Annotated in this window: 52 protein-coding genes (1 of these 52 cut by a window edge); 12 read left to right on the top strand and 40 right to left on the bottom strand. The window is 71.5% G+C overall.

The window, feature by feature from the left end:
* Positions 1–1,110, bottom strand: partial view of an aldehyde dehydrogenase family protein gene (locus ACFYXE_RS26830; protein ID WP_389316365.1) — the 5' portion only. The gene continues 267 nt to the left of window position 1, outside the view; only the first 1,110 of its 1,377 coding nucleotides appear in the window; its start codon is at positions 1,108–1,110; its stop codon lies off the left edge, out of view.
* Between the two features lie 23 nt (positions 1,111–1,133).
* Positions 1,134–2,498, bottom strand: coding sequence for a glutamine synthetase family protein (locus ACFYXE_RS26825; RefSeq protein WP_361175895.1), 1,365 nt, complete (start codon positions 2,496–2,498; stop codon positions 1,134–1,136).
* A gap of 75 nt (positions 2,499–2,573) precedes the next feature.
* Here ACFYXE_RS26825 and ACFYXE_RS26820 point away from each other — a divergent pair, with 75 nt between their 5' ends.
* From ACFYXE_RS26820 to ACFYXE_RS26810, 3 genes are all read left to right on the top strand, one after another.
* Entirely contained in the window at positions 2,574–3,311 is a 738-nt protein-coding gene (locus tag ACFYXE_RS26820) for an FCD domain-containing protein (protein WP_361175898.1), read from the top strand.
* Between the two features lie 202 nt (positions 3,312–3,513).
* A complete protein-coding gene (eat, locus tag ACFYXE_RS26815; protein ID WP_361175901.1) occupies positions 3,514–4,959 on the top strand; it encodes an ethanolamine permease in 1,446 nt (481 codons plus the stop codon).
* Positions 4,959–5,669 carry a gamma-glutamyl-gamma-aminobutyrate hydrolase family protein gene (locus tag ACFYXE_RS26810; RefSeq protein WP_389316361.1) on the top strand — a complete coding sequence of 237 codons (711 nt, stop codon included), beginning with the start codon at positions 4,959–4,961 and terminating at the stop codon, positions 5,667–5,669. Before eat ends, ACFYXE_RS26810 begins: the two co-directional genes overlap by 1 nt.
* Here the strand turns inward: ACFYXE_RS26810 and ACFYXE_RS26805 are convergent.
* Positions 5,638–6,606, bottom strand: coding sequence for a phosphotransferase family protein (locus tag ACFYXE_RS26805; protein ID WP_389316359.1), 969 nt, complete (start codon positions 6,604–6,606; stop codon positions 5,638–5,640). The genes ACFYXE_RS26810 and ACFYXE_RS26805 overlap by 32 nt on opposite strands.
* A 149-nt stretch (positions 6,607–6,755) precedes the next feature.
* On the bottom strand, positions 6,756–7,721 hold the full coding sequence (locus tag ACFYXE_RS26800; protein ID WP_389316357.1) for a LysR family transcriptional regulator: 966 nt from the start codon (positions 7,719–7,721) through the stop codon (positions 6,756–6,758).
* A 70-nt stretch (positions 7,722–7,791) separates the two neighbouring features.
* Here ACFYXE_RS26800 and ACFYXE_RS26795 point away from each other — a divergent pair, with 70 nt between their 5' ends.
* Positions 7,792–8,919: a TDT family transporter gene (locus ACFYXE_RS26795; RefSeq protein WP_389316355.1), complete on the top strand. Its 1,128-nt coding sequence runs from the start codon at positions 7,792–7,794 to the stop codon at positions 8,917–8,919.
* On the opposite strand, the gene ACFYXE_RS26790 is transcribed toward ACFYXE_RS26795, so the two are convergent.
* The 5 genes from ACFYXE_RS26790 to ACFYXE_RS26770 form a co-directional block, all read right to left on the bottom strand.
* Entirely contained in the window at positions 8,885–9,625 is a 741-nt protein-coding gene (locus ACFYXE_RS26790; RefSeq protein ID WP_389316353.1) for a helical backbone metal receptor, read from the bottom strand. The genes ACFYXE_RS26795 and ACFYXE_RS26790 overlap by 35 nt on opposite strands.
* A 1-nt stretch (position 9,626) precedes the next feature.
* A complete protein-coding gene (locus ACFYXE_RS26785) occupies positions 9,627–10,202 on the bottom strand; it encodes a cupin domain-containing protein (RefSeq protein ID WP_361175920.1) in 576 nt (191 codons plus the stop codon).
* Positions 10,203–10,307: 105 nt separating this feature from the next.
* Positions 10,308–11,297 carry a hypothetical protein gene (locus ACFYXE_RS26780; protein WP_389316351.1) on the bottom strand — a complete coding sequence of 330 codons (990 nt, stop codon included), beginning with the start codon at positions 11,295–11,297 and terminating at the stop codon, positions 10,308–10,310.
* A gap of 208 nt (positions 11,298–11,505) precedes the next feature.
* On the bottom strand, positions 11,506–14,115 hold the full coding sequence (locus ACFYXE_RS26775) for an ABC transporter permease/substrate binding protein (RefSeq protein WP_389316349.1): 2,610 nt from the start codon (positions 14,113–14,115) through the stop codon (positions 11,506–11,508).
* Positions 14,108–15,229, bottom strand: coding sequence for a glycine betaine/L-proline ABC transporter ATP-binding protein (locus tag ACFYXE_RS26770; RefSeq protein WP_389316347.1), 1,122 nt, complete (start codon positions 15,227–15,229; stop codon positions 14,108–14,110). The genes ACFYXE_RS26775 and ACFYXE_RS26770 overlap by 8 nt, the downstream gene beginning before the upstream one ends.
* Positions 15,230–15,559: 330 nt before the next feature.
* On the opposite strand from ACFYXE_RS26770, the gene ACFYXE_RS26765 reads away from it, so the two are divergent.
* Together ACFYXE_RS26765 and ACFYXE_RS26760 are read left to right on the top strand one after the other, a co-directional pair.
* On the top strand, positions 15,560–16,465 hold the full coding sequence (locus ACFYXE_RS26765) for a 5'-3' exonuclease H3TH domain-containing protein (RefSeq protein ID WP_389316814.1): 906 nt from the start codon (positions 15,560–15,562) through the stop codon (positions 16,463–16,465).
* Between the two features lie 52 nt (positions 16,466–16,517).
* Complete coding sequence (locus ACFYXE_RS26760; RefSeq protein WP_361175932.1) at positions 16,518–17,354, top strand: siderophore-interacting protein; 837 nt, start codon at positions 16,518–16,520, stop codon at positions 17,352–17,354.
* A 214-nt stretch (positions 17,355–17,568) separates the two neighbouring features.
* Here ACFYXE_RS26760 and ACFYXE_RS26755 read toward each other — a convergent pair whose 3' ends face one another.
* A complete protein-coding gene (locus ACFYXE_RS26755; RefSeq protein WP_389316345.1) occupies positions 17,569–18,171 on the bottom strand; it encodes a GNAT family N-acetyltransferase in 603 nt (200 codons plus the stop codon).
* Positions 18,172–18,338: 167 nt separating this feature from the next.
* On the opposite strand from ACFYXE_RS26755, the gene ACFYXE_RS26750 reads away from it, so the two are divergent.
* Positions 18,339–19,286: an RluA family pseudouridine synthase gene (locus tag ACFYXE_RS26750; RefSeq protein ID WP_389316343.1), complete on the top strand. Its 948-nt coding sequence runs from the start codon at positions 18,339–18,341 to the stop codon at positions 19,284–19,286.
* A gap of 22 nt (positions 19,287–19,308) precedes the next feature.
* Here the strand turns inward: ACFYXE_RS26750 and ACFYXE_RS26745 are convergent, their stop codons facing one another.
* From ACFYXE_RS26745 to ACFYXE_RS26725, 5 genes are all read right to left on the bottom strand, one after another.
* Entirely contained in the window at positions 19,309–20,793 is a 1,485-nt protein-coding gene (locus ACFYXE_RS26745) for a cytochrome P450 (protein ID WP_389316341.1), read from the bottom strand.
* 65 nt (positions 20,794–20,858) lie between these two features.
* Positions 20,859–21,473 carry an ATP/GTP-binding protein gene (locus tag ACFYXE_RS26740; protein WP_361175944.1) on the bottom strand — a complete coding sequence of 205 codons (615 nt, stop codon included), beginning with the start codon at positions 21,471–21,473 and terminating at the stop codon, positions 20,859–20,861.
* The gene (locus ACFYXE_RS26735) at positions 21,454–21,867 is read right to left on the bottom strand and encodes a DUF742 domain-containing protein (RefSeq protein ID WP_361175947.1); all 414 of its coding nucleotides are present in this window, start codon (positions 21,865–21,867) and stop codon (positions 21,454–21,456) included. The genes ACFYXE_RS26740 and ACFYXE_RS26735 overlap by 20 nt, the downstream gene beginning before the upstream one ends.
* The gene (locus tag ACFYXE_RS26730; RefSeq protein ID WP_055556816.1) at positions 21,864–22,271 is read right to left on the bottom strand and encodes a roadblock/LC7 domain-containing protein; all 408 of its coding nucleotides are present in this window, start codon (positions 22,269–22,271) and stop codon (positions 21,864–21,866) included. Before ACFYXE_RS26730 ends, ACFYXE_RS26735 begins: the two co-directional genes overlap by 4 nt.
* Positions 22,268–23,905, bottom strand: coding sequence for an ATP-binding protein (locus ACFYXE_RS26725; protein WP_389316338.1), 1,638 nt, complete (start codon positions 23,903–23,905; stop codon positions 22,268–22,270). Before ACFYXE_RS26725 ends, ACFYXE_RS26730 begins: the two co-directional genes overlap by 4 nt.
* A 485-nt stretch (positions 23,906–24,390) precedes the next feature.
* Here ACFYXE_RS26725 and ACFYXE_RS26720 point away from each other — a divergent pair, with 485 nt between their 5' ends.
* Positions 24,391–25,497 carry an LLM class flavin-dependent oxidoreductase gene (locus ACFYXE_RS26720; RefSeq protein ID WP_389316336.1) on the top strand — a complete coding sequence of 369 codons (1,107 nt, stop codon included), beginning with the start codon at positions 24,391–24,393 and terminating at the stop codon, positions 25,495–25,497.
* A gap of 94 nt (positions 25,498–25,591) precedes the next feature.
* Here the strand turns inward: ACFYXE_RS26720 and ACFYXE_RS26715 are convergent, their stop codons facing one another.
* The 12 genes from ACFYXE_RS26715 to ACFYXE_RS26660 all read right to left on the bottom strand — a co-directional run bounded on the left by ACFYXE_RS26715 (position 25,592) and on the right by ACFYXE_RS26660 (position 37,765).
* Positions 25,592–28,402 (bottom strand): DEAD/DEAH box helicase, encoded by a 2,811-nt coding sequence (locus ACFYXE_RS26715; protein WP_389316334.1) that lies wholly within the window; start codon positions 28,400–28,402, stop codon positions 25,592–25,594.
* Between the two features lie 127 nt (positions 28,403–28,529).
* A complete protein-coding gene (locus tag ACFYXE_RS26710) occupies positions 28,530–29,420 on the bottom strand; it encodes a diacylglycerol kinase (RefSeq protein ID WP_389316332.1) in 891 nt (296 codons plus the stop codon).
* Between the two features lie 17 nt (positions 29,421–29,437).
* Positions 29,438–30,331, bottom strand: coding sequence for a twin-arginine translocase subunit TatC (tatC, locus tag ACFYXE_RS26705; RefSeq protein ID WP_389316811.1), 894 nt, complete (start codon positions 30,329–30,331; stop codon positions 29,438–29,440).
* A 92-nt stretch (positions 30,332–30,423) separates the two neighbouring features.
* Positions 30,424–30,705 carry a Sec-independent protein translocase subunit TatA gene (gene tatA / locus ACFYXE_RS26700; RefSeq protein WP_389316330.1) on the bottom strand — a complete coding sequence of 94 codons (282 nt, stop codon included), beginning with the start codon at positions 30,703–30,705 and terminating at the stop codon, positions 30,424–30,426.
* Between the two features lie 209 nt (positions 30,706–30,914).
* A complete protein-coding gene (locus ACFYXE_RS26695) occupies positions 30,915–31,112 on the bottom strand; it encodes a hypothetical protein (protein ID WP_361178455.1) in 198 nt (65 codons plus the stop codon).
* A gap of 9 nt (positions 31,113–31,121) precedes the next feature.
* A complete protein-coding gene (locus tag ACFYXE_RS26690; RefSeq protein ID WP_361178467.1) occupies positions 31,122–31,379 on the bottom strand; it encodes a hypothetical protein in 258 nt (85 codons plus the stop codon).
* Positions 31,380–31,390: 11 nt separating this feature from the next.
* A complete protein-coding gene (locus ACFYXE_RS26685) occupies positions 31,391–32,395 on the bottom strand; it encodes a WYL domain-containing protein (RefSeq protein ID WP_361178452.1) in 1,005 nt (334 codons plus the stop codon).
* Positions 32,396–32,413: 18 nt separating this feature from the next.
* Positions 32,414–33,367: a WYL domain-containing protein gene (locus ACFYXE_RS26680; RefSeq protein WP_361178449.1), complete on the bottom strand. Its 954-nt coding sequence runs from the start codon at positions 33,365–33,367 to the stop codon at positions 32,414–32,416.
* 193 nt (positions 33,368–33,560) lie between these two features.
* Positions 33,561–33,935 carry an FKBP-type peptidyl-prolyl cis-trans isomerase gene (locus tag ACFYXE_RS26675; RefSeq protein WP_361178446.1) on the bottom strand — a complete coding sequence of 125 codons (375 nt, stop codon included), beginning with the start codon at positions 33,933–33,935 and terminating at the stop codon, positions 33,561–33,563.
* 60 nt (positions 33,936–33,995) lie between these two features.
* The gene (locus ACFYXE_RS26670; protein WP_361178444.1) at positions 33,996–34,994 is read right to left on the bottom strand and encodes an FKBP-type peptidyl-prolyl cis-trans isomerase; all 999 of its coding nucleotides are present in this window, start codon (positions 34,992–34,994) and stop codon (positions 33,996–33,998) included.
* Positions 34,995–35,134: 140 nt separating this feature from the next.
* Entirely contained in the window at positions 35,135–36,496 is a 1,362-nt protein-coding gene (gene pafA / locus ACFYXE_RS26665) for a Pup--protein ligase (RefSeq protein WP_361178442.1), read from the bottom strand.
* A 9-nt stretch (positions 36,497–36,505) separates the two neighbouring features.
* Complete coding sequence (locus tag ACFYXE_RS26660) at positions 36,506–37,765, bottom strand: MFS transporter (protein ID WP_361178439.1); 1,260 nt, start codon at positions 37,763–37,765, stop codon at positions 36,506–36,508.
* 153 nt (positions 37,766–37,918) lie between these two features.
* On the opposite strand from ACFYXE_RS26660, the gene ACFYXE_RS26655 reads away from it, so the two are divergent.
* A complete protein-coding gene (locus ACFYXE_RS26655) occupies positions 37,919–38,944 on the top strand; it encodes a LacI family DNA-binding transcriptional regulator (RefSeq protein ID WP_361178437.1) in 1,026 nt (341 codons plus the stop codon).
* A gap of 68 nt (positions 38,945–39,012) precedes the next feature.
* Here ACFYXE_RS26655 and prcA read toward each other — a convergent pair whose 3' ends face one another.
* The 6 genes from prcA to arc form a co-directional block, all read right to left on the bottom strand.
* Positions 39,013–39,801, bottom strand: a complete 789-nt coding sequence (gene prcA / locus ACFYXE_RS26650) for a proteasome subunit alpha (protein WP_389316325.1) — start codon at positions 39,799–39,801, stop codon at positions 39,013–39,015.
* Between the two features lie 53 nt (positions 39,802–39,854).
* Positions 39,855–40,700: a proteasome subunit beta gene (prcB, locus tag ACFYXE_RS26645; RefSeq protein WP_361178432.1), complete on the bottom strand. Its 846-nt coding sequence runs from the start codon at positions 40,698–40,700 to the stop codon at positions 39,855–39,857.
* Positions 40,652–40,945, bottom strand: coding sequence for an endonuclease domain-containing protein (locus ACFYXE_RS26640; RefSeq protein ID WP_361178464.1), 294 nt, complete (start codon positions 40,943–40,945; stop codon positions 40,652–40,654). The genes prcB and ACFYXE_RS26640 overlap by 49 nt, the downstream gene beginning before the upstream one ends.
* Before the next feature lie 21 nt (positions 40,946–40,966).
* Entirely contained in the window at positions 40,967–41,185 is a 219-nt protein-coding gene (locus ACFYXE_RS26635) for a ubiquitin-like protein Pup (protein WP_150165888.1), read from the bottom strand.
* Between the two features lie 119 nt (positions 41,186–41,304).
* Complete coding sequence (gene dop / locus ACFYXE_RS26630; protein ID WP_361178430.1) at positions 41,305–42,816, bottom strand: depupylase/deamidase Dop; 1,512 nt, start codon at positions 42,814–42,816, stop codon at positions 41,305–41,307.
* 213 nt (positions 42,817–43,029) lie between these two features.
* Positions 43,030–44,796: a proteasome ATPase gene (gene arc, locus ACFYXE_RS26625; RefSeq protein ID WP_361178428.1), complete on the bottom strand. Its 1,767-nt coding sequence runs from the start codon at positions 44,794–44,796 to the stop codon at positions 43,030–43,032.
* A gap of 254 nt (positions 44,797–45,050) precedes the next feature.
* On the opposite strand from arc, the gene ACFYXE_RS26620 reads away from it, so the two are divergent.
* Positions 45,051–45,362 carry a ferredoxin gene (locus tag ACFYXE_RS26620; RefSeq protein ID WP_361178426.1) on the top strand — a complete coding sequence of 104 codons (312 nt, stop codon included), beginning with the start codon at positions 45,051–45,053 and terminating at the stop codon, positions 45,360–45,362.
* Between the two features lie 55 nt (positions 45,363–45,417).
* Here ACFYXE_RS26620 and ACFYXE_RS26615 read toward each other — a convergent pair whose 3' ends face one another.
* The 3 genes from ACFYXE_RS26615 to ACFYXE_RS26605 form a co-directional block, all read right to left on the bottom strand.
* A complete protein-coding gene (locus tag ACFYXE_RS26615; RefSeq protein WP_361178424.1) occupies positions 45,418–46,005 on the bottom strand; it encodes a hypothetical protein in 588 nt (195 codons plus the stop codon).
* Positions 46,006–46,223: 218 nt separating this feature from the next.
* Positions 46,224–47,126 carry a tRNA (adenine-N1)-methyltransferase gene (locus ACFYXE_RS26610; RefSeq protein ID WP_358709697.1) on the bottom strand — a complete coding sequence of 301 codons (903 nt, stop codon included), beginning with the start codon at positions 47,124–47,126 and terminating at the stop codon, positions 46,224–46,226.
* 64 nt (positions 47,127–47,190) lie between these two features.
* The gene (locus tag ACFYXE_RS26605; protein ID WP_389316319.1) at positions 47,191–48,723 is read right to left on the bottom strand and encodes a site-2 protease family protein; all 1,533 of its coding nucleotides are present in this window, start codon (positions 48,721–48,723) and stop codon (positions 47,191–47,193) included.
* A 129-nt stretch (positions 48,724–48,852) separates the two neighbouring features.
* On the opposite strand from ACFYXE_RS26605, the gene ACFYXE_RS26600 reads away from it, so the two are divergent.
* Together ACFYXE_RS26600 and ACFYXE_RS26595 are read left to right on the top strand one after the other, a co-directional pair.
* A complete protein-coding gene (locus tag ACFYXE_RS26600) occupies positions 48,853–49,734 on the top strand; it encodes a RecB family exonuclease (RefSeq protein WP_361181181.1) in 882 nt (293 codons plus the stop codon).
* 14 nt (positions 49,735–49,748) lie between these two features.
* Positions 49,749–50,420: a response regulator transcription factor gene (locus ACFYXE_RS26595; RefSeq protein WP_030782872.1), complete on the top strand. Its 672-nt coding sequence runs from the start codon at positions 49,749–49,751 to the stop codon at positions 50,418–50,420.
* A 154-nt stretch (positions 50,421–50,574) separates the two neighbouring features.
* Here ACFYXE_RS26595 and ACFYXE_RS26590 read toward each other — a convergent pair whose 3' ends face one another.
* From ACFYXE_RS26590 to ACFYXE_RS26575, 4 genes are all read right to left on the bottom strand, one after another.
* Positions 50,575–52,161: an ABC transporter substrate-binding protein gene (locus tag ACFYXE_RS26590; RefSeq protein ID WP_389316316.1), complete on the bottom strand. Its 1,587-nt coding sequence runs from the start codon at positions 52,159–52,161 to the stop codon at positions 50,575–50,577.
* A 60-nt stretch (positions 52,162–52,221) separates the two neighbouring features.
* Positions 52,222–53,829, bottom strand: a complete 1,608-nt coding sequence (locus tag ACFYXE_RS26585) for an ABC transporter substrate-binding protein (RefSeq protein ID WP_361181179.1) — start codon at positions 53,827–53,829, stop codon at positions 52,222–52,224.
* Positions 53,830–54,167: 338 nt separating this feature from the next.
* Complete coding sequence (locus tag ACFYXE_RS26580) at positions 54,168–54,902, bottom strand: HAD family hydrolase (RefSeq protein WP_389316313.1); 735 nt, start codon at positions 54,900–54,902, stop codon at positions 54,168–54,170.
* 101 nt (positions 54,903–55,003) lie between these two features.
* Positions 55,004–56,170: vitamin B12 dependent-methionine synthase activation domain-containing protein (locus ACFYXE_RS26575; RefSeq protein WP_389316311.1), on the bottom strand; the 1,167-nt coding region annotated here is incomplete at its 5' end.

Raw genomic sequence — 56,170 nt, 5'->3', positions numbered from 1 at the left:
GTCGGCCTCGTCGTCGAAGGGCAGGACGACGGCGACGGGGCCGAAGACCTCCTCCAGCGCCACCGGGGAGTCGGGGGCCGCGTCGGTGAGCAGCGTCGGCGGGAACCAGAAGCCGGGCCCCTCGGGCGCCGAGCCGTGGATCCCGGCGCCGGAGGGGACGTAGGAGCGGACGCGGTCCAGCTGCGCCCGGGAGATGAGCGGGCCCATCTGGGTCTTCTCGTCGGACGGGTCGCCGACGACGACCGACTCGATCGCGGGCGTCACGATCTCCAGGAACCGTTCGTAGACGGAGCGCTGCACCAGGACGCGGGTGCGGGCGCAGCAGTCCTGGCCGGAGTTGTCGAGGTAGGACATGGGGGTGGCGAGGGCCGCGGCCTCCACGTCGGCGTCGGCGAAGACGATGTTCGGGCTCTTGCCGCCGAGTTCGAGGGTCACGCGCTTCACCCGGTCGGCGCACGTGGCCATGATCCGCTTGCCCACCCGGGTGGATCCGGTGAACACGATCTTGGCGACGCCGGGGTGCTCGACCAGGGCGGCGCCCGCGGTGTCGCCCGCGCCGGGCAGGACCTGGAAGAGCCCTTCGGGCAGGCCTGCCGCCAGGGCCAGTTCGGCCAGGCGCAGCGCGGTGAGCGGGGTCGTCTCCGCGGGCTTGAGGACGACGGCGTTGCCGGCCGCGAGGGCGGGGGCGGCGCCCCAGGCGGCGATCGGCATCGGGAAGTTCCAGGGGGCGATGACGCCGACGACCCCGAGGGGTTCGAGGACGGTGACGTTCAGGCCGCCGGGGACCGGGATCTGACGGCCGTTCAGCCGCTCCACTCCCCCGGCCGCGAAGTCGAGGAGGTCGCGGACGTTGCCCGCCTCCCAGCGCGCGTTGCCGATGAGATGGCCGGCCTCGCGCACCTCCAGCCGGGCGAGTTCCTCGAGGTGGTCGTCGACCTGCGCGGCGAAGCGGCGCAGCAGTCTGGCGCGGTCGGCGGGCGCGGCCGCGGCCCACTTCTCCTGCGCCTGTGCGGCGCGGGCGACGGCCGCGTCGACGTCCTGCGCGGTGGCGGCGGGGACGGTCGCGACGACCTCTTCCGTCGCCGGGTTCAGTACCTGGTGCTCGGACACGTGCTCGTACGGCAAGTCGGGCCTCACATGCGTTCGAAGGAGCGGCGGAGCTCCCAGTCGGTCACCGCGGAGTCGAAGGCGTCCAGTTCGACCCGCGCCATGTTGCGGTAGTGCGCGACCACCTCGTCGCCGAAGGCGGCCTTGGCGATGGGGCTGTTCTCCCAGAGGTCGGCGGCCTCGCGCAGGGTGGTGGGGACGTGCTCGTAGTCGCCGGTGTAGGCGTTCCCGGTGCACTCCTCGGGCAGTTCGAGCTTGTGCTCGATGCCGTACAGCCCTGCGGCGACCAGTCCGGCGACCGCGAGGTGCGGGTTGACGTCGCCGCCGGGGAGGCGGTTCTCGAAGCGCAGCGAGCGCCCGTGGCCGACCACGCGCAGCGCGCAGGTGCGGTTGTCGTAGCCCCAGGCGGCGGCGGTGGGGGCGAAGGTGCCGGGCCGGAACCGCTTGTAGGAGTTGATGTTGGGCGCGTAGAGGAGGGAGAAGTCGCGCAGGGCGGCGAGCTGTCCCGCGAGGAAGTGCCGCATGACGGGCGACATGCCGCCCGGCCCTTCCCCGGCCATGGCGTTGTTGCCGTCGGCGTCCTGGAGCGAGAGGTGGATGTGACAGGAGTTGCCCTCGCGCTCGTTGTACTTCGCCATGAAGGTGAGCGAGACGCCCTCCTGGGAGGCGATCTCCTTGGCGCCGGTCTTGTAGATGGCGTGCTGGTCGCAGGTGACGAGGGCTTCGTCGTACTTGAACACGATCTCGTGCTGGCCGGGGTTGCACTCGCCCTTGGCGGACTCGACGACGAGTCCGGCGGCCGCCATGTCGTTGCGGATGCGGCGCAGCAGGGGCTCGATGCGGCCGGTGCCGAGCACCGAGTAGTCGATGTTGTACTGGTTGGCCGGGGTGAGGTCGTGGTAGCCGGCGTCCCAGGCCTGCTCGTAGGTGTCCTTGAAGACGATGAATTCGAGCTCCGTGCCGACGTGCGCGCTGAAGCCGAGCTCGGCCAGGCGCTCCAGCTGGCGGCGCAGGATCTGGCGGGGGGCCGCCACGACGGGCGAGGAGTCGTTCCAGGCGAGGTCCGCGATGAGCATCGCGGTGCCCTCGTTCCAGGGGACGCGGCGCAGGGTGGCGAGGTCGGCGTGCATGGCGAAGTCGCCGTAGCCGCGGTCCCAGGAGGACATCGCGTAGCCGTCGACGGTGTTCATGTCCGCGTCGACGGCCAGGAGGTAGTTGCAGCCCTCCGTGCCGTGCTCCAGGACCTCGTCGAGGAAGAAGCGGGCGGCGAACCGCTTGCCCTGGAGCCGCCCTTGCATGTCGGGGAAGGCCAGGACGACAGTGTCGATCTCGCCGCTCTCGACGAGGGTGGTCAGCTCCTCGACGGCGAGCGGGGGTGTGCGGTCTGCCACGGGAAAAGCCTCCTTGGGTCAGCCGGGAGCCATAAGGTATTGCGGAGAACCATTGCTTGGGAAGGGGGTACGGGCATGTCGCACACGGAAGAGGGCACCACGGACGACGACCGGCTGACACCGGTGTTGCGCCCGGTGCGGGCGGGCAACGGCTTCGAGGAGGCGCTGGAGCAGATCCTGCAGGTCGTCCGCCTCGGCCTGGTGCCGGCCGGTGAACGCCTGCCGTCGGAACGGGAGTTGGCCGACCGGCTCGGGATCAGCCGGGTCACCCTGCGCGAGGTCCTGAAGGTGCTGCAGGACCAGGGCCTGGTCGAGTCCCGGCGCGGGCGGTACGGCGGGACGTTCGTGCGCCCGCGCCCCCAGGCGCCCGGCGAGGGCGAGCTGCGCCGCCGCATCCGGGGCGTCGACGTCGAGGACGCGCTGCGCTTCCGCGAGGTCCTGGAGGTCGGCGCGGCGGGGCTCTGCGCGGCGCACGGCCTCTCCGGCGAGCAGGCGGACCGGCTGCGCACGGCGCTCGCCCGCACGCACGACGCGCCCCTGGCGGAGTACCGCAGGCTGGACACGCTGCTGCACCTCACGCTCGCCGAGCTGTGCGGCTCGCCGACGCTCACCGCGCAGTACGCGGCGGTCCGCGCGACCGTCAACGATCTCCTGGACTGCATCCCGCTGTTGGTACGGAACCTGGAGCATTCGCAGCGCCAGCACACCGCGCTCGTCGAGGCGGTCCTCGACGGGGACGCCGACGGGGCCCGGGAGATGATGCGCGAGCACTGCGCGGGCACGGCCGCCCTGCTGCGGGGCTTTCTGACGTGAGCGGCGCGGAAGGGGGCGTGCGGGCGGCCGGGGCGGGGGCACGTTAACCACGTAGTAACGCACGGGTCTTGATTTCCACCACCCGGCACGGCAAAGGTATGGATCCGTTCCATTGAGTCGTCCCGCCCTCCCCCGAGCTCACGGCCGCCCGCGAGCCGGGGAGGCACCGATGCCCCCAGCGCCGCCGCATAGGAGCCGTGCCATGACCGTGGAGTCCCCCAAGCCCAGCGCCGCCGAACCGGCGGACGACTATCTGGAGCGCCGCACGCTCCGCCGGGGCAACGCCGGCTGGGTCCTGCTCACCGGCCTCGGCGTGGCCTACGTCGTCTCCGGCGACTACTCCGGCTGGAACTCCGGCCTCGCGGAGGGCGGGTTCGGCGGCCTCGGCATCGCGATGGCCCTGATGGGCGTGATGTACGCGTGCATGGTCTTCTCGCTCGCCGAACTGTCCTCGGTGCTGCCCACGGCGGGCGGCGGCTACGGCTTCGCGCGCCGGGCGCTCGGCCCCTGGGGCGGCTTCCTGACCGGTACGGCGATCCTCATCGAGTACATCCTGGCACCGGCCGCGATCTCCATCTTCATCGGCGACTACGTCGAGTCGCTCGGCCTCTTCGGCCTCACCTCCGGCTGGCCCGTCTACCTGGCCTGCTTCGTGATCTTCATCGGCATCCACCTGTGGGGCGTCGGCGAGGCGCTGCGCTTCAGCTTCGTCGTCACCGGCATCGCGGTGGCGGCCCTGCTCGTCTTCGCCGTCGGCGCGTTCATGGACTTCGACGCCTCGCGGCTCAACGACATCGCGGTCGACCACGACGCGTTCGGCGCCAACTCCTGGCTGCCGCTGGGGCTGCTGGGCATCTGGGCCGCCTTCCCGTTCGGCATGTGGTTCTTCCTCGGCGTGGAGGGCGTGCCGCTGGCCGCCGAGGAGACCAAGGACCCGGCACGCACCCTGCCGCGCGCCATCCGCTGGTCGCTGTGCATCCTGGTCGTCCTCGCCCTGCTCACCTTCTTCGCCTCGGCGGGCGCCCGCGGCTCGGCGGCGATCCAGTCGTCCGGCAACCCGCTGGTCGAGGCGCTGCAGCCGGACGGAAAGGCGACGGGCCTGAGCCGCGTCATCAACTACGCGGGCCTCGCCGGACTGGTCGCCTCCTTCTTCTCCCTGATCTACGCGGGCTCGCGCCAGCTCTTCGCGCTCTCCCGGGCCGGCTACCTGCCCCGGTTCCTCTCCCTCACCAGCAGCCGCAAGGCCCCCTACCTGGGCCTGCTCGTCCCGGGCGCGATCGGCTTCGCGCTGGCCGCGGCGACCGGTGACGGCGCCCGCATGCTGAACGTCGCCGTGTTCGGCGCCACCATCTCGTACGCCCTGATGTCGCTCTCGCACATCGTGCTGCGCCGCCGCGAGCCGGACCTGGCGCGGCCCTACCGCACCCCGGGCGGTGTGCTCACCTCGTCCGTCGCGCTGGTCCTCGCCTGCGCGGCGCTGGTCGCGACGTTCCTGGTGGACGTCACTGCGGCGCTCATCGCCCTCGCGGTGTACGTGGTCGCCATCGGCTACTTCGGGATGTACAGCCGCAAGCATCTGGTGGCGCGCGCGCCGGAGGAGGAGTTCGCGGCGCTCGCGGCGGCCGAGGCAGAGTTGGCACGCGACTGATGACCACGACGAAGGAGAGCGCAGTGAGCGGCAGGCCGCTGATCGGGGTCAGTACCTATCTGGAGTCCACGGTGAGCTGGGGCGTGTGGCAGTTGCCCGCCGCGCTGCTGCCCGCCGGGTATCCGCGCCTGGTGCGCGCGGCGGGCGGCCTGACCGCGATGCTGCCGCCGGACGACCCCGCGCACGCGGCCGCCGTCGTCGCCCGGCTCGACGGCGTCGTCGTGGCGGGCGGCCCCGACGTCGAGCCCGAGCGGTACGGCGCGGTCCGCGACCCGCGCACCGGGCCGCCCGCCCGGGAGCGGGACGCCTGGGAAAGTGCCCTCGTCGAGGCCGCGCTGGCGTCCGGGACACCCCTGCTCGGCATCTGCCGGGGCATGCAGCTGATGAACGTGGCACTCGGCGGCACGCTGGTCCAGCACCTGGACGGGCACGTCGTCCGCACGGGCGTGTTCGGCACGCACGCGGTGAAGCCGGTGCCCGGCACGCTGTACGAGTCGATCGTGCCGGACGCCTCGACGGACGTGCCGACCTACCACCACCAGGCGGTGGACCGGCTCGGCCGGGACCTGGTGGTCTCCGCGTACGCGGAGGACGGCACCGTCGAGGCGCTCGAACTACCCGCCCCGGCCTGGGCGCTCGGCGTGCAGTGGCACCCGGAGATGGGCGAGGACGCCCGCGTCATGGCAGCGCTGGTCCGAGCCGCCTCCTGAGCCACTCCAGGGCCGCCGCGCCCTGGGCGGCCTGGAAGGCGCGCAGGGTCGGCAGGCCGGGCGGATCGGGCCGCAGGGAGTGGCGCACCAGGTACCCGGCGAATCCGGCCAGGGTCGCGGTCACGCCCCGCGGGTCGGCCTCGCGCGCCGCCGGCTGCGCCAGGAACACGTCCTGCGGGTCGGGGCCGCCCTGCGCCCGGACGCACGGCAGCATGAGCACCAGGTCGAACCAGGGTGCTGCGCGCACGGCGTGCGGCCAGTCGACGAAGACGACACGGCCGCCGTCGGCGGTGAGCAGCATGTTGTCGGCGCGCAGGTCGCCGTGCGCGAGCGTGTCCCCACCGGCGAAGTCCGCCCAGGGCGCGGCGAGTTCGACGAGGGCGGGCAGATGGCGGCGGGCCCAGGGATCCAGTCGCTCCTCGTCGCGCGCGCCGCTCGCGGCCAGCCGCTCCCAGCCGCGGAACATGCCCGCCGCCGCCTCGCCGACGGGCGGGGCCTCGACCGGCGCGGGCGTCAGGACGCGGGCGAGGGCGTCCACCGCGGCCAGCACCCGGCCGAGCTCGTCGGCGTGCCAGGGCACGTGGGGCTGGCGCCCGTCGACGTCCTCGAAGACGAGGGCGACCCAGGTGCCGTCGTCGTAGGAGGCGAGGAGCCGGGGCGCGGGCACGGAGTCCGGCAGCGCGGCGGCGTTCCGCGCCTCGGCGCGGTGCAGGGCCGGGCTCTGGGGGTTGGCCGCGGAGCCGACGGCCTTCACGAACGCCCGCCGCCCGTCCGCGAGCCGCACCCGGGCCGCGGTCCCCGGCGAGAAACCGCCGCGCTGCGTCACGGCGTCGGCGACGGCCGCCCCGAGCGCGGACTCCACGCCTTCGCGTACGTGCGCGGGCAGGTCGCCCCAGGGAGTGCGGACGCCGGTCGCCGGGGGCGCGGTCGGGTTCATCTCCCCATGGTGGGCGGGCCACCGGGCAGCCGCCATCCTTTTCCGCCGTCCGCTTTCACCGTCCGCTTTCACCGCCGGCTTTCACCGTCCGCCCGGCCCGTCCTGCGCAGCCCAGGCCGGGGTGGTCCGGAGGGGGGGGTGGTCCGCCCCTATGCCGTGCGTCGTGTCAGTGACAGCAGGTCCCGGCCCGGGCCCGCGGGGCGGTGGCCCGTCGGCCACACGGCCCGCAGTTCCCTGCCCAGGCGTACCTCCGCCAGCGGGATCTCCACCAGCCGCCGCGCCGCCAGCTCCTCGCCGACGGCGAGTTCGCTCAGGACGGAGGGGCCCGCGCCGCTGACCGCCGAGGCCTTCACCGCCGTCGTGGACGACAGCTCGATCAGCGGGCGGGCGAGGCCGCCGAGCGCCGCGTCCAGGACCTGCCGGGTGCCCGAGCCCTCCTCGCGCAGGATCAGCGGGGTCGCCGCCAGCTCCGCCGCGGCCAGCGGCTTCCTGCGCCGGGCCCACGGGTGCCCCGGCGCCGTCACGACCACGAGGCGGTCGTGCCCCACGACCACGCCGTCGAGCCCGCCCGGCACGGTGAGCCCCTCGACGAACCCGAGGTCCGCCTCGCCGGCCAGCAGCCGGGAGGCGACCGCCGCGGAGTTGCCGGCGAGCAGCGAGACGGCCGTGTCGGGGCGCTGGGTGCGCAGGGCGATCAGCCAGCCCGGCATCAGGTACTCGGCGATCGTCATGCTGGCCGCGACCCGCAGCCGCGAGTCCCGCCGGTCGCGCAACGCCTGCGCCCCCGCGTCGAAGGCCTCCGCCGCCTCCACGATCCGGCCCGCCCAGTCGGTCACCAGGGCGCCCGCGGCCGTGAGGCGGGACCCCCTGGGCGACCGGTCCACCAGCGCGACGCCGAGCTGGCGCTCCATGGCCCGCACCCGGCTGCTGGCCGCGGGCTGGGTGATGCCGAGCTCCCGCGCGGCCCGCCCCAGGCTGCCGAGCCGGGCCACGGCGAGCAATAGCTGGAGCGCCCCGAGGTCGGGCACGCGATGGGCCAGCGACGCCTCGGGAGCGACGGACTCCGGGGTTCCGGCGGGCTTGGGGGACGACGGCGACGCGGGGGACGTACTCATAATGTCAGCTTATGCCCCCATAGAAGAGCGGTCCCTGGTGGGCGGCCCGGCGCCGCGGGACGGTGGCCTCATGGTCACCACCGCACACCCCGTCGCCGCCGCGGGCTACGCCCCCGCCCCGCTGACCCGCGCCCCGGCCGCCCGTCACCTCGGGCCGAACTGGTACGCCGCCGTCATGGGCACCGCCGTCATCGCCAACGCGGGCGCGACGCTGCCGTACCGGTTCACGGGGTTGCGCACGGCCTGCACCACCGTCTGGGCGCTCTCCTTCGTCCTGCTCCTGGTCCTGCTCGCCGCCCGGACCGCGCACTGGATCCACCACCGCGACCAGGCCCGCGCCCATCTCCTGGACCCCGCCGTGGCGCCGTTCTACGGCTGCCTGTCGATGGCGCTGCTCGCGGTCGGCGGCGGCACGCTGCTCGTCGGCAAGGACTGGATCGGCACTCCGGCGGCCGTCGCGGTCGACACCGTGCTGTTCACCCTCGGCACCGCAGTCGGGCTCGCGGCGGCCGTCGCCGTCCCGTACCTGATGGTGGTCCGGCACCGCATCTCCGCCGACCAGGCCTCGCCCGTGTGGCTGCTGCCCGTGGTGGCACCGATGGTGTCGGCGGCCGTCGGCCCGCTGCTCGTCCCGCACCTGCCCGCGGGCCAGGCCCAGCAGACGCTGCTCTACTCCTGTTTCGCGATGTTCGGCCTGAGCCTGCTCGCCACCCTGGTGATGCTGCCGGTGATCTTCGCCCGGCTCGTGACCGCGGGCCCGCTGCCCCTGGCGCTCACCCCCACCCTGTTCCTGGTGCTCGGCCCGCTCGGCCAGTCGACGACCGCGGCGAACAAGTTCGCCGACGTCGCGCCCGGGGTGGTCCCCGCCCCGCTGGAGGGCGGCTTCGTCGCCTTCGCCGTGCTCTACGGCGTGCCCGTCATGGGCTTCGCCCTGATGTGGCTGGCGCTCGCCGGGTCCCTGGTGGTGCGGGCCCGGCGGGACGGCATGGGCTTCGCGATGACCTGGTGGGCGTTCACCTTCCCCGTCGGCACCTGCGTGACCGGCGCGGAGGGCCTGGGCCGCCACACCGGGCTGCTGTTCTTCGACTGGCTCGCGACCGGCCTCTTCGTCTTCCTCGTGGCCGCCTGGGCGGTGGCCCTGGTCCACACCCTGCGCGGTGTCGTCAGCGGAAGGCTGCTCGCAGCGCCTCGCCGATGACGGCGGGCGCCTCCGCCAGCGACGGGCCGTACCAGGTCAGGTGACGGCCGTCGACCAGCGCGACCGGGGTGCCGGGCGGGAAGGCCTCGGGGCCGTCCTCGCGCGTGAAGCGGTACGGCTCGTCGGGCAGCACCACCAGGTCCGCGGCCGCCGCCCGCAGCTCGTCCGGCGGGACGCGCGGGTAGCGCTCGGCGTGCGCGGCGTACGCGTTGTCGACGCCGAGCCGGGCCAGCAGGTCCCCGGCGAAGGTGTCCCGGCCCAGGACCATCCAGGGCCTGCGCCAGATGGGCACCGCCGCCCGCACGCGCGGGGACAGGCGGGGCGGTGCCGCCCAGGCCTCCTCGGCCGCCGCGAGCCAGCGGGGGCGCCCGGCGCCGCACTCCGCGAGCACCCGTGCGAGCTCCCGGAAGGCCTCGTCCAGGGTGCGGATCTCCGTCACCAGGACCTCGACGCCGGCCGCGCGCAGCGCCGCGAGGTCCGGCGCGCGGTTCTCCTCCTCGTTGGCGATCACCAGGTCGGGGGCGAGGGAGAGGATGCGGGGCACGTCGGGGTTCTTGGTGCCGCCCACCCGCGGCACGTCCAGGCCCGCCGGATGGCTGCACCAGTCGGTCGCCCCGACCAGGGCGCCCGGCACGCTCACGGCGACCGCCTCGGTCAGCGAGGGCACCAGCGAGACGACCCGGCGCGGGCCGCGCACGGGCCCCATGTCAGCGCCCCTTGTCGTCGACGGCCTCGATGTGGTCCCCGACGGCGACCACCAGGACCCGGGTGTCCGGCACGGTGGCCCGCCAGCGGTGGCGCACCCCGCCGGTGAGGAAGAGGGTGTCGCCGCGTCCCAGGCGGTAGGCCCGGCCCTCGGCCTCCATCTCGACGGCGCCCTCGACGACGTACAGCAACTCGTCGTTGCGGTGCTGGAACTCGCGGCCCTCGTCGTGGTCGCCGATGAACTCCAGGGCGTGCAGTTGGTGGTGGCCGCGGGTCAGCTCGCGCACCCGCGCCTCGGGGGTGGAGCCGTCCAGGTCCGTGTCGTCGGCGGCCCGGACCACCTCGACCGTGCGCGCCGGGTCGGCGGCGGCGAGGAGCTCCACGTCGGTGGTGCACAGGGCGTCGGCGACGCGCTGCAGGGAGCGCATGCTGGGCCGGGCGCGTTCGTTCTCGATCTGGCTCAGGAAGGGCACCGAGAGGCCGCTGCGCTCGGCCACCACGGCGAGGGTGAGCTCCAGCTGCCTGCGGCGCCGCCGCACGGCCGAGCCCACCCGGAGGGTCTCCTTGTGCTCGTCCATCGCCTCGGCTCCCTTCAGCGCATCGGCCCGCTCTCAACCCTGAGGGGTTTTCGCCACCCTACGCATGTTCGCCAAACGGTTTTGCCCCGTTGCCGAGACGGCCTCCTACAGCTTGTGCCAGTAGACCAGTTGCCCCGACTCCCCGGGGGCGGAACCTTCCGCCGGCACGAACAGGCTGACGAGCAGGGCGGGTTGGCCCGCCGGATCGGTGAGCAGGGTCGCCGAGGGATTGGCGAAGGCGCGGCTGCCGCGGTGCGTGCGGATGTCGAGGCGGTCGGCGCGGCCACTGGAGGGGTCGTAGGCGTACGTGCTCCAGCTGCCGAAGTCGCCGCGCCGCCCCTGGCCCTCGATCAGCACCACGCGCTGCCCGCCGAGCTCCACCGGCGCCCGGTCGCCGATGTTGCCGCCGTTGCCCCGGGCGCGCACGGCACGGTCCAGGCGCCGGTCGGGCTCGGCGTGCCAGTGCCGGAAGCCGGTGAGGGTGGCGCGCAGCTGGCGGTCGGTGTCGCAGCCCGCCCGGTAGTGCCCGGTGAGGTGGACGGTGGTGCCGCGCACCGCGGTGATGCTCGGGGTGCCCTCGGCGCAGCGCGAGAGGGTCAGCGGCGCGTCGAAGGACCGGTGGGCGCGCCCGTCGAGCAGCGCCGGGAGGCTGCGGTAGGCGCGGACCGCGATGTGGTTGCGCGGGTCCTTCTCGTAGGCGAGGACGTAGCCGCCGCGGCCGTCGTGCGCGAGGGAGGCCTGGTGGGTGCCGGGGCCGAAGTCGTGGCGGCGGTGCCAGTGGCGCAGGTCCGTGGAGGTGGCGACGGCGGCGTGGAAGCGGCCGTCGGGGAGCGGCGAGTGGTAGACGGCGAGATAGCTGCCGTCCTGGGCCTGCTCGATCTGGGCGGCGTCCATGGTGCGTCCGGTGTGGTCCCGCGCGTCGTAGCGGTGTCCGTCGGCGGCGGTGACGTACGCGGCGAGCGCGGCCAGGCGGGCGGTACCGGCGGAGGCGGGCCCCGCGTCGGCGCGGGCCAGCTGGGCGAGGAGCAGGGCCACGGCCAGGGCCAGGACGGCGGCCACGGCGAAGAGCGCCGTCCTGGGCTGCCTTGCGGTCACGGGTGGGTACTCACGTTCGGGTGTACGAGGGGGCCTGCCCTTCCCGTAGGGGAAAGGCGGGGAGGCCGAGAGGGTGTGCCCCGCCGCGCGGAGGTCGGACGGTGCCCCGTCGAGACTAGGCAGCGCGCGGCCCCCGCAGGAACGCCTGAAGGGGTGGGCTTCGCCACAGGGCGAGGCCCACCCCTTCAGGAGCGGTGTCCGGGACGGACTACTTCGCGGAGGTCATCTTCTCCTCGAAGCCCGGGTTCTTCTTGAGCCAGGCGTCGACCGCCTTGGGCTCGTTGTTCTTGCCCGCCTTGTTGATCTCGTTCTCCAGGCTGGCCAGCTCCTTCTCGCTCATCTTGAAGTTCTTGAGCCACTTCGTGAGCTGCGGGTACTGGCCGGGGAAGTCCTTGCTGGAGAGCGAGCGGATGGTGTTGCCCTTGCCGAAGCCGCCCTTGGGGTCCTTCAGCTTGGTGAGGTCGTACTCGCTGTAGGCCCAGTGCGGCGACCAGAGCAGAACCGCGATCGGCTCCTTCTTGGCGTACGCGGCCTTCAGCTCGGACAGCATCGCCGGGGTCGAGCCCGCGGCGATCTCGTACTCGTCCTCCAGGCCGTAGCCCGGCAGGACCTTGTCCTTGAGGGCCTGCATCACGCCGGTGCCCGGCTCGATGCCGATGATCTTGCCCTTGAACGTGTCGCCCTTGCCCTTGAGGTCCTCGAGGGACTTCACGCCCTTGACGTAGGACGGGACGGCGACCTCCAGGGACGTCGGGCTGTACCAGGAGCCCAGGTCCTTGAGGTTGTCCTTGTTCTTGTCCCAGTACGTCTTCTGGGCGGTGGGCAGCCACGCGTCGAGGTTGAGGTCGAGGTCGCCCTGGGCGAGGCCGGTGTAGGCGGGGCCCACGTCGGCCGGCGTCAGCTCCATCTTGTAGCCGCGCTTCTCCAGGACGCGCTTCCACAGGTTGGTGACGGCGATGTTCTCGTCCCACGCGAAGTACGCGGCCTTCAGCGGGCGCTTGTTCTCGTCACTGCCGGAGTTCTTCGGCAGGGGCGCCATCTTGTCGAGCACGGCCGGGTTCTTCTTCAGCCAGGCGCGCACGGCTTCCTGCTGCTTGCCCTTGCCCGCCTTGTTGATCTCGGCCTCGAGGTCGGTGAGCTGCTTCTCGCTGAGCTTGAAGTCCTTGAGCCACTTGCCGACCTCGGGGTTCTCCTTGGCGAAGCCCTTGCGCGCGAGGGTGTGCACGCCGTCGCCCTTGCCCCAGGCGCCCTTGGGGTCCTTGAGCTTCTTCAGCTTGAAGTCGCTGTAGGCCCAGTGCGGCGACCACAGGGTGGTGACGATCGGCTCCTTCTTGGAGTACGCCGCCTTGAGCTCGGAGAGCATCGCGGGCGTCGAGCCGTCGACGACCTTGTACTCCTTGTCGAGGCCGTACGCGCCGAGGACCTTGTCCTTGAGCAGGCCCATCATGCCGGCGCTCGACTCGATGCCGGTGATCTTGCCCTTGAAGGTGTCGGCCTTGCCCTTGAGGTCCTCGAGGGAGTTGACGTCCTTCATGTACGCGGGGACGGTCAGCTCCAGCGAGGTGGGGCCGAACCAGGAACCCATGTCCTCGAGGTCCTTGCCGTACTTCTTCCAGTACGAGGCGTGCGTCGTCGGCAGCCACGAGTCGGTCTGGAAGTCGATGTCGCCCTGCGCCAGGGAGGTGTACAGCGGGCCGGCCTCCAGCTGGCTCGTGGTCACCTTGAAGCCGCGCTGCTCCAGGACTTCCTTCCACAGGAAGGTGGAGGCGACGCCCTCGTCCCAGGGGATGTAGCCGATCTTCAGCTCCTTGCCCTGGCCGACGTTCTTGGTGTCGGCCACGGACTCGGACTTGGTGCCGCCGAAGATGCCCATGCCGCCCGCGACGAGCGCGAGGACGACGACGCCGACCATCGCGACGACCGGCCGGGGGCGGTAGTTCCAGATGTTCAGGCCCTGCGCGGCCCGCAGCTTGGCGAGCGCGCGGCGGCCGAGCGGGGAGACCTGGCCGCCCAGGCCGCTGGTGACGCGGTCCAGGTAGATGGCGAGGATCACGATGGAGACGCCCGCCTCCGCGCCGAGACCGACGTCGAGCTGGCCGATGGCCGCGTTGACGTCGGCGCCCAGACCCGGGGTGCCGACCATGCCGGTCAGGGCCGCCATGGAGAGGCCGAGCATGATGACCTGGTTGACACCGGCCATGATCGTGGGCAGCGCCAGGGGCAGCTGGACCCGGAAGAGCGTGTTGCGGGGCGTGGTGCCGAACGCGTCGGCGGCCTCGACCAGCTCCTTGTCGACCTGGCGGATGCCGAGCTCGGTCATGCGCACGCCGGGGGCGAGCGCGAAGACGATCGTGGCGACGATGCCCGCGGGGGCGCCCATGCGGAAGAACAGCAGCGCCGGGATGAGGTAGATCATCGCGGGCAGCGTCTGCATGAAGTCGAGGACGGGCCGCACGATGCCGCTGACCGTCTTGGAGCGGGCCGCCCAGATGCCCACGGGCACGGCGATCACCAGGGCCACGAAGGTGGAGACGAGCACCAGGGACAGCGTCATCATCGCGTTGTCCCACAGCTCCATGGACACGATGAACGCGAAGCCGACGAAGGCGAGGACACCGCCGAGCAGGCCGCGCAGCCAGAACGCGATGACGGCGAGGATGCCCGCCATCAGCAGCGGCTCGGGCGCGGAGAGGACGTCGTAGACGCCGTCCCACATGTTCTGGAAGATCGTCTTGATGAAGTCGAACAGCCAGTCCATGTGGGTTCTGAGCCATTCGACCGAGTCATTGACCCAGTCGCCGAAGGGAATCCTAGGCACCGCTGCTCACCTTGCCCACGTTCTTGCCGCCGTTGTCCTGCCCGGGTATGGAGGCGGTGGCCGCGTCCTGCGGCGCCGCGGCCGTCTCCGGGTTCATCGGCTCGCCCAGCACGGCGAGCAGCCGCTCGCGCGGCACGACGCCGACGAGCTCGCCCCCGGCGTCGGTCACGGCGACCGGCACGTCACTGGTGGAGCAGGGCGTGAACAGCTCGATGATCGGGGTGTCCTCGGTGACCGTGGCGGGCGCGTCGGCCCGCACGAAGCCCTGCTCGGGGTCGCCCATGATGGCGCCCGCGGTGAGCACCCGGGCGCGGTCGACGTCCTGCGTGAACGCGGCGACGTAATCGTTGGCCGGGGTGACCAGGATGTCCTGCGAGGTGCCGATCTGGACGATGCGGCCGTCGCGCATGACGGCGATCTGGTCGCCCAGGCGCATGGCCTCGTTCAGGTCGTGGGTGATGAAGACGATGGTCTTCTTCAGCCGCTTCTGCAGGACCAGGAGCTGGTCCTGCATGTCCCGGCGGATCAGCGGGTCGAGCGCGCTGAACGACTCGTCCATCAGGAGCAGGTCGGCGTCGGTGGCCAGCGCGCGGGCCAGGCCCACGCGCTGCTGCATGCCGCCGGACAGCTCGTCGGGCCAGGACTTCTCCCAGCCCTTGAGGCCGGCGAGCTCCAGCGCCTCGGTGGCCCGCTTCTCCCGCTCGGCGCGCGGCACGCCCTGCACCTCGAGGCCGTAGCCGGCGTTCTCCAGGACGCTGCGGTGCGGGAAGAGCGCGAAGTGCTGGAAGACCATGCTGATCTTCTTGGAGCGCACCTCCCGCATCTCCTTGTCGCTCAGCTCGGTCAGGTCCTGACCGTCGAAGCGCACGTGACCGGCCGTCGGGTCCGACAGCCCGTTGAGCATGCGCAGCAACGTGGACTTGCCGGATCCGGAGAGACCCATGACGACGAAGATCTGGCCCGGTTCGACCTCGAAGGAGGCATCGATGACGGCGGCGGTGGTGCCCTCGTCGCGCAGTTCCTCTCGGTCGGCTCCGTGGCGGAGTCGCTCCACCGCGTCATCGGGTCGTCTGCCGAACACTTTGTACAAGTGCTCGGCCTGCAGCCTGGACACATACACCTCTCGGGTCGAACCAAGACGGCCCGCCTCCCCCGCCGGCGGGCCGTGGAGCGGCACGGGGTCTGCCCGTTTACCGAATCGAAATGTTGAATTTGCGACCGGGTCGGCTCCGAGTGCGCCCTTGCCCGGACTTATGCGGAACAAACCAAGGAGTGAGCCAGCTCACATCCGTTGCGCGCTCGGCGCGCATTGATCACGATGCGCAACGCCGGTCCGCCGCGTCGCCCGCCGGGCCGCGGCCCGCGCGGCCCGGTGCGCGACACGGCCGCGCTGTCGGTGCGGTGCGGCATGATGCGCGATGTGACTCAGCGAACTCGACGGCTCATGCTTCTCGACACGGCCTCCCTCTACTTCCGGGCCTATTTCGGGGTCCCGGAATCGGTGAAGGCCCCGGACGGCACCCCGGTCAACGCCGTGCGCGGACTGCTCGACTTCATCACCCGCCTCGTCCAGGACCACCGCCCGGACGACCTGGTCGCGTGCATGGACGCGGACTGGCGCCCGCAGTGGCGCGTCGAGCTCATCCCCTCCTACAAGGCGCACCGCGTCGCCGAGGAGGTCCCGCAGGGCGCGGACGCCGAGGAGATCCCCGACACCCTCTCCCCGCAGGTCCCGGTCATCGAGGCCGTCCTCGACGCACTCGGCATCGCCCGCGTGGGCGTCGAGGCGTACGAGGCCGACGACGTCATCGGCACCTTCGCGGCCCGCGCCACCGGCCCGGTCGACATCGTCACCGGCGACCGCGACCTCTACCAGCTGGTCGACGACCGGCGCGGCATCCGCGTCCTCTATCCCCTCAAGGGCGTCGGCACGCTCCAGACGACGGACGAGGCGTGGCTGCGCGAGAAGTACGGGGTGGACGGCCCCGGCTACGTGGACCTGGCGCTGCTGCGCGGCGACCCGAGCGACGGCCTGCCGGGCGTGCCCGGCATCGGCGAGAAGACGGCCGCCAAACTCCTGGACGCCTTCGGCGACCTGGCCGGGATCATGGCCGCGGTCGACGACCCGGCCTCGAAGCTCACCCCGTCGCAGCGCAAGCGCCTGGACGAGGCACGGGCGTACGTGGCGGTCGCGCCGACGGTCGTCCGGGTGGCCGGCGACGTGCCGCTGCCGGACGTCGACGTCGCGCTGCCGCACGCGCCGCGCGATCCGGCCGCCCTGGACGCGCTGGCCGAGCGGTGGGGCCTGGGCGGTTCGCTGACGCGGCTGCTCTCCACCCTCCAGGTCTGAGGTGTTAGCTTAGGTAAGCCTAAGCAATAGTGGATCAGGGGAGGCCGTCGCCATGGCAGAACGTCCGGCACGCACAGCACCGAAGGCCCATGTAGCGCAGGTCCTGCGCACGGAACGGCTCACCCCGCACATGCAGCGCGTGATCGTCGGCGGCGAGGGCCTCGCCGCCTTCACCGCGGGCGAGTGCACCGATCACTACGTGAAGCTGCTCTTCGACGCCGAGGGCGTCACGTATCCCGAGCCCTTCGACATGCAGCGGATCCGCGAGGAGTTCCCGCGCGAGCAGTGGCCCGTGACCCGCACCTACACGGTGCGCCGGTGGGACGCCGAGGCCCGGGAGCTGGCGCTGGACTTCGTCATCCACGGCGACGAGGGCCTGGCCGGCCCCTGGGCGCGCGACGTCCGACCGGGCGCCACCGTGCGCTTCCTCGGCCCGGGCGGCGCGTACGCCCCGGGCGCGGACGCCGACTGGCACCTGCTGGCCGGCGACGAGAGCGCCCTGCCCGCCATCGCCGCCGCGGCCGAGGCGCTGCCCCAAGGAGCCGTCGCCCGCATCTTCATCGAGGTCGAGGGCCCCGAGGAGGAGCAGAAGATCGCGACGGACGCGGAGATCGTGTGGCTGCACCGCGGCGACCGCCCGGTGGGCCGGCTGCTCGTCGAGGCCGTGCGCGCCCTGGAGTTCCCCGCGGGCGACCTGCACGCGTTCGTGCACGGCGAGGCGGGCTTCGTGAAGGAGCTGCGGCGCTACCTCCGGGTGGAGCGCGAGATCCCGCGCGAGCGCCTGTCCATCTCCGGCTACTGGCGTCTGGGCCACAACGAGGACGGCTGGCAGGCCTCCAAGCGCGAGTGGAACGCCCAGGTCGAGGCGGAGCAGGAACAGGCGGCGTAACACGCCCCGCACCACGCGCCGGAAGGCGGCCGCCCCACGGGACGGCCGCCTCCGCACATCCACCGCACCACCCGCCCCCAGGCGCACCCCCCACCGCCCCGGCCGCGCCTCCCGACGCGCCCTCCCGACTCACCCCCACACACCCGGCCAGGCACCGCACCACCTCCCGGCGCGTCCCGCCCTCCTCGCGCTCCCTCGCAGGGGCCTCCCTCCCTCACCCCCCGGCAGCGTCCGGCCCCTCCCCCTTGATCCGTGCGTGCAGGTGCATGTCGTGCCAGCCGTCCTCGTGCAGCAGCGCGCTGCGCTTGGTGCCCTCGACGGCGAAGCCGGTCTTCAGGGCGACACGGCAGGACGCCTCGTTGGCCGTCGAGTGGGTCAGCTCCAGGCGGTGCAGGCCCACTTCCTCGAAGGCCCAGGCGGTGAGCGCGGTGACGGCACGGGGGGCCACCCCGCGGCCGCGCGCCGACGGCATGGTCCAGTACGCCACTTCGGCCTGGCCGTCGCCGAGGACCATGGCCCGCAGGGCGACCCGGCCGACCACCGCGTCGGTCCCGGCGTCGGCGATCGCCCAGTACGCGTCCCGCTCGCCGTCCCACGCCTTGCGCCAGCCCTCTATCCAGCCGCGCACCTCGCTCTGCGAGTCGGCCACGCGCGCGTGCCAGCGCTGTATCACGGGGTCCTGGAACGCCTCGTACACGGCGGCGGCGTCGGCGGCCCCCCAGGGGCGCAGGACCAGGCCACCGGGGGCGGGGAGCGTCGGCTGGCGGCGGCGGGCGAGGGCGCCGGAGGCCACCACGTCGGAGATCTTGAAAGGCATGGGCGCATGGTGCCAGTGGGCGCGGGCACGGCGGCAGTGGTTTTCCGGGGCGCACATGAGCCCCGGCGCCCGCCGCCCGCGCGCCCCGCACACCCGTCCGCTCCCCGAGGCCCGCGGACACTCCCGCCACCCCCGCGACCTGGGCCGCCCCGTACGCTGACCCCCTGATGAGACGCAAGCCCCGCATCCCTCCCGCCCCGCTCCCCCAGCGCGACGGCGTCGACCCGGCCCGGGTCAGGCTGCCGCACGACGGGGCGTGGCCGACCGTCCGCGACCACCTGGTGGAGCGGCTCGCGGCCGGTCCCGGGGTCGTCGACGCGATGCTGCGGGAGGGCCGGTTCGTCGGCGCGGACGGCGTGCCGCTGACAGCGCAGGCGCCCTACGCGCCGGGGGCGTACGTGTGGTTCCACCGGGACGTGCCGCCGGAGGTGACCGTCCCGTTCCCGCTGGAGGTGGTGCACCGCGACGAGCACATCGTCGTCGTGGACAAGCCGCACTTCCTGGCGACCATGCCGCGCGGCAGCCACGTCGCCCAGACCGCCCTCGCCCGCCTGCGCGCGGAGCTCGGCATCCCGGCGCTGGGCGCCGCGCACCGGCTCGACCGGCTGACCGCCGGCCTGCTCCTGTTCACCGTGCGGCCCGAGGAACGCGGCGCCTACCAGGGCCTGTTCCGCGACCGCCGCATCCACAAGGAGTACGAGGCCGTGGCGGCGTACGACCCGGCCGTGCCGCTCCCGCGGACCGTACGCAGCCATCTCGTGAAGGAGCGCGGGATCATCGCGGCGTACGAGGTCGAGGGCGCCGAGCCGAACAGCGAGAGCCGCGTCGAACTGGTCGAGCACCGCGCCGGACTCGGCCGCTACCGCCTCACCCCGCACACCGGCCGCACCCACCAGCTCCGCGTCCACATGAACGCGCTGGGCCTGCCGATCCTCGGCGACCCGGTCTACCCCGTGGTGACCGGACCCGTGCCGCCGGACGACTTCCGGCGGCCCCTGCAACTCCTGGCGCGCGTGCTGGAGTTCACGGATCCGGTCACCGGCACCGCGCACCGCTTCGTCAGCGGGCGGACGCTGGGCGCCTGGGCCGACCACGCCGCCTGGGCGGCGCGGTGAGGCCGGGCGGGGCCGCAGCCCGTCAGTAGCCGCGCCACCAGACAAGGAAGCGCTGCCAGGCCCCCTTGGGCCGGGCGGCCTCGGGCGCCGCGACCGCGTCGGCCGCGGCCGACGGCTGCGCGGCACGGGCGACGGGCTGCTCCTGCCTGCGCGGCGGCGGGGACGACACCTGCCAGTCCCTGCGGGGCGTGGGCACCTGCGCCGAGGGGCGGGCCATGACGTCCTGCGGCGGCCGCGGCGCGAACTTGACCGGCAGCTCCACCAGGTGCCGGGAAAGGATCGACGAGGTCCACCGCAACTCGCTCTCGTCCACCTCCAGTTCGACGTCCGGAAGGCGCATCAGGAGCGCGTCGACACCGGTGTCGGCGATGGCGCGGCCGATGTCCTGGCCGGGACACTCGTGCGGCCCGCCGCTGAAGGCGAGGTGCGAGCGGTTGCCCTGCATGTTGGCGGCCAGGTCGGGGCGCACCACCGGGTCGACGTTGCCCGGCGCGATGCCGAGGATCAGCCCGTCGCCCGCCTTGATCTGCTGCCCGCCGAGCTGGGTGTCCTGCTTGGCGAAGTAGCCGACCATGGCGCTGAAGGGCGGTTCGTCCCACAGCGACTGCTCGACCGCCTCGGGGACCGTCATCTGGCCGCCGCTGAGCTGGGCGCGGAAGCGCGGGTCGGTGAGGACCATCCGCAGCACGTTGGCGATGAGGTTGGCGGTCGCCTCGTACGCGGCGATGAGGACCAGCCGCAGGTGCGCGCCCACCTCTTCGTCGGACAGCTGCGCCGGGTGCGCGAGGAGGTTGCTGGTGAAGTCCTCCTCGGGGTTGGCCCGGCGCCGCGCCACCAGCGCCATCAGCACTTCCATCACATAGGCGTTGCTGGCGATGGCGGTCTCGGTGCCCTTGATCATGTCGCGGGCGGACTGCACCATGCGCTCGTTGTACTCCTCGGGCATGCCGAGGACGTGGCACATGACCATCATCGGCAGGTGCTCGGCGAAGCGGCTGACGAGGTCGGCGCGGCCGTCCTGGCAGAAGTCGTTGAGCAGGTGGTTGGTGTAGCGGTTGATGTAGCGGCGGATGCCGCGGTGGTCGATGCCCGCCATGGCGCCGGTGACCGCGCCGCGCAGCCGCTGGTGCTCGTCGCCCTCGGCGAAGGTGCACATCGGCTGCCAGGTGAAGACGGGGGCGAGCGGGTGGTCGGGGCCCGCGCCGCCGTCCTGCACGGCCCGCCAGCGGCGCGAGTCGCGGGTGTACTGGGAGGGGGTGCGGACCATGTGCAGGTTCTCGCTGTGGCCGAGCACCGCCCAGATCGGCACGTCGTTGTGGATCAGCACGGGTGCCACCGGGCCGTGTTCGGCGCGCAGCTTCTCGTACAGGCCGGCCAGATCGGCGTCCGCCTCGGGGCCGTAGATCCGGCGCAGGCCGCCGGGTCCCAGGCCGTGGGCGGGGCAGCCGGGCGGCGCGGCGGCCACGTCGTCGGTGCCGGGCCAGGAGGGGGAGGGAGGAGTCGTCACGGTCGTCGCTCCGGGTTCGCGGAAGGGGTTCCGGGTTGCTGGTTGCTCGGGTGCGGGGGGCGCGGTCAGACGCGGGCCACCGTCAGGGAGTGGAGGTAGCGCATCAGGGACATCAGGACGTCCCGGCTGGACTCCCTGCGGCGGGCGTCGCAGGCCATGATCGGCACCGTGGGTTCCAGGTCGAGGGCCCTGCGCAGGGTCTCGATCGGGTGGTGGGGCGCGTCGGGGAAGTCGTTGACGGCGACGACGAACGGCACACCGCGCTCCTCCAGGCGGCCGATCACGTCGAAGCTGACCTCCAGGCGGCGGGTGTCGATGAGGACGACCGCGCCGAGTGCGCCTTCGAAGAGGCCGTTCCACAGGAACCAGAAGCGTTCCTGTCCCGGGGTGCCGAAGAGGTAGAGGACGAGTTCGTCGGAGATGCTGATGCGCCCGAAGTCCATCGCCACGGTGGTGGCCGTCTTGGAGTCGGAGCCGTAGTTGTCGTCGACCCCGATGCCCGCCTGGGTCATCGTCTCCTCGGTCGTCAGCGGGCGGATCTCGCTCACCGAGCCGACCATCGTCGTCTTGCCGACCCCGAAGCCGCCCACGATCACGACCTTCACGGCCGCGGTGGCCGTGTGCGGCAGAACGTCCTCGCTGCGCGGGCCGGTGATCGTGTCAGAGCTTTTGAAGTCCATGCATCACCGCTTCGAGGAGGGATCGGTCGGGGAGCGCGGAGCGGACGATGGGCGCGCGCGCCTGGACGAGCTCGGACCCGAGCAGCTCCGTCAGGACGACGGTCACGACGCTGAACGGCAGCGCCATGTACGCGGAGAGCTCGGCGACGGACAGCGGCGTCGTGCACAGCCGCAGGATCGCGGAGTGCTCCGGCTGCGCCGTCGGGGCCGCCTCGCCCTGCGCGACGATCAGGGTGACGAGGTCGAGCGGTGCCCGCTCGGACCCCTCGCCCGTCAGGATGTACAGCCGCTCCGGGTTCTCGGGGCTGCGGCGCTCCCGCTGCGCGGGCGTGCCGCGCTGCGGCGGGATGTCACCCGGCGCCGAGCCGCGGGGGGTGTCGTGCGGAGGAGTCATACGGCCTGCCCGTCGCGCCGGGGCGGGCTGGTGAGGTGGGCCCCGATGCGTACGACGAGGTCACGCATCCGGGTGCCGATGAGTCCCGCGTCGACGGTCTCGTCGGCGAGCACGGCGAGGTAGGCGCCCGCGCCCGCGGCCATCAGGTAGAAGTACCCGCCGTTGATCTCGATGATGACCATCTTCATGCCGCCGTCGCTGTGCGGGATCTCGGTGGCGACGGCCGCGGCGAGGCTCTGCAGCCCCGCGCAGGCTGCGGCGATGCGGTCCGCCGCGTCCGGGTCGCCGCCGTAGCGGGCGATGCGCAGGCCGTCGGCGGACAGCACGACGATCTGCCGGGTCTGTGGGACTCCGTCGGCGAGTTCCTTCAGCATCCAGTCGAAATTGGCGCGTTGCTGGATCACTGCCAGTCCCTCTCGTCGGCGTTGCCGTGGTTGTTCGATCCGTGCGGGGGGTGGGCGCCGTCGGCGGCGGGTCCCTCGGAGGGGGGCGTCCGGTCGGGGTCCGCCGGGTCCTCGCCCTTGACGCCCTTCATGAACGCCTCGATCCACAGGCCCGGTTCGGGTTCCTCCCGCTTCGGCGCGGGGACCGGCGGGGCGGTCGCGGCGGCATGGGCCTCGGCCATCCGCTGGGCCTCGGCCTCCTGGGCGTAGCGCTCGCTGAGGGAGACCTTGACGCGGCTGCGGCGCTGGGGCAGGCCGTTGGGCGTCCACTCGCTGACCTCGGGGACGTCGTCCTCCATGGTCGCGGTGAGCGGGGAGCGCAGCGGCGGGCCCGCGGTGACGACGCGCGGCTTCTTGCGGCGGATGTTGCGGGCGGGCTCTTCGATGGGCCGGCCGCCGTTGTCCACGCGCGGTACGGCGGAGGCGCCGATGCCGTGGGCGAGGCCCGGTGCGGGTCCGGTGGTCATCATCTCGCGCGGCACGATGAGGACCGCGCGGACCCCGCCGTAGGCGGACTGCCGCAGGGAGACCTGGAGGTTGTACATCTGCGAGAGGCGGCCGACGACGGCCATGCCGAGGCGGGGCGTCTCCCCGAGGTCGTTGAGGTCGATGCCGGCCTGGGCCTGCTCCAGCATGCGCTCGGCGCGGGCGCGGGCCTCCTCGCTGAGGCTGACGCCGCCGTCCTCGATCTCGACGGCGATGCCGGTCTGCACCTCGACGGCGGTGACGTGCACCTTGGTCTGCGGCGGCGAGTACCGGGTGGCGTTGTCGAGGAGTTCGGCGCAGGCGTGGATGAGCGGTTCGACGGACGTGCCGTGGATGGCGACGTTGGCGATCGAGTGCAGCTCGACGCGCGGGTAGTCGAGGATCCGGGACATCGCGCCGCGCAGCACGCTGAACAGCGGGACGGGCTTGGGCCACTGGCGGCCGGGGCGGGCGCCGCCGAGCACCGCGATGGAGTCGGCGAGCCGGCCGATCAGCGCGGTGCCGTGGTCGATGCGCAGCAGGTCGTCGAAGACCTCGGGGTTGCGACCGTGGAACTCCTCCATGTCGCGCAGTTCCGCGGCCTGTTGGTGGACGATCGACTGGACGCGCCGGGCGATGTTGACGAAGGCGCGCTGCGCGGACTCGCGCATCGCTTCCTCGCGGTCCAGGGTGTCGAGGACGGACCGGAGCAGGTCGCGCTGTGCGTCGGGAAGTTCGCGGTAGGCCTCGTCCTTGTCCACGACGTTGCGGACGACTTCGACGGGCGACTCGCCCTGGCGCAGCCGCCAGAGCGCCTCGGGCAGGATCTCCCGGCCCAGGCGGACGGTCTCCTCGTCGTGGGACGCGATGCGCCGTTCCAGGAAGGCAAGGCGCTGCGCGTAGTGCGCGCGCAGGCCCCGGACGGTGCGGCCGCGCCGCACCGCCTCGGCGCCGACCACGACGACCATCAGGGTCGCGACGGCGCCGCACCAGCCGACGGCGGTCCTGGCCGGCTCCGTCACCGAGGCGACGGCGGCTCCGGTCGCCGCCGCCATCAGCATGGCGGGCAACAACAACACGCGCGCGTAAGGGACTTCTCGGCCACCGGGAGGCGATTGAACACTCACCATGTATGCCCTCTGAACACTCGTCTTGGGGGGAATGACGTCTTTGGGGGAAGGACGGACGATCTGCGGGGGGGTGACGAAACGAACGATCGAAACATTGGGGAACAAGCGCGCGAATCTATCGCAACTCGTTTCAACTCGCCGCGCTCCGGGCGAGCTTAGTCCGCCGGAATCATCGCCGAGTCATATTCGGCAACCCCCTGCACCGGGCCCGCCGAGAGGCATACACTCTCCCTTTTTGCACACGTGGCGATCAATCGAACACGAGGAGTGACAGCCTCGAACGTCCCTGCGGACAGCGGGAATTGCCCGGTCCCGGACGTGGTTGACGCCTCGTATGGACGCCTGTTCCACTGAGCGCATGCGACCTCAGCTGCGGCTGGTCACCCGCGACCACATCGACTTCGGTCGCGTGTGGTCCGCCTCGTGTTGTCTCTGACGGCACCGCAGACCACCCACATCACCGCAGCAAGAGATGAGGCTCCGCCATGCCCGTCGAGTTCCTCGGCATCGCCGCGACCAACGAAGGCTCCGAAGTCACCGCCCGCTCGGGCGCGTCCTTCGACAAGGACTACACCCTCCGGCTCGCCCGGGCGCACGAGGACCACGGCTGGGACCGGGTCCTGTTCGCCTACGGCTCCGGCTCCCCCGACCCCTCCCCCGCCGCCGCCTACATCGCGGCCCGCACCGACCGCCTGCAGATCCTGGTCGCGCACCGCCCCAACGTCTCGTACCCGACGTTCGCCGCGAAGACCTTCGCGACGCTCGACCGGATCAGCGACGGCCGCCTCGCGGTGCACTTCATCACCGGCGGCAACGACCACGAGCAGCAGCGCGAGGGCGACTTCCTCACCAAGGACGAGCGCTACGCCCGCACCCGCGAGGCCATCCGGATCATCAAGAAGGCCTGGACGTCGCACGAACCCTTCGACCACGAGGGCACGCACTACCGCTTCCACGACTTCGTCAGCGACACGTTCCCGGTCCAACAGCCGCACCCGCGGGTCTCGTTCGGGGGATCCTCGCCCGCCGCGTACGCCGCGGGAGGCGCCGAGGCCGACATCTTCTGCCTGTGGGGCGAGCCGCTGGCACAGACCGCCGAGCAGATCGAGTCGGTGAAGGCGGCGGCGCGCGCCGCGGGCCGCACCGACGTCCCGAAGATCCAGGTGGCGTTCCGCCCGATCATCGCACCGACCGAGGAACTGGCCTGGGAGAAGGCGTACGCCACCCTGGACCGCATCAAGGCCCGCAAGGCCGGCGCCCCGCTGTCCCGCCGCCACCCGGCGACGAACCCGGAGAACGCCGGCTCCCAGCGGCTGCTCGCGGTGGCCGCCGCCGGGGAGCGGCACGACCGCGCGCTGTGGACGCCGACCGCCGCGGAGACCGGCGGCGCGGGCAACTCGACGGCGCTCGTGGGCACCCCGGAGACCGTCGCGCAGGCCCTGCTCGACTACTACGACCTGGGCGTGGAGATCCTCTCCGCCCGCGGCTACGACCTGCTCGACGACGCGATCGACTTCGGGCGGCACGTCATCCCGATCGTCCGCGAGGAGGTCGCGAAGCGGGACGCGGCCAAGACGGCGGCCGCGGCCTAGGGACAGGCCCCCGGGCGGCAGCGTGCCGCCCCTGAACGACAACCGGGGCCCGCCGTCACGGACGGCGGGCCCCGGTGTGCCTGGGCGGTGCCGGCTAGCCCACCGAGCTGTACGCGACGACGCCGCGCAGGAGCTGGTCGACGGCCTTGCGGGCGTTCTTCGCGACCGTGCTGTCCTCGCGGGGGGCCGCCGCGGCGATCTGGCCGAGGACGTCGATGACCTGCTTGCACCAGCGCACGAAGTCGCCGGCCGGCATCTCCGCCTCGCGCAGCACCTCGTCCAGGCCCTTGCCGGCCGCCCACATGTACGCCGCCCAGGCGAAGCCGAGGTCGGGCTCGCGCTGGCCGACCCCTTCCGTCTGGCTGATCTTGAACTCTTCCTCCAGGCCGTCGAGGCGGCCCCAGATGCGGACCATCTCGCCGAGCGCCGCCTTCGCCGCGCCGGACGGCAGCTTGGGCGCGAGCGCGTCGTCACCGACGCGCGACTCGTAGACCAACGCCGAGACGCACGCGGCCAGTTCGCCCGGGCTCAGGCCCTCCCACACGCGGGCCCGCAGGCACTCGCTGGCCAGCAGGTCGAGCTCGCCGTAGAGCCTGGCGAGGCGCTTGCCGTGCTCGGTGACCTCGTTGCCCCGGAGGTAGTCGAGCTCGGTCAGCAGGGCGACGATCCGGTCGAAGGTGCGGGCGATGGTGTTCGTCCGGCCCTCGATGCGGCGCTCCAGCTGCGCGGTGTCGCGCTTGAGGCGGTGGTACCGCTCGGCCCAGCGCGCGTGGTCCTCGCGCTCGTCGCAGCCGTGGCAGGGGTGGGCGCGCAGCTCCGTGCGCAGCCGGGCGATCTCCTGGTCGTCGGCGGCCGCCGCACGCCCCTTGCGGTGCCGGTCGGGGACGATGTGCCCGGCCTTGGTGCGCAGTGCGGACGCCAGGTCGCGACGGGACTGCGGGGAGCGCGCGTTGAAGGACTTCGGGATGCGCATCCGCTCCAGCGCCTCCACGGGCACCGGGAAGTCCATCGAGGCGAGCCGCTTGACCTGCCGCTCGGCGGTGAGCACCAGCGGGCGCGGCCCGTCGACGTGGTCGAAGCCCCGGTGGCCGTTGGCCCGGCCGGCGGGCAGGCCCGGGTCGAGGACGAGGGCGAGGCCCGCGTACTTCCCGGTGGGGACGTGGATGACGTCGCCCGGCTTGAGCTTCTCCAGGGCGGCGGCCGCGGCGACCCGGCGCTGCGCGGCGCCCTGCTTGGCCAGCTCGGTCTCGCGGTCCTTGAGGTCGCGGCGCAGGCGCGCGTACTCCTCGAAGTCCCCCAAGTGGCAGGTCATGGAGGCCTGGTAGCCCTCCAGGCCCTCTTCGTTCTTCTGCACCTGGCGGGAGATGCCGACGACCGACTTGTCGGCCTGGAACTGCGCGAAGGACGTCTCCAGGAGCTCGCGCGAGCGGTGCCGCCCGAACTGCTCGACCAGGTTCACCGCCATGTTGTACGACGGCTTGAAGCTGGAGCGCAGCGGGTACGTGCGCGTGCCGGCGAGGCCCGCCAGGTGCTCGGGGCTCATGGCGCGCTGCCAGAGCACGACCGCGTGGCCCTCCACGTCGATGCCGCGCCGCCCTGCGCGGCCGGTCAACTGGGTGTACTCGCCGGGGGTGATGTCGGCGTGCTGCTCGCCGTTCCACTTCACGAGCTTTTCGAGGACCACGCTGCGCGCGGGCATGTTGATGCCGAGGGCGAGGGTCTCGGTGGCGAAGACGGCCTTGACCAGGCCGCGCACGAACAGCTCCTCCACGACCTCCTTGAAGGTGGGCAGCATGCCCGCGTGGTGCGCCGCGATGCCGCGCTCCAGGCCTTCCAGCCACTCGTAGTAGCCGAGGACATGGAGGTCCTCGTCCGGGATGGAGGCGGTGCGCTCCTCGACGATCTCGCGGACCTTCATCCGCGCCTCGTCGTCGTTCAGCCGCAGGCCCGCGTAGAGACACTGCTGCACGGCGGACTCGCAGCCCGCGCGGCTGAAGATGAACGTGATGGCGGGCAGCAGGCCCTCGGCGTCGAGCCGCTCGATGACCTCGGGGCGGCCCGGCGTCCAGATCCGCGACCGCTGGCGGCGCTCGCGCTCCCGGTCGGCCTCGCGGACCATCTTGCCCTTGCGGCGGTCGCGCGGGTTGTACGAGCGGCTGGCCTCCATCCGGGCCATCCGCGTGAGGTCGGGGTTGACCGCCTTCTTCTGGCCCTCCCCCTCCTCGAAGAGGTCGTACATCCGGCGGCCCGCGAGCACGTGCTGGAACAGCGGCACGGGACGGTGCTCGGAGACGATCACCTCGGTGTCGCCGCGGACGGTGTCGAGCCAGTCGCCGAACTCCTCCGCGTTCGACACGGTGGCCGACAGGGAGACCAGGGTGACCGACTCCTGGAGGTGGATGATCACCTCTTCCCAGACGGCGCCGCGGAAGCGGTCGGAGAGGTAGTGCACCTCGTCCATGACGACATAGCCGAGGTTGAGCAGCGACTGCGAGCCCGAATAGAGCATGTTCCGCAGGACCTCGGTGGTCATGACGACCACCGGGGCCTCGCTGTTGACGCTGTTGTCGCCGGTGAGCAGGCCGACCTTGTCGGCGCCGTACCGCTTGGCGAGGTCGGCGTACTTCTGGTTGGAGAGCGCCTTGATGGGCGTGGTGTAGAAACACTTCTTGCCCTGCAGCAGGGCGAGGTGCACGGCGAACTCGCCGACGATCGTCTTGCCCGAGCCGGTGGGGGCGGCGACCAGCACGCCCTTGCCCGCCTCCAGCGCCTGGCAGGCCTCGATCTGGAAGGGGTCGAGGCCGAATTCGTACATCTCGCGGAAGGACGCGAGTGCGGTGGCCTGCTCGACAGCGCGCTTGCGCGCCGCCGCGTACCGCTCGGCCGGTGAGAGGTCCTCTGTCATCGTGCTTTCGAGCCTACCGGCCACCACTGACAACGGACGATCATTAATCGGAACGGAGTGGAACGCGGCAGCTCACAGGGCGTGCGCGCGGCGACGACGCGCGGTGCGGCCGGGCGCGCGCCCCCGCTCAGGGCGCCAGGACCCGCACGGCGCCCGGCACGCACCGCGCGGTCAGCGGCAGCGCGCCCAGCGGCTCCCCGTCCGCGTACCCCGTGACACCGGGCGCCGCCAGCTCCACCCGCGCGGCGCGGTGCACGGTGACCTTCGGATGGTCCAGGTGCGTGCCCCGGTAGACCCGCGGGAAGACCGTGAGCAGCGTCCGCCGGCTGCAGTCCCCCACCACGGTGACGTCGAAGAGCCCGTCGCCCATGTCGGCGTCGGCGCAGATCCGCATGCCGCCGCCGTACGAGGTGCCGTTGCCGACCGCGACGAGGGTGGCCTCGACCTCGTGGACGGCGCCGCCGTCCAGCGTGATGCGGTACGGGATCGGCCTGAAGGCGGCCAGCTCGGCGACCATCGCCAGGTCGTACTTGAAGCGTCCGGTGGGCCAGCGCATCCGGTTGCCCCGGTCGTTGACCCGGGAGTCGAAGCCGGAGGCGAGGACGGTCCCGAACCAGGTGTCGCCGACCCGCCCCAGGTCGACGTCGCGGGTGCGCGCCCCCTTGAGGGCGTCCGCCACGATCTCCCCCGCGGCGGCCGGCTCGCGCACCGGGAGGCCGAGCGCCCGCGCGAAGTCGTTGCCGGTCCCCACGGCGATCACCCCCAGCGGGGTGCGGGTCCCGGCGACGGCCTGCAGCGCGAGGCTGGCCATGCCGTCGCCGCCGACGGCTATCAGCGCGCCGGTGCCGCCCTCGACGGCCTGCCGGGCGCGCCGCAGCGCGTCGGGGGCGTCCTCACCGATGACGGTGCGTACGGAGAAGCCGCGGGCCCGCAACGCGGAAGCGGCCGGCTGCGCCGCGTGGGCGCCCCGGCCGCGGCCCGCGGTGGGATTGACGAAGAGGGTGATCTCGCTGGTCACGGCCGGACCCTACAAGGTCAGGTGACGTCGTCGAAACCGTTGACGCGCTGATCGTTGCGTCCGGTGCCCGCCTGTTCCGGCAGCGCCCTGGGCGGCCGCACCGATTCGACCTGGTCGACGGCCTCGGGAGTGAGGTCGATGTCGGACGCCTCGTCGTCGTCGAGGTCGGCGTCCGGGTCGTTGCGGCGGCGGCGCTTGTCGTTGAGGAGCGAGATGCCGACGGCGATGAAGTACAGGACGACGATCGGTCCGGCGAGGGCGATCATGCCGACCGGGTCGGTGGTCGGGGTCGCGACGGCGCCGAAGATGAAGACGCCCATGACGACGCCGCGCCACCAGGTGAGCATGCGGCGGCCGGTCACCATGCCCGTCATGTTGAGCATCACCAGGAGCAGCGGGAGCTCGAAGGACGCGCCGAAGACGAGGACCATCCGGACCGTGAAGTCGAGGATCGTGTCCATCGGCAGCAGGTTCTGGGCGCCGTCCGGCGTGATGCCGAGCAGCACGCGCATGCTGACGGGGAGGATCGTGTACGCCAGCCAGCCGCCGCCCAGGAAGAGGGGCACGGCCGCGGCGACGAACCAGTAGGTGTACTTGCGCTCGTGCCGGTGCAGACCGGGGGCGACGAACGCCCACAGCTGGTACAGCCAGACCGGGCTGGACACGATGATGCCGACCATGAGGCTGACCTTCACCGTGGTCGTGAAGGGCGACAGCAGGTCGTTGAACGTCACCGTCGCGCAGTGGCCGCCGGTCTGCTTCATGCCGGGCTCGCAGCGCGGCACGGGATCAGCCAGGAACTCCATCAGCTCCTGGCTGTAGAACGCGGCCACGATCGAGACGACCGTGATCGCGAGGAGCCCCTTGGCGAGCCGGTTGCGGAGCTCGCGAAGGTGCTCCGCGAGGGGCATCCGCCCCTCGGGGTCCTTCTCCTTCTTGCGGGCAGACTTGAGCAACCCACGTCCTCATCTCGTGCGGCAGGCCGACCGTCGCCGGCCTTGGATCAGCGCTGCGTCGTACGGTCGGTCGGCTCGGTGACCGGGCGCGAGCTGGTCACGTCGCCGGGGGCAGCCTGGATCGTGCGCTTCTGGAGGGGGTCGCCCGGCGGGTCGGCCGGAGTGGCGGCGTCGTCCTTGCTCTCGGACTTCATGGCCTTGGCCTCGCTCTTGAGGATGCGGGCCGACTTGCCGAGGGAGCGCGCCATGTCGGGCAGCTTCTTGGCTCCGAACAGCAGGACGATGACGACGAGGATGAGAATGATCTCGGTGGGGCCGAGCCTACCCATAGCTGTTTACCTTCTTCACCGAGGCGACAGGAGTCTGGTTGCTCGGCAGACCGGACATACATCCGATCTCCCGCGCTGGCAGCGATCGTAACCCCCCGGGGTAAACGCTCGGCAATCCCCGCGCATACTCCGAGTACGGCCCCCGCCTCGATCCCGGGCCGCATTCGCAGCGTACCCGCCCACCTCAGGCAGTTGACAGGTCGCGGACGCTAAAGAGCCTCTCGCCCCGCACGGGCCACTCCGGCCGCGGCCCTCTCGAGGTCCTCCGACGCACGGTTGATCTGCCGTGTGGTCTCGGTCACTTGGCGCCCGAGGCGCTCCGCCTCCACGAACACCTTGATCGCCATTACGCCGAGGACGGCGAGGCCCAAGAAGCCCGCCGCGATCGCGAGCATCGCCCAGAACATGCGCCGAGCCTAGACGGTCGAGTGCAGGCGCAGCGTGCGCACCCCACCGCCGGTGAGGAGTTCGATGATGCGCTCGCCCGCGGGCTTGCGCACCGCGGCCCCGCACTCGGGGCAGGTGAAGGAGTAGAAGGTGGTGCGCGGACCGGCGCCGATCGCGAGCCGCAGCGCGCCCGCGGAGAGCTCGAAGCGGGCCCGGCAGTCGGGGCAGGCGGCGGTGAAGAGGACGGGTGCGGGCCGCTGGGCCGGCACCCCGGGCAGTCCGGACATGGTCGGTGTGCTCAACGCCGCTGCTCCTGCCTGTCGTCGTCCCGCTCGTCGCGCGCGGTCCGCTCGTCCCTGTCGTACGCCTCGAGGGCCTCGCGTGCCGCGTGGCGCGCGCTGTCCGCGAGCTGGACCGGCGAGACGATCCGTCCGTCCCTGCCGAGGCGCAGGGCGAGCCGCCGCAGGGAGGCGGGGTCGGGGGTGCGCAGCGTGATCCGCAGGCCGCCGTCGGGCAGCTCGTCGGCGCTGTCGTGGGGGTAGTACTCGGCGACCCAGCGGCCGCCGGGGCCGACCTCGACGACGACCTCGGGGTCCTCCGCGGCGGGCTGCACGAGGCCTTCGGAGAGGTCGCGCAGCTCGACCTCGGGCGGCGCGGACGGCTCGTCGAGGATCTTGATCTCGGCGACCCGGTCCAGGCGGAAGGTGCGGCGCGCCTCGGAGCGGCGGCACCACGCCTCCACATAGGTGTGGCCGACGCTGACCAGCCGGATGGGGTCGATCTCGCGCTCGGTGACCTCGTCGCGCGCGGGCGAGTAGTAGCGGATCCAGAGCCTGCGCCGCTCGGAGATGGCCCGGTCGACGTCGGCGAAGACGCCGCCCTCGGACTCGAAGGTGACCGAGAGGCGGGAGCTGGCGCCCGCCGCCTCACCGGCCGCGGTCTCCAGCTTGGCGGTGGCGCGCAGCAGCGCGAGGCGGTCGCTCTCGCGCAGACCGGGCAGCGTGGCCACGGCGCGGGCGGCCACGAGCAGCGCGGTCGCCTCGTCGGCGGCGAGCCGCAGCGGGGCGGCCACGTCGTCGGGGTTGTGCCACCAGATGCGGTCGCCGTCGGTGTCGATGTCCAGCAGGTCGCCGCCGCGGAAGCTGGTGCCGCACAGCGGCAGCACGTCCAGGTCGGAGATCAGCTCGTCGGGGGTGATGCCGAAGGCGCGGGCGACGTCGCCGACGTGCGCGCCGGGGCGTTCCCTCAGATAGGTGACCAGCGACAGCATGCGTCGCGTCTGGTCGATGGCGTTCGAGGCCATTGGTCTGTCCGCTCCCCCTCAGCCCTTGGCCACGGCGCGCAGCCGGTCCACGACGTCGGCCCGCAGCTCGGCGGGCTCCAGGACCACCACGTCGGGCCCGAACTCCACCAGCCAGGCGTCCAGGCCGTGGCCGTACGGAATCTCCAACTCGTCCCAGCCGTCGCCCAGTTCCCGCACCGAGGCGGCCTTGGCCCGCAGCGGGTAGCCGGCGCCCGTGCGCAGCCGGATCAGGGCGCTGCGGTCGGCGGTCTCGCCGGCCCAGCCCGCGACGGTCTCGCGGACCGTCACGACGTCCGGGACGTCGGCGGTGTACCGGCCCGCGCGGGCGCGCACCTTGCCGGTGATCCGGGAGAGCCGGAAGACCCGCTCGGCGCCCCGGTCGCGGTCCCAGCCCGCCAGGTACCAGTGGCCGCGCCAGCACTCCAGGGCCCACGGCTCGACGTGGCGCTGCTCGGGGCGGGCGGCGGTGGCCTTGCGGTAGTCGAAGACGACGGGGCGGCGGTCGCGGCAGGCGAGCATCAGGGGCTCGAAGGAGGCCTCGTGCGCGGGGATCCGCGGTTCCAGGGCGCTGTGCGCCCCGTACGGGTCGGCGTCCTCGGGGAGCCCGGCGGCGCGCAGCTTCTGCAGGGCGCCGCTGGCGGCCCCGGCGAGGCGGGCCTGCTGCCAGACCTTGGCGGCCAGGCCGAGGGCGGCGGCCTCTTCGGCGTCGATGGTGATGGGCGGCAGCCGGTTGCTGTCGCGGCGGGCGAGGTAGCCGATCTCGCCGTCCAGGTTCTCCACGGTCTCGATGACCAGGCCCAGCTCGCGCAGATCGTCCTTGTCGCGCTCGAACATCCGGTTGAAGGAGTCGTCGGAGCCCGCCTCCAGGTAGGCCTCGATCGACTCGCGCAGCTCGCGCTTGCTGAGCGGCCGCCGGGTCCCGAGCAGGCACAGCGCCAGGTTCATCAGCCGCTCGGCCTTGGCAATGGCCATCGACGCCCTTTCTCGGCCTTACAACACACAATGCTTCCGACCGATGACCGTACCGCCCCGGGGTGTCGTGGCAAAAGCCACGGGCATAAGGGGCATCTCGCCGGGATGCCGGTCGGGGGACGCGGGCAGAGACGGGAGGGCCCATGCCAGACAGGCATGGGCCCTCACCGGTCCGATCAGGTCGGCGACGGTCTCAGACGGAGACCAGGTCGCAGACGAAGATCAGCGTCTCGCCGGGGGCGATGCGGCCGCCACCGGCGCCGCGGTCGCCGTAGGCGAGGTGGGCCGGGATGGTCAGCTCGCGCCGGCCACCGACCTTCATGCCCTGCACGCCCTGGTCCCAGCCGGAGATGACCTGGCCGGCACCGAGCTGGAACTCCAGCGGGTTGCCGCGGTTCCAGCTGGCGTCGAACTCCTCGCCCGTGCTGAAGGCGACGCCCACGTAGTGGACCTTGACGAAGTCGCCCGCCTTGGCGACCGCTCCGTCGCCCTCCCAGATGTCCTTGATCTTCAGGTCGGCCGGCGGCTCGCCGACCGGGAAGTCGACCTCGGGCTTGTCGATGCTCACGAAAATGCTCCTGCTTTGATACGAACGGTCAGCTCGGACAGTCTTACATCCCGCGGGGTGTCACATCTTCGCGAGGATGTCCACGGAGAAGACCAGCGTGGAGTCCTTCTTGATGGTGCTGCCCTGCGGGGGCTGGTCGCCGTACCCCAGCTCCGGCGGGATCACGATGAGCACGCGGCTGCCGACCTTCTTGCCGGTCAGGCCCTGCGCCCAGCCCTTGACGACCTGCGCGAGCTGGAACGACGCGAGCTGCTTGCGCTTGTACGAGGAGTCGAACTCCTTGCCGTCGGCCCACAGCACGCCCTCGTACTGGCACAGGAGGCTGTCGGTCTCCTTCACCTCGTCGCCGTCACCCTCGAGGATGTACGACGCGACGAGCTTCTTGGGGGCGTCGGTCTTGGGGACGTCGATGGAGGGGGCCTTGCCGTCGGTGTTCGTGCCGACCTTGGGCAGGTCCTTGTTGGACTGGGCGACCTCCTTGCCCTTCGCCGAGCTCGTGGCGCTGAAGGTGCCCACCAGGTCGACGACGAACACCAGCGTGTCCGAGCCCTTGATGCCCGCCTGCTTGTTGCCCTCCTTGCCGTACCCCATCTTCGGGGGGATGGCGAGCTCCACGCGACTGTCCAGCTTCTTGCCGACCAGGGCCTGGTCCCAGCCGGGGATGACCTGGCCGACGCCGATCGGGAAGACCGTGGGGTTGCCGCGGTCGTAGGAGTTGTCGAAGACCTTGGCGGTGGCCCAGATCTGGCCGAGGTAGTGGGCCTGCAGGTAGTCGCCCTTGGCGACCTCCTTGCCCTTGCCCTCGATCAGCGTCTTGACCGCGAGGTCGGACGACGGCTTGCCGGAGCCCTTGGCGACGGTCGGCTTCTCACCGAACTTGTTGCCCTTGGTGATCTCGGGCAGCGGTCCGTCCACGATCTTCGCCGTCGGCGGCGCCGACGCGGAGTTGGTCGGGCTGTCGCTGGGCTTGGACTTGGCCTTGTCTGCCTTGTCGTCGCCACAGCCTGCCAGCGTCAGCAGGCCGGCCGGAACGGCAAGAAGGAGTGAGCGTCGGCGCACGGTGGGGGCCTCGTATCGGTCGATCTTGTGGGTTGGCGTGCGCGCAACTCTACGGCGTGAGAAGGGCGCCGTACGAGGAACGTACGGCGCCCCGCGTTGCGTTCCCACAACGCCACTCCGATCACATGACCCCCATCGGGTCACATCCCCGCGATCAGCTTCTCCACCCGGTCGTCGACGGACCGGAAGGGGTCCTTGCACAACACCGTGCGCTGTGCCTGGTCGTTGAGCTTGAGGTGGACCCAGTCGACCGTGAAGTCCCGGCGCTGCTCCTGGGCCCGCCGGATGAAGTCGCCGCGCAGCCGCGCGCGGGTGGTCTGCGGCGGCACCGACTTGCCCTCGAAGATCTTCAAGTCGTTGCAGATCCGGGCGGCTTGCCCCTTCTTCTCCAGGAGGTAGTACAGCCCCCGGCGGCGGTGGATGTCGTGGTAGGCGAGGTCTATCTGGGCGACCCGCGGGTGGGACATGGTCATGTTGTGCTTGGCCCGGTACCGCTCGATGAGCTTGTACTTCATGACCCAGTCGATCTCGGTGCCGATCCGGTCGAGGTCCTCGGCCTCGATCGCGTCCAGCGTGCGGCCCCACAGTTCGAGCACCTGCTCGACGGTGCCGGTGCGGATGCCCCGGCGGTCGACGAAGTCCACGGCCTTCTCGTAGTACTCGCGCTGCACTTCGAGGGCCGAGGCCTCGCGGCCGCTGGCCAGGCGCACCTTGCGGCGTCCCGTGATGTCGTGGCTGACCTCGCGGATGGCCCGGATCGGGTTCTCCAGGGTGAGGTCGCGCATCACGGTGCCCGCCTCGATCATGCGCAGCACGAGGTCGGTGGCGCCGACCTTGAGGAGCATGGTCGTCTCGGACATGTTCGAGTCGCCGACGATGACGTGGAGCCTGCGGTAGCGCTCGGCGTCCGCGTGCGGTTCGTCGCGGGTGTTGATGATCGGCCGCGAACGCGTGGTCGCGGAGGACACCCCCTCCCAGATGTGCTCGGCCCGCTGGCTGACGCAGTACACGGCGCCGCGCGGAGTCTGCAGCACCTTGCCCGCGCCGCACAGCAGCTGCCGGGTCACCAGGAACGGGATGAGGATGTCCGCGAGCCGGGAAAACTCCCCGTGACGGGCCACCAGATAGTTCTCGTGGCAGCCGTAGGAGTTTCCCGCCGAGTCGGTGTTGTTCTTGAAGAGATAGACGTCGCCCGCGATTCCCTCCTCGTGCAGGCGGCGTTCGGCGTCGACGAGCAGGCCTTCCAGAATGCGCTCGCCTGCTTTGTCGTGGGTGACCAGCTCGGTCACGTTGTCACATTCGGGTGTGGCGTATTCCGGATGTGAGCCCACGTCGAGATACAGACGGGCGCCGTTCCGCAGAAAGACGTTGCTGCTGCGGCCCCATGACACAACACGGCGGAAGAGGTAGCGCGCCACCTCGTCAGGAGACAGACGACGCTGTCCCCTGAACGTGCATGTGACGCCGTACTCGTTCTCCAGCCCGAAAATGCGGCGGTCCATGACTGAACATTACGCCTGATGCCCGGCACTGAAACCGGGTTCGACGGCACCGTTTCGATCATTTTCCGATGAACCCGCAACAACCCCCGTTTCCCCGGTCGCTTCCAGTACCCGACCTGTGGCCAGCAAAACCAGGAGGGCGCCCGCGCCCGCAGCCCCGGGGACCGCGAACCCCCACACGGTCCCGCCCCACTCGACGACCGGGCCCGCGGCGGCCGTCCCCAGGGAGGCGCCGACCGTGAAGGTGGTGACGAGCCAGGAGAACGCCTCGGTGACCGTCCCGCGCGGGGCGTGCCGGTCGACGATGATGAAGGCGCACGCGAGGGCCGGCGCCAGGAAGACGCCCGCCAGGGCGGCGAGCGCGGTCATGGCGACCGGGCCGGGCGTGAGCGTCAGCGGCGCGTAGCAGACGGCGAGCAGGGCCACCAGGAGCGTGAGGCGCCGCTCCGGCACCCCGCTCCACCGCCGCGCCCCGTACACGGAGCCGCCGATCAGGGCGCCGAGCCCGAGGGCCGCCATCATCCAGCCGTACACCGCGTCGCCGCCGTGCTCGTCCGCGTACGACACGCCGGCGACGGTGATCGAGCCGAGCGCCGTGCCGACGAAGAGGAAGGCCCCGAGGAGCGCGAGGAGGCCCGGCGAGCGCAGGGCGCCGAGCCAGTGCGCCTCCCGGGGCGCCGAGCGCCACGCGCGCGAGGGGTGCGACATCACCACGGAGAGGGCCCCCAGCACGCCCACGGCGTTCACGACGAGCAGCGCGGCCTGCTCCGACCAGAGGGCGACGCACCCGGTGACGAGCAACGGGCCGACCGTGAACATGACTTCCTGGGCGATGGCGTCCATGGCGTAGGCCGTGTGGACCTGTTCCTCCTTGCCGAGGACGCTCGGCCACAGGGCGCGCAGGCCGCCCTCCAGGGGTGGCGTGAAGAGTCCGGCGACGCCCACGGAGAGGTGGGCGAGGGCGAGCGGATCCGGCCCCGTGAAGGCGAAGACGGCCATGCCGAGGGCCGACACCAGGGCGGCGGGCAGTTGTACGCGCGGCTGGCCGTACAGGTCGACCAGGCGCCCGAGGAGCGGCTGCCCGATCGCGTTGGCGACGCCGTACACGGCGGCGAAGGCGCCGGCCAGGCTGTAGGTGCCGCCCTCGGCGCGGACGAACAGCACGATGGCGATCGCGGCCGTGGCGTTCGGGAGCCGGCCCACCAGCGTCCCGGCCAGCAGGCGCATCGCGTATCTCGTCCGGAGGATCTCGGCGTATCCGGCTGCCATGGCTTCCCGCCCTCTCCCCCGGCGCCGTCGCCCGGGGTTTTACGTATAACTTCGAGCGTCATACGTACCATGAGCGCAGTCCGCTGTCCACGGGGACCGCCCACGGGGGCCACCGCTCTCGCCCCGTGCGGGCACGACATCCGGGAGGTGCCCGTGGCCGGGCCACTGCAGGAAGCCGGGGGCGCGCGCCCCACGAGCCGCGACGTCGCCCGCGCCGCGGGGGTCTCCCAGGCCACCGTCTCCCTGGTGCTCGGCGACAAGTGGCGCGGCCGGGTCGCCGAGCCCACCGCCGAACGGGTGCGGACCGCCGCGCGGGAGCTGGGGTACCGCCCCAACCTGGCGGCCCGCAACCTGCGCCTGGGCCGGACCAGGACGGCCCTGCTGGTCGTTCCCGAGCTCACCAACGAGTTCTTCGCGCACGTCTACACCGGCGTGGCCCGGGTCGCCGCCCGGCACGGCTTCGGCGTGGTGCTCTACCCCTCCCCCGACGGCATCGACCGCCCCGCCCGCGACCCGTTCGCCTCGGCGCGGGCGTCCCTGGACGGCGTGCTGGCCTCCTCCATGGCCTCGGACGTGCTCGCCGCCATCCGCGGCGACGACCTGCCCCTGGTGATGCTCGACAGCGACCCGGCGGGCAGCCTGGGCGCCGCCACCGTCAACCTCGACCTGGCCGACGGCATGCGGCAGGTGACGGAGCATCTGCTGGCCCTCGGCCACCGCGACTTCCTGCACCTGGCGGCCGCCGTGGACTCCTGGACCTTCGACGTGCGCGCCGATGCCCTCGCGCGGGCCCTGGCGGGCACGGACAGCGCCGTGCGCCGGGTGGCGGCCCCGCTGAACGTCGAGGAGGCCCGCGTGGTCGCCGAGGCCGCCCTGTCCGCGCCGGGACCCCGGCCCACCGCGGTCGTCTGCGACGACGACTTCCTGTCCGCGGGCGTCTGCAAGGCGGCCCGGCGGCTGGGGCTGCGCGTGCCCGAGGACGTCTCGGTGACCGGCTTCGACGACCTGACGCTGGCGACCGCCGTCGAGCCCGAGCTGACCACGGTCCGGCTGCCCGCCGAACGGTTCGGGGAGCGCGGCATGGAGTCGCTGGTCGCCGTCCTGGAGGGCCGCGCCCCGGAAGCCGCGCCGCTCGCCGTCGAGCTGGTCGTGCGCGGCTCCACGGGCCCGGCCCGCTGACCCCGAGCACACGAAAGAGCCCTGCGCCCCGGCCTGCGGGCCGGGACACAGGGCTCACCGCGCTACGACTACTCGACGTCGCCGCCGGACGTCGGCGTGGCGCCACCGCCGTCCGTGTCGGCCTCTGTCTCGGTGTCCGTGGCCGCGTCCGTCGCCCCGCCCTCGTCGAGCAGGCGGGAGAGCTGACGGCCCACGATGCGCTTGAACTTGCGCTGCTGCGGCCGCGTCCGGTCCAGGACGGCCACTTCGAGGCGCTCGGCGGGGATCTCCCGCTCGCTGCCGTTGGTGTCGCGGGACAGCGCCTGGACGGCGAGCTTGAGCGCCTCGGCCAGCGTCATGCCGTCCCGGTGGCGCTGATCGAGGTAGGTGCTGATCTGTTCGGCGTTGCCGCCGACGGCGACCGAGCCGTGCTCGTCCACGATCGATCCGTCGTGCGGCAGGCGGTAGATCTGGTCGCCGTCCGGCGTGGTGCCGACCTCGGCGACGACCAGCTCGACCTCGTAGGGCTTCTCGGCGTTGCTGGAGAAGATCGTGCCGAGGGTCTGGGCGTAGACGTTGGCCAGGCCACGGGCCGTCACGTCGTCCCGGTCGTAGGTGTATCCGCGCAGGTCGGCGTAGCGGACGCCGCCGATGCGGAGGTTCTCGTACTCGTTGTACTTGCCGGCGGCGGCGAAGCCGATCCGGTCGTAGATCTCGCTGAACTTGTGCAGCGCACGGGACGGGTTCTCGCCGACGAACACGATGCCGTCGGCGTACTGCATCACGACAAGGCTGCGACCCCGCGCGATGCCCTTGCGGGCGTATTCCGCCCGGTCGGCCATGGCCTGCTGGGGTGAGACATAGAACGGCGTCGACACCGGATCCGTCCCTTTCTGTCAAAAAACTTCAGTCAGTGGCGAATTCGGAGCGATCAGAGCAGCGCGGCCCGGGGGCCGTCCGGCTGCTCCAGGCGCTTCTCCAGGATCGCCCGCGCGATGGCGGAGGACTCCTCCTCCGTCAGCCGGCGGAATCCCTCGTCGGAGATGACCGTGACGATGGGGTAGATGCGGCGGGCCACGTCCGGGCCGCCGGTCGCCGAATCGTCGTCGGCGGCGTCGTACAGCGCCTGGACGACCAGTGTGGTCGCCTGCTCCTCGGTGAGACCGTCGTGGTAGAGCTTCTTCATCGCACCGCGCGCGAAGACCGAGCCCGAGCCGGTCGCCGCGTAGCCGTGCTCCTCCGAACGCCCGCCCGTGACGTCGTACGAGAAGATGCGCCCCTTCTCGCGGTCCACGTCGTACCCCGCGAAGAGCGGGACCACGGCGAGGCCCTGCATGGCCATGCCGAGGTTGCCGCGGATCATCGTGGACAGGCGGTTCGCCTTGCCCTCCAGGGAGAGCGTGGCGCCCTCCACCTTCTCGAAGTGCTCCAGCTCCAGCTGGAAGAGCTTGACCATCTCCACGGCCAGGCCCGCGGTGCCGGCGATGCCCACCGCCGAGTACTCGTCGGCCGGGAAGACCTTCTCGATGTCGCGCTGTGCGATCACGTTGCCCATGGTCGCGCGGCGGTCACCGGCGAGGACGACACCGCCGGGGAACGTCACGGCCACGATGGTCGTGCCGTGCGGCGCCTCGACCACGCCCTGGGTGGGCGGCAGTTGACGGTTGCCGGGCAGGATCTCGGGCTGATGCTCGGAAAGGAAGTCCATGAAGGACGACGAACCGGGCGTCAGGAAGGCTGCCGGCAGACGCCCTGTGCCACGAGTATTGGCTTCCACGAGGTTCCTTCCAGGTAGGCGGCAGCCCGACGAACAGTGTCGGGATCGTCTCCCAACGTGCCGATGGCCGAATTGCAGTTGAAGCACGTTCTGCCAGGGACCTTACCCGGCCCGCGGCGGTGATCCACATGGATCCGACGTGCCCGATCGTGCGCGAGGACTGCCCGCGGCCCGGCTTGCCGGGACCGCGGGCAGCACTTCACCTCGCCACCTTCAGGCACTCTTTGAACCTTCCGTTCCACCATGGATTCGAAGGTCAAAGGGATCTACTGTCCGCCCTTTTGCACGAAGGAGCGCACGAAGTCCTCGGCGTTCTCCTCGAGGACGTCGTCGATCTCGTCCAGGACGGAGTCCACGTCGTCGCTCAGCTTCTCCTGGCGCTCCTTGAGGTCCTCCGAAGCCTGCGCGTCCTGCGTCTGCTCCTCGGTCTCCTCGGTGGGACGCGTCGCCTTCTGCTGCCCGCCGCCGGTGTCCTTGGTCGCCATCTACCTCACCCCGCTCGGTTAGACGTTCTTGATCAGACCCTACAAGCGCGGTCCGACATCGGCCCCTCACTTCCGCAACGTCGGGGGACCACTTCGATGATTCCCCCGCGCCGGGCCTTTCAGCCCCCGGAGAGCACCCGCACCAGGTCTTCGGCGGTGCGGCAGCGGTCCAGGAGTTCCTTGACGTGGTTCCTCGTGCCGCGCAGGGGCTCCAGCGTGGGCACCCGTTGCAGAGAGTCACGGCCGGGGAGATCGAAGATGACCGAGTCCCAGGACGCCGCGGCCACGTCGTCCGCGTACTGCTCGAGACAGCGGCCCCGGAAGTAGGCGCGCGTGTCCTCGGGCGGCTTGGTGGTGGCCCGCTCGACGTCCGCCTCGTCGAGGAGCCGCTTCATCTTGCCCCGGGCCACCAGCCGGTTGTACAGGCCCTTCTCGGCCCGTACGTCGGCGTACTGGAGGTCGACCAGGTGGAGGCGGGCCGCGTCCCAGTCCAGGCCGTCACGGCGGCGGTAGCCCTCCATCAGCTCGCGCTTGGCGACCCAGTCCAGCTCGCCGGACAGGCTCATCGGATCGCTCTCCAGCCGGCCGAGCACGTCCTCCCAGCGGGCCAGGACGTCCTTGGTCTGGTCGTCCGCGTCCGCGCCGTACCGCTCCTCGACGTACTTGCGGGCGAGCTCGAAGTACTCCATCTGGAGCTGCACCGCGGTCAGTGATCGACCGCTGCGGAGCGTGACGAGGTGCTTGAGCGACGGGTCGTGCGAGACCTGGTGCAGCGTGCGCACCGGCTGGTCCACGGCGAGGTCCACCGCGATGAAGCCGTCCTCGATCATCGCGAGGACGAGCGAGGTGGTGCCCAGCTTCAGATAGGTCGAGATCTCCGAGAGGTTCGCGTCGCCGATGATGACGTGCAGCCTGCGGTACTTCTCGGCGTCGGAGTGCGGCTCGTCGCGGGTGTTGATGATGGGCCGCTTGAGCGTCGTCTCCAGGCCCACCTCGACCTCGAAGTAGTCGGCGCGCTGGCTGAGCTGGAAGCCGTGCTCGTGGCCGTCCTGGCCGATGCCGACGCGTCCCGCGCCGGTGACGACCTGGCGGGAGACGAAGAAGGGCGTCAGGTGCCGCACGATGTCCGAGAAGGGGGTCTCCCGCTTCATCAGGTAGTTCTCGTGCGTGCCGTAGGACGCGCCCTTGTTGTCGGTGTTGTTCTTGTAGAGGTGGATCGGCTGGGCGCCGGGGAGCTGTGCCGCGCGCTCGGCGGCCTCGGCCATGATCCGTTCGCCGGCCTTGTCCCACAGGACCGCGTCCCAGGGATTGGTGATCTCCGGCGAGCTGTACTCGGGGTGTGCGTGGTCGACGTACAGGCGTGCGCCGTTGGTCAGGATGACGTTGGCCAGGCCGATGTCCTCGTCGGTGAGCTGGCTGGAGTCGGCGGACTCGCGGGCGAGGTCGAAACCCCGCGCGTCCCGCAGCGGGTTCTCCTCCTCGAAGTCCCAGCGGGCGCGTCGCGCCCGGTGCATCGCCGCGGCATAGGCGTTGACGATCTGGGACGAGGTGAGCATGGCATTGGCGTTCGGGTGGCCGGGGACGGAGATGCCGTACTCCGTCTCGATGCCCATTACTCGCCGTACGGTCATGCGGCCCTCCTTGCCCGGCGGCGCTCCCGTTCGGGAACGGCGCTCAAGTACCGCTGGTTCTCCGGTGCGTGTGCGGTGCCCGTCCCCGCACTGCGCGACTCGGCGGTACCGAAGAGCCTAGAACGCCTTTGCGCTGGTGGGGAGATCATTGCCTTCATTGAAAAGCAGACGGCTGCGGGTACCCGTGAAGGACACCCGCAGCCGCCCTGGTTATTACAGGTACTGACCGGTGTTCGCCACCGTGTCGATGGAGCGTCCGGTGTCCGCGCCCTGCTTTCCGGTGACAAGGGTGCGGATGTACACGATCCGCTCGCCCTTCTTTCCGGAGATCCTGGCCCAGTCGTCCGGGTTGGTGGTGTTCGGCAGGTCCTCGTTCTCCTTGAACTCGTCGACGCAAGCCTGCAGGAGGTGAGCGACCCTAAGGCCCTTCTGGTTCGCCTCGAGGAAGGCCTTGATGGCCATCTTCTTGGCGCGGCCCACGATGTTCTCGATCATGGCGCCGGAATTGAAGTCCTTGAAGTACAGGACTTCCTTGTCGCCGTTGGCGTACGTCACCTCGAGGAAGCGGTTCTCCTCGGACTCCGCGTACATCTGCTCGACGACCGACTGGATCATGCCGTGCACCGTGGCGCGCCGGTCGGCGCTGTGCTCGGCGAGGTCGTCCGAGTGCAGCGGGAGCCGCTCGGTGAGGTACTTGGCGAAGATGTCCTTCGCCGCCTCGGCGTCCGGGCGCTCGATCTTGATCTTGACGTCGAGTCGTCCGGGCCGCAGGATCGCGGGGTCGATCATGTCCTCGCGGTTGGAGGCGCCGATCACGATGACGTTCTCCAGGCCCTCCACACCGTCGATCTCGGCGAGCAGCTGCGGGACGATGGTGTTCTCCACGTCCGAGCTGACACCGGATCCGCGGGTGCGGAAGAGGGACTCCATCTCGTCGAAGAAGACGATGACGGGGGTGCCCTCGCTCGCCTTCTCCCGCGCACGCTGGAAGACGAGACGGATGTGCCGCTCGGTCTCGCCGACGTACTTGTTGAGGAGCTCGGGGCCCTTGATGTTGAGGAAGTAGCTCTTCCCCGCCGGCTGCCCGGTCACCTCGGCGACCTTCTTGGCGAGGGAGTTGGCGACGGCCTTCGCGATCAGCGTCTTGCCGCAGCCGGGGGGCCCGTACAGCAGCACACCCTTGGGCGGCCGCAGTTCGTGCTCCTTGAACAGGTCGGGGTAGAGGTACGGAAGCTCGACCGCGTCCCGGATCATCTCGATCTGACCGCCGAGGCCGCCGATCTTCTCGTAGCTGATGTCGGGAACTTCTTCGAGGACGAGCTCTTCGACCTCGCTCTTGGGCACGACCTCGTAGACGTACCCGGAGCGCGGTTCGAGCAGGAGGGCGTCGCCCGGCCGGATGGTGACGTCGAGGAGGGGTTCGGCGAGCCGCACCACTCGTTCTTCGTCGGTGTGTCCGACCACCAGGGCTCGATCGCCGTCCTCGAGGATCTCCTTGAGGGTGACGATGTCGCCGACGCTCTCGAACTCCATGGCCTCGACCACGTTGAGCGCTTCGTTGAGCATTACTTCCTGGCCGCGCCTGAGCTCTTCGAGCTCCACGCTCGGGCTGACGTTCACCCGGAGCTTGCGGCCCCCGGTGAAGATGTCCGCCGTGCCGTCCTCGTTCGCCACGAGGAAGACGCCGAAGCCGGCCGGCGGCTGCGCGAGCCGGTCGACTTCCTCCTTGAGGGCCACGATCTGGTCGCGGGCCTCACGGAGCGTATTGGCGAGCCGCTCGTTCTGCGCGGACACGCCGGCCAGATTGGTCTGCAGCTCGACGATCCGCTCTTCGAGAATCCTCGTATGACGCGGAGAGTCGGCGAGCTTGCGTCGCAGGACGGCGATTTCCTGCTCGAGATAGGCAACCTGACCGGCGGGGTCCTCAGACCCTCGCCCGGGCCGGATGCCGCGGTTGATGTCGTCGTCGTGGGCTGCCACGGTCCTCACCTCCTCCAAGGGGAGCTGGACGCTTCCAGACCCTACCTGGGTGGGTGTCGATTGAAACCCCTAGATCACAAAGACGATGGGGGTGTGTCCGATCTTCACCCTTGCGCTCTCCCTCACGCCAGCTGAATACCCACCGAACAACATCGGAAAGCGGGCGGTTGTATCGTCGAAGTGTTCAACACCCGTCAGGGCTGGCCCGACTTGCTGCAATCGCGGGCCTCCCGGCGCAGCGACCGGCAGGAGAGATGACCGTGCGGCACGAGGCCGAGACCGGCAGTGAGGGCCACGATCTGGAGGTCTGGATCGACCAGGACCTCTGTACCGGGGACGGCATCTGCGCGCAGTACGCGCCGGAGGTCTTCGAGCTGGACATCGACGGCCTCGCCTACGTGAAGAGCGGCGAGGACGAGTTGCTCCAGGCCCCAGGGGCCACGACCCCGGTGCCGCTGACGCTCCTCACCGACGTCGTGGACTCCGCCAAGGAGTGCCCCGGCGACTGCATCCACGTACGTCGGGTTTCGGACAGGGTCGAGGTCTACGGACCCGACGCGGCCTGAGGGCCCCGAGGACGAGCGACCCCGGCGCGGCCCGTGGGCCGCGCCGGGCGGCCCGTCAGACGCTGCGCGCCCCGGCGGGCGTCGTCCGTGCGAACGCGCCGTCCTTCCACTGCCACTTGGCCCGGTCCTCCTGGTCGGGGCAGCAGCGGGGCACGTCGGGCGAGGAGTAGCCGAGCAGGGTGGCGGTGACCCCGCCGTCCCGCACGGCGAAGTCGGTCACGTTCTGCCGGTCCTTCGGGTCCACCAGGGTGGCGACCACCCGGGGCTTGCCCGCGCCGGACCTGGTGATCACGTAGATCCCGTCGGGCGGGGTGCCGGAGCCGGCCTCGCAGTGCACGACGGCCACCGTCTCGGGCCTGCCGTCGCCGTCGAGGTCGCCGGAGGCCTTCTTCTTCACCACGGGCTGCACCGGGCCGCAGTCGATCGGGAAGTCCACGGACGCGGGGTCGGGCGCGGGGGCCGGGGCCGGGGCGCCCGCGGTGGCGCGGGGCTGCGGTCCCGGGCCCGTCTGGGCTGCGGTGGCGGCATCGGGCTGGAGGAACGCGGAGGCCGCGACGACGGCGGCCAGCGCGGCCGCGGTGGCCAGCCAGTGGACGGGACGGGTGAGGGTGTGTGCCAGTTCCGGGACCGCGGGGTGCTGCACGAGGAAGTGTCTCCTGTGAGGGCGTGCCGGTGGGGAGGTGGCCAGCATCGTGCCATACGTCACAGTGCGGTGGAACACCGGGGTCCGGTGGTCTTCACGGTGCTCGCGCGGTACGCGGCCGGTACCCCGTCAACGAAACGGCGCCGCCGCCGAGTTCCCTGGTCGGTCAGGGAACTCGGCGGCGGCGCCTGCTCATTGGCCGCGGGCGCCCGCGCGGGTCAGCGCGGGGTGCCGCCGTCGGCGTTCGGCCCGGAGTAGTCCTCGCCGTACGCGCCCTTGGCGGGGCGGCGGCGCCGCATGGGGGGCTCCACGCCGTCCGCGAGGCGGCGGGCGGTGAGCAGGAATCCGGTGTGTCCGATCATACGGTGGTCCGGACGGACCGCCAGGCCCTCGATGTGCCAGTTGCGGATCATCGATTCCCAGGCGGTGGGCTCGTTGAAGCCGCCGATCTCGCGGATGGACTCGACGGTCCTGGCGAGCTGGGTGGTCGTCGCCACGTAGCAGCACAGGATGCCGCCGGGGACGAGCGCCTTGGAGACGCCCTCCAGGCACTCCCAGGGGGCGAGCATGTCCAGGATGACGCGGTCGACCTCGGTGTCGCTGAGGTTGTCCTGAAGGTCGCCGACGGTCAGCTGCCAGGCCGGGTGCGGACCGCCGAAGTAGCGCTCCACGTTCTGCTGGGCGATCTCGGCGAAGTCCTCGCGGCGCTCGTACGAGTGCAGCATGCCCTGGTCGCCGATGGCGCGCAGGAGGAAGCTGCTGAGCGAGCCGGAGCCCACGCCCGCCTCCACGACGCGCGCGCCGGGGAAGATGTCCGCGAAGGCCAGGATCTGCCCCGCGTCCTTGGGGTAGACCACGGCGGCGCCGCGGGGCATGGACAGGACGTAGTCGGGGAGCAGGGGTCGCAGCGCCAGATAGGCGACGTTTCCCGTGGTACGGACAACACTGCCCTCGGGAGCGCCGATCAGCTCGTCGTGCGGGAAGGAACCCTTGTGGGTGTGGAAATTCTTCCCGGCCTCGAGCGTGAACGTGTAGTGGCGTCCCTTGGGGTCGGTGAGCTGGACCTGGTCCCCGACCTTGAAGGGCCCGCGACGGCGGGCGGCACCGGTCGGTTCGGACATGTGACCAGCCTACCGGCCCCCGCGCGGGCCGCCGACCATGGCCGCGGGCGCCGGGGCCCGGGGGCTAGGAGGGGCGGGCCATGGCCTTGACGAAGGCGCGCTCCACGTCGGCGGCGGACAGCACTCCGTAGATCTCGCCGGACTCCTCGACCACCAGGTACTCGGTGGCGGGGGTGGCCCGGAGGGTGTCGAGCAGCTCCTCCCCGGCGAGCTCGGCGGAGATCCGCATGCCCTCGGTGATGTCCTGGGCGAGGCCGCCGACGCTCACCCAGGGGCGCCGGTGCTGGGGCACGGAGACGATGGCGGCCTCGCGGACCACGGACATCGGGTCGCCGTCGGCGTCGACCACCACGAGGGCGCGGGCTCCGGCGTCGTTGGCCCTGCGCAGCGCCTCGGAGAGCGGGGTGTCGGTCTCCACCGGGACGGCACGGCGGGTCAGGGTGCGGGCGCGCAGCTCGGGCAGGTGCTCGCGCAGGCGGGCCATCCGCAGGCTGTTTCCCGCGCCGGTCCAGATGATCGCGGCGAGGATCGCGGCGAGCAGGGCGTCGGTGACGGTGTCCATGCCGCCGATGTCCTGGGCGTCGCCGCCGAGGGCGCCGGACTGGTTGAGCAGCGGGAGCCCGATGAGGACCGAGATGGCGAGGGCGCGGCCGACCCAGGCGGCGGCGACGGTGCCGCTCATGGGCTTGCCGGTGATCTTCCAGACGACGGCGCGGAGCATCCGGCCGCCGTCCAGCGGCAGGCCGGGCAGCAGGTTGAAGACGGCGACGATGAGGTTGGAGATCATCAGGCCGGCCAGCAGGACGCCGGGGACCGTGCCCGGCTCGACGGCCTGCATGCCGGCGTAGAACACCCCGGCGAGGACCAGCGAGAGCAGCGGGCCGACGAAGGCGAGGACGAATTCCCTGCCGGGCGTCTCGGACTCCTTCTCGATCTCCGAGACGCCGCCGAAGAACTGCAGCTGGATGCGGCGCACCGGCAGCTTGAAGCGCAGGGCCGCGACGGTGTGGGCGAGCTCGTGGACGAGCACGGAGGCGTAGAAGGCGACCGCGAAGAAGAGCGAGACGAGGTAGCGGGCGCCGCCGAGCTCGGGCAGGACGCGGTCGAGCTGGTCGCCGAAGACCCAGGTGATGAGGGCGGCGACGAGGAACCAGCTGGGCGCCACGTAGACGGGCACGCCGAACGGCCGGCCCATGAGCAGTCCGCCGCCGGGGCCCTTCTGCGCCTTGGGCGGGACCGGGCCGCCCTTGCCCGTGGGCCCGCCGCTCGCGGCCCGGGGGCGGCGCGGCTCGGCGGGCGGCTCCTCGGGGGGTGCCTTGGTGAAGGAGGTACGGGGCCGGGGCTCGGGGTGCGGCGGTGGGCCCTCGGGGCCCCGCGGGTCCGCCGGGGGCGTGTCCGCGCCGTCCTGGCGCGGCCGCGCCGGGGCGTCGGCCGGGTCGGCCGGGCGTCCCGGTCCACCGGCCGCGTCTGCCGGGCGCGTCGGCTCCCGGGCCGTGTCGACCGGGCGCGCCGGCTCCTGGGAGCCGTCCGTGCCGTGCGGCCGCAGGTCCTCGGCGCCGTCGGACTGCGGCCTGCCGCTCCCGCCGCTTTCGTCCACGATGTCCCCTCGTTCGAAGCGTCCCTCGCCCCAATATGGCGTGGTTACCCGCACGATCATGCAGGGCGAGAGGGTCTGTCGTCGATGGTATGCGGCTGTTGTCGGTGGCGGGTCGTAGGGTCTGTCCTCATGGAAACCAGCTCCGACGGTGCCGTGGCGGCCGTGCGCCCGGCGTCCCTGTCGCCCTCGCGCGCGGGCGATTTCATGCAGTGTCCGCTGCTGTACCGGTTCCGGGTGATCGACAAGCTGCCCGAGAAGCCGAGCGAGGCGGCGACCCGGGGCACGCTGGTGCACGCGGTCCTGGAGCGGCTCTTCGACGCGCCCGCGGGCGAGCGCACGGCGCCGCGCGCCAAGTCGCTGATCCCGGGCCAGTGGGACCGGCTGCGGGAGTCCAAGCCGGAGCTGACGGAGCTGTTCGCCGACGACCCGGAGGGCGAGCGCATGGCGCGCTGGCTGGGCGACGCGGAGCGGCTGGTGGAGCGCTGGTTCACGCTGGAGGACCCGACGCGTCTGGAGCCGGCCGAGCGGGAGCTGTTCGTGCAGGCCGAGCTGGACTCGGGGCTGAAGCTGCGCGGCATCATCGACCGGGTGGACGTGGCCCCCTCGGGCGAGGTCCGCATCGTCGACTACAAGACGGGCAAGGCCCCGCGTCCGGAGTACGCGGAGGGCGCGCTCTTCCAGATGAAGTTCTACGCCCTGGTGGTGTGGCGCCTGAAGGGGGTCGTGCCGCGCCGTCTCCAGCTCGTCTATCTGGGCAGCGGCGACGTGATCACGTACGACCCGGTGGTGGCCGATCTGGAGCGGGTCGAGCGCAAGCTCCTCGCGCTGTGGGAGGCCATCGAGCTGGCGACGGAGACCGGGGACTGGCGGCCGCGGCCGACCAAGTTGTGCGGTTGGTGCGACCACAAGGCGGTATGTCCTGAATTCGGGGGGACTCCCCCGCCGTATCCGCTTCCGGTGAGGGCGCCCGAGTCGGCGCAGGGCGAGCAGGGCAGAATGGGCCCGGGCTAGCTAAGGAGACACACGTGGCCATCCGCGTCCTACTGGTCGACGACCAGCCGCTGTTGCGCACCGGCTTCCGCATGATCCTGGAGGCCGAGCAGGACATCGCGGTCGTCGGCGAGGCCGGAGACGGCCTGCAGGCTCTCGACCAGGTCCGGGCGCTGCAGCCCGACGTGGTCCTGATGGACATCCGCATGCCGCGGATGGACGGGGTCGAGGCCACCCGGCAGATCACCGGTCCCGGCCGGGACGGCCCGGCGAAGGTGCTGGTCCTGACCACCTTCGATCTCGACGAGTACGTGGTGGAGGCGCTGCGCGCGGGCGCCAGCGGCTTCCTGCTCAAGGACGCCCCGGCGAACGAGCTGGTGCAGGCGATCCGGGTGGTCGCCGCGGGCGAGGCGATGCTGGCGCCGAGCATCACCCGCCGGCTCCTCGACAAGTACTCCGCGCACCTGCCGTCCGGTGACGAGCCGGTGCCGGACACCCTGCACACGCTCACCGACCGTGAGGTGGAGGTCCTGAAGCTGGTCGCCCGCGGCCTGTCGAACGCGGAGATCGCCGCGGACCTCTTCGTGAGCGAGACGACGGTGAAGACCCACGTCGGCCACGTCCTGACGAAGCTGGGCCTGCGCGACCGGGTGCAGGCCGCGGTGTACGCGTACGAGAGCGGTCTGGTGCGCCCCGGAGCGCAGTAGCCGCGGCTCCGGCGCGGCGCACTCGCCCGCGGCCCGCTCCTCCGCGGCAGCGAACGACGAAGGTGGCCGTCCCCGTGCGGGGGCGGCCACCTTTTCGTCGGTCCGCTCTTCGTCGGTCCGCTTTTCGTCGGTCCGCGGTGGCGCGGGGCCCGGCTCAGCCCTTGCTGAGCTCCCAGAAGCGGAAGACCGTGGAGGCGTCGAGGCAGGACTCCAGGCCGTAGACGCTGTCGCGGACCACCGCGTACTGCTTGGCCTGCCACACCGGCAGGACGGGCAGCTCCTTGGCCACGATGTCCTGCAGCTCGCCGTACTGCTTGTCGGTCCTGCCGCGGTCGCTCTGGGTGGCCGTGCCGGGGATGATCCGGCCGGTGATGGCGTCGTTCTCGAAGTGGTTGCCGAGGACGTTGCCCTTGCCGAAGAACGGCTGGGTGAAGTTGTCCGGGTCCGGGTAGTCCGGCACCCAGCCCTTCACGTAGACGCCGTACTTGCCGGCCGCGATGTCCTTCTCGTACTGGTCGAACTCGACGGACTTCACGTCGGCGTCGAAGAGGCCGGACGCGTTGAGCTGCTTGGCGATCGCCTTGAGCTCCTGGTCGGTGGCCGGGCCGTAGCGCGAGGGGGTCGACCAGAGCGTGAGCTTGGCCTTGCCCTCGATGCCGTCGCCGCGCAGCGCCGCCGCGGCCTTCGCGCGCTGCGGGCGGGCGCCGTAGGTGTCGAAGAACGCGGTGTTGTGGCCGCCGATGCCCGCGGGGACGATCGAGTACAGCGGGGTGGCCGTGTCCTGGTAGACCTCCTTGACCAGGGCGTCCCGGTCCAGGAGGTAGGCGATGGCCTTGCGCACGCCGAGCTTGCCGGCCACCGGGTCCTTCATGTTGAAGACCAGGTGCTGCACCTCGGCGCTGGTGCCCTCGACGATGTCGAGGTCCTGGCCGTCGTCGGAGGTGTCCCGCTCGATGTCCGCGATGTCCGCGGCGGCGAGGCCTCGGTAGGCCACGTCGACGTCGCCGCCCACGAGCGCCTTCTTGAGGCCCTTCTGGTCGCCGTGGAAGAACTTGATGGCCACGCCGTCGTTCTTGGCCTTGGCGGAGCCGCGGTAGTCGGAGTTGACGGAGAAGGACGCCCGCTCCTTGCCGAAGGAGTCCAGCCGGTAGGGCCCCGATCCGACCGCCTTGCCGTCCGTGCGCAGCGCGTTCATGTCGTACTCGCGGTGGTCCACGATGGAACCGGCGCCCGAGGCGATCTTGCTGGGGAAGGTCGCGTCGGAGTACTTCAGCCGGAAGACGACGGTCTTTGCGTCCGGCGCCTGCACCCGGTCGAGCATCGGGAACATGATCGCCGGACCGGCGTCGTCGTTGATGTTCCGCATGCGGTCGAAGGAGAACTTGACGTCCTTGGACGTCAGCGCGTTGCCGTTGCTGAACTTCAGCCCGTCGCGCAGCTCGCACTTGAAGACCCGCGCCCGGGAGTCCGTGAAGCCGCACTCCTCGGCGGCCTCCGGCTGGGGCTCGGTGGCGCCCTTGGGGAAGCTCAGGAGCGACTGGAAGACGTTGTTGAACAGGAGCCAGGACCCGGGGTCGTAGCCGGATGCCGGGTCGGTGGCGAGGACGTCGTCGGACATCCCCATCACGACCGCGTCGCCCGTGTCCCCCGCGCCGCCCTGCTCCGTGCCGCAGCCGGTCAGCAGGGCGGCGGCGAGCCCTCCCGTGAGGGGAAGGGCAAGCCACTGGTTACGACATTTCACGTACGTGCCTTTGGTGTGGTGGTCGTTCGCTGGAACTTGGGGCGGGCCCCGGAGCGGAGGTCAGCCGCTGACGCCGCGGCCGAGCTCCCACAGTTGGAGGTTCGACGAGGAGTTGAGCGCCCACTCGACGCCCGTGATGTCGTCGCGCGCCGCGATGTACTGCTTGCCCTGCCACAGCGGCAGCACCGGCACGTCCTGGGCGACGATGTCCTGGATGCGGCGGATGGGCTTGGAGGCGGCGAGCCGGTCGGCCTCGCGGCGGGACGTCGGGATCAGCTGGTCGTTGATCGTGTCGTTCACGTACGGCGAGCCGAGGAAGTTGTCCTTGTCGAGGAACGGCGCGAGGAAGTTGTCCGCGTCGGGGAAGTCGGGGAACCAACCCATGCCGTACGCCGCGTACTTGCCGTTGCGCTCGGCGGCGCGGAAGGTGCTCCACGGCACGCCCTTGATCGACACGTCGAACAGGCCGGAGTCGTTCAGCTGCTTCCGCAGCAGCTCGAACTCCTTCTTGGTGCCCGGACCGTAGTGGTCGGTGGTGTAGTGCAGCGTCATCTTCACCGGGGTGGTGATGTTGGCCTTGCTCAGCAGGGAGCGGGCCTTGGACGTGCTCGGGTTGCCGTACTGGTTGAAGAACGAGTTGGCGTGCCCGGTGATGGTGGACGGCACGAGCGAGTACAGCGGGTCGGCCGTCGAGCCGTACACCGAGGAGGCCAGTGCGCCGCGGTCGACGATCTGCGCCATCGCCTGCCGCACGGCCTTGTTCTTGGCCGTCGGGGCGTCGGTGTTGAAGGCGAGGTAGCGGATCTCCAGACCCTGCATCTCGACGAGGTCGATCTTCTTGCTCGTCGACGCGTCGAGCTTCTTGACCTGCTCGGGCGACATGGTGCGGGTCATGAGGTCGATGTCGCCGTCGTCGAGCGCCTTGCCCATGGCGGCGGTGTCGGCGAAGTTGCGCAGCTCCACCTTGTCGCTCTGCACCTTGAACGCGCCCTTGTACTTGGGGTTCTTGGTGAAGACCGTCTTGACCAGGCGGTTGTCCGTGACCTCCTGCTTGGCGGTGTACGGTCCGGAGCCGTCCACGTCGAAGCCGTCGCGCAGCTTGTTCTTGCTGTAGTGGTCCTTGCTGATGATGCCCGCGGTGGGCGTCGCCAGCTTGAAGGGGAACGTCGCGTCGGGGGTCTTGAGGTGGAAGACGATGTCGCGGTCGCCCTGGACCTCGATCTCGTCGACGTTGGACACCAGGCCGTCGGAACCGCTGGGGTCCTTGATCTTGATGTCGCGGACCCGCTCGATGGAGAACTTCACGTCGGCGGCCGTCAGCGGCTTGCCGTCGGAGAACGTCAGGCCCTTGCGCAGGGTGCAGGCGTACCGCTCGTTGCCGGTGTCGGTGAAGCCGCACTGCTCGGCGGCCTCGGGCTGCGGGTCGCCGCCGCCGCGCGGCATGGCCATCAGCGTCTGGACGGTCTGGCGCAGCAGGTTCCAGGAGCCGGCGTCATAGGCGTACGCCGGGTCGAAGGGCGCCGGCACCTCCTTGGAGATGGCGAACGCGTCCGTGGTGCCGACCGCGATCGGCTTGTCGCCGTCGCCACCGTCCGAACCACCGCACGCGGCGAGCGCGGGGGCCAGCAGACCTATGACAGCCGGCAGCACCAAAGTCTTGCGGTTCATGCTCGACGTTCTCCAGAGCTCTTGATTCCCGTGAATCCCGCAACGCGGGGTGAGGGTTGGTGGGGCACGGGGGGTGGGGCGATGTTCTCGCGACGAGATTAGTCCGCACCAGACGAGCTCCGAAGGCGGCATGAGCCCGCCTTCCATCACGCTGCGAAACCGGGCGTGCTCACACTGATAACCCGACACCGGAAGGTTTCGTGCACGCATCCATCAATCAGGACACAACGTCCCGCCGTCCGCGGGCACGAAAGGGCGCACTGCATACGTGTGCGCCACTGTCGACCCCCGGTCGAGTGGGAAACGTCACACCCCTGAGGAGGCTTACGACGGAACTGTCAGAGAGTCATCAGGCCTTGCAGGAAAGGCAGGTTGACGTGTTCCAGGGAGGGCACCACTGTGCGGCCCGCGGCGGCGGGGATGGGCGCGACGGACGGCACGGCCACCACGCGGCAGCCCGCGGCCTCCGCCGAGGCGACGCCGGTCGCGGTGTCCTCGATGACGGCGCACCGGGCGGGGTCGACGCCGAGCCCGCGGGCGGCCAGGAGGTAGGGGTCGGGGTGGGGCTTGGTGCGGGCCACCTCGTCGCCCGCGACGGTCAGTTCGAAGTGGTGGGCGCCGATCGAGTCGAGGACCCGGTCGATGATGCGGCGGTGCGAGGCGGAGACCAGGGCCATGGGCACCTGGTGCGCGCTGAGCTCGGCGAGCAGGCCCGCGGCGCCGGGCATGAGGGGCAGGGAGCGGCTGATGCGGTTCTCGAAGCCGTCGTTGAGCAGCACGGTGAGCTCGGGGATCGTGATGTCGGCGCCCGTCGCCTCGATGAGGAACCCGGCGCTGCGCGTCATGGGGCCGCCGACGACGACATCGCGCCATGCCTCGTCGAGGGCGTGGCCGAGGGAGGCGAAGACCTCGACCTCGGCGTCCCACCAGAAGCCCTCGGAGTCCACGAGTGTGCCGTCCATGTCGAGCAGGACGCCCTGCAGCGCGGAGCCTTCGGGCGTAGGGGCATCCCCTGCCCGAGTGGACCCGGGAGCGTGGGGAGGGGTGCCGAGCGCGGGAACCGTACTGGTCATGCGACCACACCTTCCGTAAGGGACGAGAAGGCCGGCTGCCTCCTTCTGACGGGAAGGCAACCGGCCTGCACTGGACCGACCAGTGTACGACTGCGCCGGGATCAGCGCGCGTTGAAATATTTCGCCTCGGGGTGGTGGATGACGATGGCGTCGGTGGACTGCTCGGGGTGGAGCTGGAACTCCTCGGAGAGCTGGACGCCGATCCGCTCGGGCCGGAGCAGCTCGGCGATCTTGGCGCGGTCCTCCAGGTCGGGGCAGGCGCCGTAGCCCAGCGAGAAGCGGGCGCCGCGGTACTTCAGCGCGAACATGTCCTCGACGTCCGAGGGGTCCTCCCCGCCGAATCCGAGTTCGGTGCGGACGCGGGCGTGCCAGTACTCGGCCAGGGCCTCGGCGAGCTGGACGGACAGGCCGTGCAGTTCGAGGTAGTCGCGGTAGGAGTCGGCGGCGAACAGCTCGGCGGTGGCCTCCCCGATCCTCGAACCGACGGTGACGACCTGCAGGCCCACCACGTCCGTCTCGCCGGACTCCTCCGGACGGAAGAAATCAGCCAGGCAGAGACGGCGGCCGCGGCGCTGGCGCGGGAAGGAGAAGCGGGTCCGCTCGTTGCCCTCGTCGTCCAGGATGATCAGGTCGTCGCCCTTGGAGACACACGGGAAGTAGCCGTGCACGACGGCCGCCTCAAGGAGGTTGTCGGTCTGCAGGCGGTCCAGCCAGCCGCGCAGCCGGGGCCGCCCCTCGCTCTCGACCAGCTCCTCATACGAGGGCCCGTCGCCCTTGCGGGCCTGCTTGAGACCCCACTGCCCCTTGAACAGGGCACCCTCGTCCAGCCAGCTCGCATAGTCCTTGAGCGGGATGCCCTTGACCACGCGGGTGCCCCAGAACGGCGGCGTCGGCACCGGATTGTCGACGGCCACGTCCGAACGGGCCGGCCCCTCGTCCTCGGCGACCTCCAGGACGGCGGCGGAGGCCTTGCTGGGCACCCGGCGCTGCTTGAGCTCGGGCAGCACGGCCCCCGGCACGCCCCGCTTGACCGCGATCAGCGCGTCCATCAGACGCAGACCCTCGAACGCGTCGCGCGCATAGCGCACTTCACCCTCATAGATCTCATGCAGATCCTGCTCCACATACGCACGCGTCAGCGCGGCACCACCCAGAATCACCGGGAAATCAGCCGCCATCTTGCGCTGATTGAGCTCCTCCAGGTTCTCCTTCATGATCACCGTGGACTTCACCAGCAGCCCCGACATCCCGATCACATCGGCCCGATG

This window comes from Streptomyces sp. NPDC002564 (assembly GCF_042889645.1).
GTDB lineage: Bacteria > Actinomycetota > Actinomycetes > Streptomycetales > Streptomycetaceae > Streptomyces.
The sequence above is the reverse complement of the archived record's forward strand: the minus strand, read 5'-3'. Positions and strand labels throughout refer to the sequence as shown.

What these genes read in the sequence shown, in the direction of transcription:
- ACFYXE_RS26715 (WP_389316334.1), bottom strand. Translation starts at nt 28,402, where the DNA reads ATGACAGAGGACCTCTCACCGGCCGAGCGGTACGCGGCGGCGCGCAAG.
- ACFYXE_RS26600 (WP_361181181.1), top strand. Translation starts at nt 48,853, where the DNA reads ATGGAAACCAGCTCCGACGGTGCCGTGGCGGCCGTGCGCCCGGCGTCC.
- ACFYXE_RS26680 (WP_361178449.1), bottom strand. Translation starts at nt 33,367, where the DNA reads ATGGCCATTGCCAAGGCCGAGCGGCTGATGAACCTGGCGCTGTGCCTG.
- ACFYXE_RS26800 (WP_389316357.1), bottom strand. Translation starts at nt 7,721, where the DNA reads ATGAGTACGTCCCCCGCGTCGCCGTCGTCCCCCAAGCCCGCCGGAACC.
- ACFYXE_RS26785 (WP_361175920.1), bottom strand. Translation starts at nt 10,202, where the DNA reads ATGGACGAGCACAAGGAGACCCTCCGGGTGGGCTCGGCCGTGCGGCGG.
- ACFYXE_RS26755 (WP_389316345.1), bottom strand. Translation starts at nt 18,171, where the DNA reads ATGCCTTTCAAGATCTCCGACGTGGTGGCCTCCGGCGCCCTCGCCCGC.
- ACFYXE_RS26660 (WP_361178439.1), bottom strand. Translation starts at nt 37,765, where the DNA reads ATGGCAGCCGGATACGCCGAGATCCTCCGGACGAGATACGCGATGCGC.
- ACFYXE_RS26695 (WP_361178455.1), bottom strand. Translation starts at nt 31,112, where the DNA reads ATGTTCTGGGCGATGCTCGCGATCGCGGCGGGCTTCTTGGGCCTCGCC.
- ACFYXE_RS26610 (WP_358709697.1), bottom strand. Translation starts at nt 47,126, where the DNA reads ATGTCCGAACCGACCGGTGCCGCCCGCCGTCGCGGGCCCTTCAAGGTC.
- ACFYXE_RS26790 (WP_389316353.1), bottom strand. Translation starts at nt 9,625, where the DNA reads ATGGGGCCCGTGCGCGGCCCGCGCCGGGTCGTCTCGCTGGTGCCCTCG.
- ACFYXE_RS26735 (WP_361175947.1), bottom strand. Translation starts at nt 21,867, where the DNA reads ATGACTCCTCCGCACGACACCCCCCGCGGCTCGGCGCCGGGTGACATC.
- ACFYXE_RS26795 (WP_389316355.1), top strand. Translation starts at nt 7,792, where the DNA reads ATGGTCACCACCGCACACCCCGTCGCCGCCGCGGGCTACGCCCCCGCC.
- ACFYXE_RS26585 (WP_361181179.1), bottom strand. Translation starts at nt 53,829, where the DNA reads ATGAACCGCAAGACTTTGGTGCTGCCGGCTGTCATAGGTCTGCTGGCC.
- ACFYXE_RS26810 (WP_389316361.1), top strand. Translation starts at nt 4,959, where the DNA reads ATGACCACGACGAAGGAGAGCGCAGTGAGCGGCAGGCCGCTGATCGGG.
- dop (WP_361178430.1), bottom strand. Translation starts at nt 42,816, where the DNA reads ATGACCGTACGGCGAGTAATGGGCATCGAGACGGAGTACGGCATCTCC.
- ACFYXE_RS26690 (WP_361178467.1), bottom strand. Translation starts at nt 31,379, where the DNA reads ATGTCCGGACTGCCCGGGGTGCCGGCCCAGCGGCCCGCACCCGTCCTC.
- ACFYXE_RS26580 (WP_389316313.1), bottom strand. Translation starts at nt 54,902, where the DNA reads ATGACCAGTACGGTTCCCGCGCTCGGCACCCCTCCCCACGCTCCCGGG.
- ACFYXE_RS26765 (WP_389316814.1), top strand. Translation starts at nt 15,560, where the DNA reads ATGCTTCTCGACACGGCCTCCCTCTACTTCCGGGCCTATTTCGGGGTC.
- ACFYXE_RS26760 (WP_361175932.1), top strand. Translation starts at nt 16,518, where the DNA reads ATGGCAGAACGTCCGGCACGCACAGCACCGAAGGCCCATGTAGCGCAG.
- ACFYXE_RS26805 (WP_389316359.1), bottom strand. Translation starts at nt 6,606, where the DNA reads ATGAACCCGACCGCGCCCCCGGCGACCGGCGTCCGCACTCCCTGGGGC.
- ACFYXE_RS26635 (WP_150165888.1), bottom strand. Translation starts at nt 41,185, where the DNA reads ATGGCGACCAAGGACACCGGCGGCGGGCAGCAGAAGGCGACGCGTCCC.
- pafA (WP_361178442.1), bottom strand. Translation starts at nt 36,496, where the DNA reads ATGGACCGCCGCATTTTCGGGCTGGAGAACGAGTACGGCGTCACATGC.
- ACFYXE_RS26640 (WP_361178464.1), bottom strand. Translation starts at nt 40,945, where the DNA reads ATGGTGGAACGGAAGGTTCAAAGAGTGCCTGAAGGTGGCGAGGTGAAG.
- ACFYXE_RS26820 (WP_361175898.1), top strand. Translation starts at nt 2,574, where the DNA reads ATGTCGCACACGGAAGAGGGCACCACGGACGACGACCGGCTGACACCG.
- eat (WP_361175901.1), top strand. Translation starts at nt 3,514, where the DNA reads ATGACCGTGGAGTCCCCCAAGCCCAGCGCCGCCGAACCGGCGGACGAC.
- ACFYXE_RS26685 (WP_361178452.1), bottom strand. Translation starts at nt 32,395, where the DNA reads ATGGCCTCGAACGCCATCGACCAGACGCGACGCATGCTGTCGCTGGTC.
- ACFYXE_RS26750 (WP_389316343.1), top strand. Translation starts at nt 18,339, where the DNA reads ATGAGACGCAAGCCCCGCATCCCTCCCGCCCCGCTCCCCCAGCGCGAC.
- tatC (WP_389316811.1), bottom strand. Translation starts at nt 30,331, where the DNA reads ATGCCCCTCGCGGAGCACCTTCGCGAGCTCCGCAACCGGCTCGCCAAG.
- ACFYXE_RS26740 (WP_361175944.1), bottom strand. Translation starts at nt 21,473, where the DNA reads ATGGACTTCAAAAGCTCTGACACGATCACCGGCCCGCGCAGCGAGGAC.
- ACFYXE_RS26620 (WP_361178426.1), top strand. Translation starts at nt 45,051, where the DNA reads ATGACCGTGCGGCACGAGGCCGAGACCGGCAGTGAGGGCCACGATCTG.
- ACFYXE_RS26720 (WP_389316336.1), top strand. Translation starts at nt 24,391, where the DNA reads ATGCCCGTCGAGTTCCTCGGCATCGCCGCGACCAACGAAGGCTCCGAA.
- tatA (WP_389316330.1), bottom strand. Translation starts at nt 30,705, where the DNA reads ATGGGTAGGCTCGGCCCCACCGAGATCATTCTCATCCTCGTCGTCATC.
- ACFYXE_RS26725 (WP_389316338.1), bottom strand. Translation starts at nt 23,905, where the DNA reads ATGGTGAGTGTTCAATCGCCTCCCGGTGGCCGAGAAGTCCCTTACGCG.